Here is a 56885-nt window from a genome sequence, read left to right as displayed (position 1 = left end):
TGAAGTCGGCCCATGTCGTCGGAATTGGCGACATATAAATCATGACCGGGGGCGGTGGGAATCTTTTCTTTCAATTCGGCCTACGCAAATTACCCCGACCGTAACGGTCGGGGCACTCATGCTTATATCGTTTAGTATCGTCATGCGTGTTCGCGAAAGCACTAATCTTACCGATCGGCGTAGGCCGCGTCGATGACCGCTTGCACATTGTCGCCCGAGATCAGCGGCATAACATCCAGATTAGCCGAAACCGTTTCGCTGGACGCAAGGATGTCCACAACCGTCTGCCACGATGAGAGTGTCAACTCGCCCGGGCGCTGGCCTTCAGGCGGAGTGATCAGGTTCATCGCTTCGACATAAAGCGCTTGTGCCACGGTTTCGTTTTCGCAGGCCGCCTCGATTGTGTCACATACCAGTGCAAACGCTGCGTCGGGGTTTTCAATGGCGTAATACTGCCCGTGGACCCAAGCGTTTGACAGTGCGGTGGCCGCGCTCATGCCGTCTTCGCTGGCCAGCACTTCCTCTGTGGTTACCATGCAGGCCCCTGGAACGTTGGAATAAGTCTTAGGTGTGATGTCGATCCAGTCGATGCCTGATGCGGCCAGAACCGCAACATCCGGAAAGCTGGAGCTGTACGCCTGAACCGTATCATTTTGCAGGGCAATCAACGATTGTGGACCCGCAGGGCCGATGGGCAGAAGCGTGATGGTCCGGTTGACTTCAAGGCCAGCCCCTTCGATTGCTGCTGAGACCAGCTGGCTTTCGCCACCACCCGGTTCGGTATAGCCCAGAGATTTCCCTTCGAGGTCCGCCATGGATGTCACGCCTGAATCCGCACGTGCAACGATGCGATAGACGTTCTTAACCTGATTGCAGAACAGCACCCGGATGTCGTCGCGACGGTTGAACGCGACGACGGCGTCTGCTGCTCCCATGAGTGCGAACTGGCTGTTACCGGCAACGATTTGCTGTGAAAGGTATCCGGACCCATCAGCAACAACGGTCGAAACGTCGATACCTTCTTCAGCGAAATATCCCATCTCACGGGCAACGATGAGTGGCGTGAATGCAAAGCCCTCGGGGATTGGAAGTAGTACTTCGACCGGGGTAAGGTCTTGCGCGACCGCCGCGTTCACCGTTCCCATTTGTAGCGTCACAGCGCCGATTGCGGCCGCGCCGATGGTTTTAACGAGTCGTTTCATTGTCTTCTCCCTTGTGTGTTTTGGTTGCGGCAAAATCGGGGCCGCGCTGGTGTTCAGTCTTAGGGTATTCACCGAAGTTTCCCTTCCGATCCTTCGGTGAACAATACTCATGCGGGGGCCGATCAGTCGTGTTTCCAAGTGATCAGATAGCGTTCAAGCAGTTCGATCAGCCCGTAGAGAGTGAGGCCGATCACAGCTAAGAACAGGACAACGGCAAAGCCTTTGGCGACTTCGAGCTGGAAATTCAGTTCCTTGATCAAGACCCCAAGGCCGACAGATCCACCGACAAATTCGGCAACGATTGCACCCAGCAAAGCCAGCGTCAGCGCGGTCTTGATGCCCGCAAAGGCAATTTCGGACGCACCCGGCAAGGTTAGGCGGAAAAACGTCTGTGCCCTGCTCGCGCCCAATGATCGGAATAACATTTTTGCGTTGTCGCCGACGCTCGCCATACCGGCGACCGTGTTGATCACCACAGGAAAGAAGCAGATCACAGCAGCCATAACGACCTTGGACGTCATGCCGAACCCGAACCATGTCAGAAAGATTGGCGCCAATGCGACGCGGGGTGTATTTTGAAACGCAATCACGAAGGGGTAGATTGCGGTGCGAAACATCGGGAATGTGCCGGTGAGTGCGCCGATGATCAGCCCCAGCGTGACGCCAATTGCGAACCCGTATAGCGTTTCTTGCAGGGTAAACCAGGTGGCCTGCCAGAAATATCCGCGTGTAACCAATTCGCTAAAGGCGATGGCAATGTCCCACGGTGATGGAATCATGATCGGATTGATTGCCCCGACGATACTAAGAATTTGCCACAGCCCGATCAGTGTGATGCCCACTGAAGTCGGCAAGCCGGCGCGATAGAGAATTGTATTGGTCATTACTGTACCCCTTCCAGATCCGCGGCCAATGCCACGCGCACTTCATTGCTGATTTCTTGGAAACGGGCGCTACCTACCATGTTGGTGCGCCGTGGACGTTCCAGATCGACTTTGATTTCACCTACGACACGGCCGGGGTTTGCACCCAGTGCGATGATATGGTCGGACATCAAGACGGCCTCGCTAATGCTGTGTGTCACCAGTAGCGTGGTCTTGCCCAGTTTGTCGGCCATCTGGGCCACTTCGATGTTAAGGAATTCACGTTTAAATTCGTCGAGCGCGGAAAACGGTTCGTCCATGAGCATGATACCCGGATCAAGTGCCAGAGCCCGTGCCAAAGCAACGCGTTGCTGCATCCCGCCCGACAATTCCCAAGGGTTAAGTTTAGCAACAGGCGTAAGGCCCACCAGATCAAGAAGTTCGGCCACCCTTTTCGGAGTATTTCCGTTTCGCCGGCCCGAGATTGCGAATGGCAATTCCACGTTCTTGCTGACGTTCAGCCAAGGCATCAGAACCGATTGTTGCAGCATGAAGCCGATATCTTCGCGTCCTTCGCGCGGTGCTTCACCGCCAACTTCAACAGTGCCGGTATCATAGCTGACAAGCCCAGCAATAATTTTTAGCAAAGTGGATTTTCCACATCCCGATGGCCCGACGAATGAAACAAACTCACCCGCTTTGATGTCAAGATTGATATCCCGCAACACGGGCAAAGGCCCCTTTGCCGTCATGTAGGTCTTCGACACCCCCGCAAGACTGATGGTCTCGCCCGTCGCCGCAGTGTTAGAAATTAAAGACATTTTTCCTCCTCCGAAGATATCTCGCCGAACATACTGCCTGCGGGAATTCATTGTTGTCTTGGCGCCGGTTCCCCGACCGGCTTCAGTCAGGTCAAAAAATCACCGACGAGCGTGTTGAAACGGTCGGCCTTCTCGATTTGTGTCCAATGTCCGCATTCGCGAAACAGATGCAGTTCGGAACTCCCAAGCAGCGCGAACAGCCGCTTGGAAACATCGACCGGGATCACCCTGTCGTCTTGCCCGTGAACGATCAGGGTTGGCACTTTTAGTTGCTCCACATCTTCTTCGCGCGATGCTAGGGCGCGAAGAGCATCCTGGCGCGGCTCTGGAAACATTGACGAATAGGCCTCCATCACGCCCGGTCGCATCGCAGCGCGGTGGCGCAGTGCGGCCAGATCGTCGCTTACAAGCGACGGGTCGAAGGCGAAAATCTTCATCAGCTCAACCATGTTTTCCACTGTCGGAACATGTCCCCAAACCTGATCAAGTTCCTGCGTGATCGGGAAATCCAGCCCGACAGCGCCCATCAGCACCAATCGATCGACGCGCTCTGGAAACCGGATCGCATAGGCCAAGGCAATTGCGCCGCCAAAAGAATTACCGACAATGGAAATCTTGTCGTGTGTCTGGCTGTCCACGAATGCGGCAAAATGTTCGACCCAAGCGTCGCGGGAAAACCGCAAACCGTCGGGCGCATCGGTATAGCCGAAACCCGCCATATCGGGTGCGATACACCGGGCTCCATGGGCGGCAATCGGTGCGAGATTCAGCCGCCAGTTGGCCCATGATGACACACCCGGCCCCGACCCGTGAATGAAAAAGACCGGACGGCCTTCCCCGATATCATGATAATTCGTCTTGATACCGTCGATCGTAATCTGGCTGCCGATTTCTAGGCTCTCTGTCATGTTCTATGCCCTCCCGCATCTTTTGACGTCTGCTCAATTTAGCCCCACGTTCGGGACTACGATGTCCTCATGGCGGTAACGGCTAAGTCGGCGTTTTCTTTTCGGCCTGTGCCGCACGGCTTTCAGCGATGGAAACGCCGCCGATGGCCCAGTGTTCAGCAGGCAGTTCGCGGATCGCCACACGGATGGCTTGACGGGGGGCGGAGATTGCGTTTTCGACCGCATCTGTCACCTGCGTGATCAGCTCGGATTTCTGCGCGCTGGTGCGGCCTTCGATGATCGTGATTTCGACGAGTGGCATATCATTTCTTCCTTACGAAACGTCAAAGCGGACGCGACCGACGTCTTGAACTTCGACTTCAACCTGCATTCCGGGCGTTAACGGCACCGCAGCTGTTGCAGCACCGGCAAGCACGATATCGCCTTGCTCAAGCACATGGCCCGCACGCGCCGTCATCCGAGCTGCCGCGACAAGCGCGCGCAGCGGATGGCCAAGAATTGCGGCAGACGACCCGACCTCACGCGGCTTTCCATCGATGGAAAGAACCATGCCTAGATTGGCGATATCGAGATCAGGGCGCGCAAGGGGGCCGATAAAGAACGCCGCAGACGACGAATTGTCAGCCACAACATCACCCAGCGAAAATTTGAAATTCTCATATCGGGAGTCGATAATCTCGATCGCTGGTGCGACTCCTTCGATTGCAAGTGCGGCCTCTGCCATGCTGACCTCTCCGGTCAGGCGACGGCCCAAAATGAACGCAATCTCAGGTTCTGCCCGGGGGTGGATAAAGTCGGCCCGAACAAGCGTGCCGCCCTCTTCGCGGCGCATCGCGTCGGTCAGGCGTCCCCATGTGACCTCGTCGACACCTACCTGTTCCATCTTGGCGCGGCTGGTCAGACCCATTTTGACGCCGACGATGCGTTCGCCACGCTGCTGTCGCAGTTCGATTCCCATGGCCTGAATGGCGTAACCGGTGGCTGCATCAACCTGCTGGTCATCAGGCAACTGGTGGGTCGCCGTCGCGGACCGGGTGGCATCATCAAGCCGTTTTGCAATTGCGGAAAGAGTATTGGTCATGATGCGGCCTTTCGCGCAGTGATAAGGTCTAAGGCGACATCGACAATCATATCTTCCTGACCACCAATCATTTTTCGTTTGCCCAACTCGACCAGAATTTCCGACGTGGACACATTGTAGTCTCCGGCCGATTTTTCCGCATGGCGCAGGAACGACGAATAGACCCCCGCATACCCAAGCATCAGGCTTTCGCGGTCCACCCGCACGGGGCGGTCCATCAGCGGGCGCACGATGTCATCGGCCGTCGCCGAAAGCTGTGTAAAGTCGCATCCGGTCTGTATTCCAAGCCGGTCAAAAACCGCGATCATGGCTTCGATCGGCGCGTTTCCGGCCCCTGCTCCAAGTCCGGCAAGTGATCCATCGACCCGCACCGCGCCGGCCCGAATACCGGCCACCGCATTAGCAACGCCGTGATGCAGGTTTTCATGGGTATGAATGCCGACTTCGGTCTCGGGCTTCAGCTTTTCGCGCAACGCAGTCACGCGCGCGGTCACATCGGCTGGAAGCATTGCACCGGCACTGTCCACGACATAGACGCATTCCGCACCGTAGCTTTCCATTAACAGCGCTTGTTGGACTAAGTTTTCGGTCGATGTCATATGCGCCATCATCAAGAAGCAGGCCGTGTCATAGCCAAGATCTCGGGCCACGCGGATGTGCTGACGTGATACGTCGGCCTCTGTGCAATGGGTCGCCACACGAACCGATCGGGCACCAGCGCCATAGGCGTCCTTCAGATCATCAGCCAGACCGATACCAGGGACCAAAAGCACCGTGATGCGGGCCTTTTCCACGGCGTCCGCCGCCGCGCCAATCCAGTCAAGATCGGAATGGCTGCCGAACCCATAGTTGAACGACGACCCTGAAAGCCCGTCCCCATGGGTGACTTCCAACGCATCGACACCGGCGCGATCAAGCGCACCTGCGATTGTCGCAACATCGTCAAGGCTCATCTGGTGGCGCAAGGCGTGCATTCCGTCGCGCATTGTCACGTCTTGAACGTAGATCTTGTGTTTGTTGAGGATTGCCATTTTACGCTGCCTCCACGTTATGGGCCCGCGCCCAGTTTTCCGCAGCCGCTTTTGCCGCTGATGTCATGATGTCGAGATTGCCCGCGTAGGAAGGGAAGTAGTCGGCGTTGCCTTCGACCTCGATGAAGATTGATGTCTTCAGCCCCGAAACCCGCCCGATACCCGGCACGTTCAGCGGCGCATTGTCGCCAATGGTTTCGAACTGAACATCCTGTTTCAGGCGATATCCGGGCACATAGGTCCGCACCTCTTCCACCATACGTGCCACGCTTTCACGGATCGCGGCTTCGTCACCGCCCTGGCTCAGCGTAAAAACGGAATCCCGCATCAACATGGGTGGATCGGCGGGGTTCAGGATGATGATCGCCTTGCCCCGCTTTGCGCCGCCGACCTTTTCAATGGCGCGGCTGGTGGTCTGGGTGAACTCGTCGATATTTGCCCGCGTACCCGGTCCTGCCGAAAGCGACGAGACTGATGCAACGATCTCGGCGTAGATCAAACGGTCCGTCGCACGACGCACCGCGTGAACGATCGGGATCGTTGCCTGCCCGCCACAGGTCACCATGTTCAGCGCGCTTTCACCGCGGTTTTCATTAAGGTTCACGGACGGCACAACGAAAGGCCCAATCGCCGCAGGTGTCAGATCAATGATCTGCTTGCCATCGGCAACCAGCACCGGATGGTGCTTCATATGTGCACCAGCCGACGTGGCATCCATCACGATGGAAATGTCTTTGTAGTTCGGCAGTGCGCGCAAACCTTCCAGCCCTTCATGAGTGGTCGGCACACCAAGGTCTGCCGCACGTTTCAGCCCGTCGCTGTCAGCGTCGATCCCGACCATCGCACCCATCTCAAGCTCATCTGAGCCCTTGAGGATTTTCATCATCAGATCCGTGCCGATATTACCCGACCCGATTATCGCAACCTTGAATGTCATGCGTTTTCTCCCTTTGCGAAATGAGTGGTCACCTCTCCGAGGCCATTGATGGAAACGCGGAACGTGTCGCCCGGATGCGCCGCAACCATTGGTCCAAGCGCACCGGACAAGATCACATCACCCGCCATCAGCGGGCGACCAACCTTTGCCATGCGTCGTGCGAGCCAGAGAGATGCGATCAGCGGATTGTCCATGCAGGCAGCGCCGACCCCGAAGCTGACTGGTTGGCCCATCCGCTCCATCACCATCCCGCAGAGCCGTAGGTCAAAATCGGCAAGCTGCACGGGCCGCGACCCGAGCACGTAAAGCCCCGATGATGCATTATCGGCAATCGTGTCGAAAATGCCGATTTTCCAATCTCGGATACGACTGTCGACGATTTCAATGGCGGGCAGCGCATAATCAATCGCGCTGATCAGTTCAGTGATTGTTACATCCTTGGCCGGTAAGTCGCGCCGCAGAACAAAAGCAATTTCTGCTTCGACTTTCGGTTGTATGAGCAGGTCGGCAGGAATGGTGTCGCCGTCGGCATACTCCATGTCCGCAAATAGCATCCCGTAATCCGGTTGATCTACGCCCATTTGCGTTTGAACCGCCTTCGATGTCAGGCCGATCTTGCGCCCCACAACCCGACGCCCCTGACCTATCGCGGCCTTTGTCACGGCTTCCTGAACTGCATAAGCTGTATCTACATCGGCGTTGTCACCGAAACCCGCACCAACCGGGGCAACAGCTGCGCGGTCGCGTCCCGCTGCAATCAAGGCTTTTGCCGTAGTTTCAATACTGTCAGCCATCGCCAATTCTCCCCTTACAGTTTCACGCAGATGTTTGCGCGCTCCGAATAAAATTCGAGCGAATGTTCACCGCCCTCACGACCGATGCCTGATTTCTTTGAGCCGCCAAAAGCCGTTCGAAGATCACGCAGGAACCAGGAATTTACCCAGACAAGGCCCACTTCTATTTTTGGTGCGACACGATGCGCGCGGGAAATGTCCTGCGTCCAGATTGCACTTGCGAGGCCGTAGTCATTGTCATTGGCCATCGCGATTACCTCATCCTCTGTATCGAAAGGCGCGATATGGCAGCACGGGCCGAAAATCTCTTCGCGGATGAGGCGGCTGGTTTCTGGCAAGCCGGTCCAGATTGTTGGCTCTACGAAATGTCCGCCATCACGCGCATCATCAAACGTTGGCGCGCCGCCCCCTGTCACGACGTTTGCGTTTTCCTGTTCGGCCAGTTCGTAATAGGATAACACCTTTTCGCGATGCTCAGCAGAAATGAGCGGCCCCATATTCACATCCGGATGGGCTGGGCCACCCAGAACCATGGTTTCTGCGCCGTTCTTGAGCCGGGCCACGAATTCATCAAAGATCGGGCGTTGAACATAGACGCGCTCTGTCCCCAGACAAACCTGACCGCAATTGGCGAACACAGACTGCATCGTGCCTGCAACGGCTTTGTCCAGATCGGCATCCGCAAAGACTATCGCGGCGTTTTTGCCGCCAAGCTCCAAAGAGATATCGCGCAGTCCGACAGCGGCCTGCTTCATGATTGCCTCGCCGGTCGTAGTCTCACCTGTGAAGGTGATCCCGTTCACAAGCGGATGTTGCGTGAGCATTTCACCGGCCGATTCCGGACCAAATCCGTGGATGACGTTGTAGACCCCTTTCGGCACGCCTGCGTCATTCATGACCTCGCCCAAAAGCGTCGTTGTATGCGGTGTTTCCTCGGATGGTTTGACAACCACCGTATTGCCCAAGGCCAATGCTGGACCGACCTTCCATGTCATCAACAGCAGCGGCAGATTCCAAGGGCTGATGACTGCAATAACCCCTTTGGGGCGGTGCACACCGTAGTTGATCGCTTTGCCGCCGTCGGGCGTATCGGTCTCGAAAAACTCCGAGCCGAGATTCTTGATCATGTCAGCGAAGGTGGCAAAATTCGCCCCACCGCGCGGAATGTCGACCATTCGCGCTAGAGCGGAAGGCTTGCCAGTGTCTGCCACTTCAGCCGCTAAAAACTCCTCAAAGCGATCATTTATGCCCTGTGATACGCATTGCAGGATGCCGGCCCGTTCGGCCACCGTCATACGGCTCCAAGGGCCTTTCAGCGCGGCCTTTGCTGCACGCACCGCAAGATCCACATCCTCCCGGCCCGCCTCATGGACCCGGGCGATAACCTGACCCGTCGCCGGCGATACTTTATCAAACATACGCCCCGAAATGGCGGGCCGATACTCACCGTCAATAAACAGCCTGTGTTCCGTGAGGGTCCTGTTATCCAACATGCTATCTCCCGCATTTGATCAATGTTTGGCACACCGCCGAACCAACTTTCCGGGATGATGTTAAAATAAAATCGTTTCGTCAATTAAAAAACGTTTTTTAATTTGTAAAAACGTTTTAACGATTAAAAAAGTTGATTTTCTTATGTATTGTAAGGTATTCGCGCGGCGGTGAAGCAACCTGCCACGTCGGATTTCAGTTGGAAACGTGACGGTCAGCGGGACGGACCGCACCTGCTATTTCGCGACAGATTCGTTAAGATCCGCCCCTATTGGCCATGTGGGTTTGGATTGTGGGCCACGCATTGGCCCCGATTCCACGCAATTGCGCCCGTGTTTCTGCATCGAAGTCTGCGTTGATTGCTGTCTTCCAGCTGTCCCGGCCCTGCAATCGTTCAATCCAGTCGGCAACGCGCGGGTGTGTCGCCGCGTAAAGATCTGTCCAGCAATACTGTAAAAGCGTCTGGAAATATGGTGCAACCACAATGTCAGCGAGGCTAAGATGGTCGCTGATCAACCAATCGCGATCCTGCAACGCGCGATCCATCCGATCAATCGTCTGGCAATAAACGCCGACCGCATTCCTGACATCAGGCGCATCAAGCCCTTGGTCGAAAAGTCGCTTCTGACGCTCTCTGCGTGGGGCTTCGACCACCTGATCAATCAGCGCCAGCGCTTCATCCCGGTCCACCTCCAAAAGCCGCGGTCGCATCGCCAACGGCCATTGCAGCGCTCCGCATGACGGATGCAGGCTGTTATCGACATGTTTCATCCATAATCGCATTTCAGCCCGAAGATGTGGTGCGTCCGGCCGCAATGACATGGCACCGGAATAGGCTTCGTCAAGATATTCGCAGATCAGTGACGATTCCCGCAGAACATGATCCCCGTCCACAAGCGTCGGCACCACGCCCGCCGGATTGAGCTTTAGATACCAGGGTTCCAAGTTCTCCTTCCCCGGGAGATCGACATCCTGCGCTTCATAGGCAATTCCCTTTTCCGCAAGGACTATGCGCACCTTCTGGGCGCAGGGCGACATTTTATTGTTGTATAGGGTGATTTTCGGTGCATTGCGCGCACCCGCTTTGCTGTGATCTGCCATGATGTTTCCCCGAACTGAAATATGACCGGTCTTTGCTCCGCATGGTGCTTCGAGATAAACGTTTTGTCAATTTGGAAAACGTTTCTCGATATATGAAACGTTTTTAGTAAACTAAACCGTTGGCTGGTAGTATTATCTGCGTTAAGTGCAGTATAACTCTGAAGTGTAGGATCCAATGAATTCAGAAAACCCAAATCCGACAAAGACAACGGCCATTGAAACGGTGCGGGCCCAACTCAGGGATCAGATCCTCAACTTCGATCTGCCGCCCGGGACCCGCCTCCATGTTGACAACTTACGGCTCAAGTTCGATGTCTCGACTGCGACCATGCGCGAAGCGCTATCGCGGTTGCTTATCGACAACCTTGTTACGACAGAACGCCAGCGCGGATTCTGGGTACGTGAACTGAGCCTTGAAGATTTTCGCAGCATCAGCGAAGCCCGCAAGATCATCGAAATCGGCGCACTGCGCTCGTCTCTCGATAACCGCGACGACAATTGGGAAGGTGATATTTTTGCCGCCTATCGCAAGTTAAAGCTAATCGAAGACCGGTTGTTGTCCAAACAGGATCTTACTCTGACGAGCGAATGGCATCTTCGGAATAGAGAGTTTCATGATTGTCTGGTGCAGAATTGTCGAAACCCTTGGCTGATTGATTTCAGACGACTTCTTCATCAACACAGTGACCGGTATCATCGCCTTGTTCTCAAGGACAATCGCAAGCACCGAGATGTTAGTCAGGAACACGCAGATATCTTTGAGAGTGCGATCGATGGCAATGTCGAGCGCTGCGTTGTGCTAGTTGAAAACCATATCGATACCACTGTCGACCTTATCTCCAATCGCTTACTTCAATGGTCAGATCAGCAGCCTCAGTAACCGGGACTGTTACATCAACTGCGCGCAACAAGTAGCGCCACTTGCCACCGACGCGGATGCACCCTCGTCCACGTGCCAATCGACGCTTGCCCGACGCGAGTGCTTCTCCATTCGTTTGGTGATCTGCGGGCCAAACTTGGTCACCCAGCGAGACACGTTCGACCGATCAACCTTGATCTCTCGCACTGTGAGCAAATTCACCACGTCCTGATAAGACAGCGGGTAGCGCAGATACCACCGCACTGCACAAAAGATGATGTCACGCGGAAAGCGATGGTGTTGAATGGGGACCTGCGCAGCATGCTCGACCTCAAAGGCAGCTTATGCCGGGCCGGTGGCGCTTGCCGCTGATAGCTTGGCGGGCTGGGCTCCGCCCGTTCCCGCCTCAAACCGTCCCCCAGACGGTTTGCCGCTACGCGAACCGTCGGTCACTCCTTCAGACATGTCTCGACCGTGTTCCGGGACAAACCGGTTGCCCGCGCCAAAGATCGGATGCTGCGACCCTTAAGCAAGATCACCGGACCTTTAATTCATCTTAGACCAGGAGAGCACATTGGACAGGAAGCCATCCTTGGACGACCTCACAACGAAGGCTGACCGCGCAGGAAACACCGAAGCACAGTCCACCTTGCGAACGGATCGTATGGAGCTTTTATCGTGTCAAATCGACACCAGTTGTGCCGACGAAGCCACGCTCGAAGCTTTCCTTGACCGGTGTGAAAACGGCCGGAATATCAAAGCGCTCAATCAAATCCCGGTTCACAACGCGCATGAACTCGTTGCCGGTGGCAATACCGCGCGCATTGCACTTTATGGTCAGGAATATGAGCTGCGTATCACACGGTCTGGCAAGCTGATCCTTACGAAATAGCCGCTGGAGAGGGTCGAAGCCCGATTACTCGGCTGCATTCTCCCATGTGCGGGACAGGGCGGACACTTCGGAAAGGTTCTCGGTTTGGGATAGGTTCCCGTCTGGAACAGAAACAGTATCCATGTCCACCACCGACAGGAAGGGCCAGAAGTCCCATAGCCACATAAGAAAGCCTATGCCCCATGCCAGCGACGCCAGCGCATGCAGAGGCCCCGGCAGATCGAGACCCAGATCGGGCTGCACCCGCAGCGCGACCGCCGCCACCAGGATTATTGCGCCCAACCGTGCCACCCCCGGCACGCCCAAGCTGCGTCCGCTGTGCAAAAGACCTGCGATGCAGAAAACTGCCAAAACACCCAGTCCCAGCCCGCCCATCAACGCGACATGCAGCCCCGTCACCTCGGACCACGGCGCATCAAGTCGCGCCGCCCCCACCATCAAAAGCCCGACACCTGCCAGCAGGCTGGACCCCGCCAGCATCAGGATTTCCGCCCGCATCGCGGCGCGCCCGATGAAGGCTTCGGCCACACGGTCCATGAAGGCGGCGCCGGCGGCCAGAAAAAGATAGGCAGAGACGGCCGGGCTCAATCCCGCCACATCACCCGCCATCGCCACCAGAACCAGCCCCGGCGCAAGATTTCGCCGTCCGGCGTGGGGGCGGAAAGGCGATGTGCGCTCGCTCGGGTCAAGAATTTGGTTGGTCACAGGCACGGTGATCCGCGACAGCGCCAGCCCCAGAAGGCCAAGGAAAGCGACACCTACAAGATGGATGGCCTGTGTTGCCAGGCCGATTTCGCCCAGAATAAAGCCCGCTCGCGCCGTTGCGGTGCAGGCGATCAGCACACCGATCCAGAAGATAAAGGGCAAAAGCCGGTCGGTGCGTTTCTGCCATGACAGCCACAAAAGCCAGACTGGCAAGGCCACCATCCAGCCCAAATCGGCCAGCGCCCCCAACGCGCCCAGCCCGTCCCAGCCCAGCAGGCCAACGACCCGGCCAACCGCCCAAAGACCAGCCAGCGCCCAGAGCGGGCGGCCACGCGGTGGCTCGGTGTCGGTCCATTCTGGTGCCGCGGTGGTGATGAAGCCCAGAAGCGCCGCGCCAAAACCGCCGATCAGCATCTCATGCGCGTGCCAGAGCGCGGGCGGCACCGTGCGCACCAATGGCAGATCGAAATCCCACGCCAGCACCCAAAGAAGCGGAAAGAGCGCCAAATATAGCGTGGAGATCGGAAAAAACAGGCGGAACCCCTCGTGAGAGACGCCCACGATCCGCTTGCGGAGCTCGGAGCCTAGTGGCCCTTTGGCTGCGGTAGGATGTGTCATGCGATCTGCCTTTCATCAACGTCGTGGATATGGCGAAAGATCGGATCGTCTTGCACCACACCTTGCACCCAATCGAAAACCTGCGCATCCGTCCGCGTGCGCGGGGTGCCGGGTGGGGTGCGATCGCCAAGAATACCACTGCCACGCGTGTCCAGAATTGCGACTCGATGGGCAAGGCGCGCGGCCTCGTTCAGATCATGGGTGATAAACAGGCCCGAGAGATTTCCATCGGCGCAGGTTTTGATCACCAGATCCTGCATCCTGCGTCTAAGCGCGACATCAAGCGCCGTGAACGGTTCGTCGAAATAGATGAAATCAGGCTGGATGGAGAGGGCGCGGGCGATGGCCACGCGCTGATGCATCCCGCCAGACAGCTCGACAGGGTATTTTGTCAGATCCTCCGAAGTCAGCGCCACATGATCAGCGACCGCCGCCAGCCGCGCCTGTCGGTCGCGCCGCTTTTCTCCCGCTAGCCGAAGCGCATAATCAATATTGCTTGCCGACGTTGCCCAAGGCATCAGCGCGGGATCCTGAAAGATCATCGCATGGCGGGCATAATGACGCGTGATCCGGCCCGAACGCGGCTCGGTCAGACCTGCGGCGATGTGGGCCAACGTGGATTTTCCGCACCCCGAGGGGCCGACCAGTGCGACGATCTCGCCTTGGGCGACGCTCAGGTCGATGCCCTCGAGGATGGTGCGCCCAAGATAGGCATGACCCGCATCAGAAATATCCAGAACGTTCATCGTTTGACACCCCATGGTTGCGCGGCGTGGCGCCAGCGGTCGATTTCGGATTTCACCGGTTGAACCAGTGTGTATTCGACCACGATCAGCAGGATCACCGCGATGCTCACCCAAGCCAGCGCCTGCGCGATATCGAGGTTGATCCGTGCCAGTGCCAGCGCGCCGCCGATACCGCCCGCGTTGGACAGAAGCTCGGCCATCACCGCGACCTTGAACGAGGTTCCGAGTGCCAGCGCGAAAGCCGGGAAAAGCGTCGTGGTTGTTTGTCTAAGCCCGATGCCGAAGAGCCGCCGCACCGGCCCCGCCCCGAAGGCTTCTGACATCTTGTCCAGCATCGGATCACGCGTGGTAATCCCGCGCGCCGCGCCTATGAAGACCGTAGGGAGCGCCGAGATCACGATCACCACCCTCACCGTGGCATCCGAGCCACCGAACCAGATCATAGCTAGTACAATCCAGGCGATAGGCGGCACCCCCATCAGCACGGTGATGAGCGGCGTGACCAACCGCATCGTGGCCGGCGAATAACCCCCCGCGACACCAAGCGCCGTGCCTGCAAGCGCTACCAGGGCAAAACCGCTGACTGCACGTTGCAAGGTCAGCGCTGCGATTTCCCAGGCCTTGCCGCTGGTGGCCAGCACGCCGATGGCCTGTATCGTTTCCAAGGGCGAGGTCAGGATGAACGGCCCGTAGGCCTCGTGCCCCGCTTGCCAGACCGCTGCCAACAGGCACAGCGCCGCCAGTCCGGACCAACCTGACCAGAGGAATTCGAGTATGCGGCTTGCGCGTGTCATGGTGCCATGTTCCTTGAGTTAGATGGTCAGTACCGTGGCCGGTTTTGTGCGACAAGTGCGGCAAAGCCGCCCGCAATGCAGGCGGCCAAAGGGGTATCGAGCTCAGAGATAGAAGCCATCGTCAGGCAAGCTCCCGCCCAGATTGGCGAAATCGGGTGCGCCCATGGCCGTCAGCATACGCTCCACATCGCCACGGGCCTCGGCTGCCGGGCGGGCAACAAGGTTGGAATGCGGGATCGAGCCGGCCAAAAGCGGCGCGGGCATACCCAATTGTTCTGTTGCGATGGAGAGGTTGGCCGCTGTCGGATCGGCGAGCACTTCGGTGGTCGCGGCGGCGATCACATCAAGGATGGCCGGTAGCACCGCGCCGTGGTTATCAAGAAAGCCCTGCATCACCGCCAGTCCGGCCTGCGGCACGGCGGGGGAGCCTGCGGTCATCTCGCCAAAAGCGTCTTGCAGGTTGATCGCGCGGCGCAGCGCCTTACCGGCTTGTTTCGCCATGGTGATCCCGGCGGTGCTGGCCGGTTCGGCCGTCAGCGCCGCGTCGACCCGGCCCGCCAACAATAGCTGCATCGCCTCGATCGGCGTGCCGGCATAGGTCAACTTGATGTCTGCTTCGGCGTCGATACCGTGATGGGTCAGAAGCTGGCCGAAGATGATCTCGGGCACGTCACCTCGGAACGGCACGACCACATGCTTGCCCTTCAGGTCGGCGATGGCGTTGATGCCCTCATCGCCGGTCAGGATGTAAAGCAAACCGTTGGTCATCACGTTGGCCAGACGGATCGGAAAGCCCTTGTTGTAAAGACGTGCCGCCGCTTGGATCGGAACCACCGACAGCAGCATCTGCCCCGAGGTAAGCCCGGCGCGCAGCTCATCCGGGGTGCGCCAGGCGTTCATCGTCGCGTCGGTCGCGATGTCTTTGAACATGTCTTGGCCGACCGCGTGCGACAACGTGATCGACGGTCCGGCGGGTGGGCCCCAAAGGCCCAATTTTTCGATTTTGGCCGTATCGGCACGTACGATACCTGGAAGGGCAAGGCTGGCTGCGGCTCCGGCAAGGATGCCGCGACGCGTCAGGTTAAAGGGTTTGGTTGTCATGGTCTTCATCCTTGTGAAGCAGGCTCGGCCTGCGTTTGAGTTCGTATATATGTTGTTTTCTTGCGGACGAGCCGAACCAACATGCCAAGTGCTGAGCCGATCACCAGTGACAGCGTCACGGGAAAAAGATAGAGCAGCGCCGCATCCGGCCATGTCAGCGTGTCCAGTGGTGCAAAGCCGCGCGCCGGTCCGAAGGCCCGATGCAGCAAAACGAACCCCAGCACGCCGAGCGGGGCGAGCGCGATACGCCCGCTAAGCGGCCGCATCAGCGCAGATAACACCACCGGAACAAGCCATAAAAGCCCCCAACCCAGCACCAAAAGCACCAGTCCCGCCCCCGTCACCATCACCGAATATCGTAGATCAAAGGGCAGAAGTGCGCCCTGCCACGTCGCCATAGCAACCGCGGCGGCAAGCAACGTGATCAGAACGCCAAGGTGGACCAGCAGTGCTTTCAGCTTTGCCATGGGTCAAACACCCTTGCCCGCATGTCCGGCTAGTTCCAAAACCTTGGCATATTGTTCCGGTGACAACATGCTTCGGACTCTGTTGATACAGGCGATATGCACCTCGGCTGCCTCGCGTTTCACCGCCGCCAGCTCGTCGAGCTGCGGCCCTAAACCCTCAAGCAGCGCTCCGGCCATCACATCGTTTGAAATGACGGTTTCCAGTTCCTTGGCTTTGGTGAAAAGGGGCTTAATACGTGCCGGAACCTCGGCAAAAATTGCATCAACCTCGGCGCTCTGCGCCTCTGTCAGGTCTAGTTCACCACGGTGTGCGCCGATCGTCGCCATCAAATGAGGCATGTTGGCCGGAAAGATCAGCGCATATTCATTGATCAAAGGCGCAGCGCCGGGGGCAGCATCTTCTGCAAGGGCAGTTATCGGGGCCGCCAATAGCGCGGCAAGGCAAATGCCCTTCATTAGAGTTTTTTTCATGTCGTTCTCCTTATGAGTTCCCGGCTAGGACTGGCTAAGGAACGGGGTAATCCGCAAAGTCAAAACCGCATCGTCGCCGCAACCCAGACCGACCGGCCCGGAGCAACAGGTGTGGCGTAGAAGGGATCGCTGATGTCTTGCCGCTCGATTAGCGGGGTGTAGGCCTTGTCAAACACGTTATCGACGCCGAAACCGACAGACAGATTGGGCCGAGGCTTCCACGTCGCCTCAAGATCAAGCGGGGCATAACCGTTAGCCGCGCCATCAACGCCCGACCCGGTGGCGATGGAATTGTCAAGGCGGCTTGACTTGGCGACCATGTGAACCGTGCCCTGAACCGCCCATTTGTCTTTGCTCCACCCCAGTTTCAGCGCGCCTTCTGCAGGTGGAATTTGCCCGATGGGACGGTCGTCGGTGGTGTTCTGGCCACGGGTCAGCCACAGATCGGCCCCCGCCCAGTAGCCATTGCCGAACTCATACCTGGCCGAGGCCTCGACACCCGCAATCACGGCATCGACATTGCGGAAGATATTGGCGCCATCGGTTCGGGACACTCCAGCTTGTCCGCGTGCCCTGTCCCACAGAATGTAGTCCTGAACATAGTCGGCATAGGCCCGTCCTGCCAGCGTCCAGGGACCGCTGCGCATGCCCGCACCCGTCTCGATCATCAGGTGGCGTTCGGGATCGAGGTCCGGGTTGCCGATCCAAGTTTTCAGAACCGCAGGAGCCACAGGGGGTGTAAACGACGTAAAGTAACGTTCGAACGGCGTGGCGGTACGTGTCTCGTAGGAAAGCGCAGCGAAATATTGCCCCTTGCCATCGCCCTGCAGTTTCAGGTCTTTCTCATACCGCAGATAGGCGCTTGGGTTGACCTCGCTGGCACTTCCGTCGCCGGTATAGCCATATGTCGCGAAAAACATCTGCCGTGGCGTAGGGGTCGCGCCTCCGCCGGTCACAAGACCAATTCGGTCGATCCCACCCAGCTTGGCTTCGACGAAATCAAGCTGCAGACCACCGTTGATCCGCCGATCCTGACCCAAGGCCCAGATGCCATCGGCCGTAATCGAATAGCTGGACACTTCTGCATCGGCGAAATTCGGCGACTGTGCGGCAAGCGTGGCACCCTGATAGCGGGTCCCATCACGCCGATCGAGGCTGTATTCAAGCCCCAGCGTCCATGAGAGGGCGTTATCTCCGCCATCAAGCGCAACGCGGGCATCGGCAGTTTCACGATGCAGGCGTACCTCGGTCGGCGGCGTGGCGACGGTGCGATAGGTGAAGTTATCGTCGGTTCGGTCGAACTCGGACCAGGCACCCGAGAAGCTGAGCGATGTGAGGCCGGAGCTTTGCAACATCAGCTTGCCGGCGACCTCGTAACGGTTGACATCGAACTGACGGGTGTCGGCTGCCGCGCCAGGGAAGCGGATTTCGTCACGACGCATCCTTTTTACGTCGAAACTGAAGAACGAGCCATCCTGTGTCACATAACCAGCCCCAAGCGCATAGGAAGCCGATCACTTCCACTGTCGACCGCAATGCCGCCAGGCGCGTCATAACTGCCCAAAGATTCGGAATATACTGTGCCGCGAACAAAGAAATTATCGACCCTGGTCGACATGTTTGCAAGGGCCTCGGCGCGCTCGCAGCCGGCGTTATAGGACAGGCCGACAACGCCATGGGTGCCGGGCATCGGCACTGGCGGCGGTGTCATGCCAATCGGCAGCAGGGTGCCTTGCGGGCCGCCGCGCCATTGCAGGCAGGTCGCGGTATCGCCACGCTTGAGGTTGCGGCCTCTGAAACCGCCCACAGGGTCATAGATGGCCGTAGTGCGCGGAATGGCGTTGCGCTTTTTCGCCGCCATCTCGGCCTGCATCTTGCGCATCTGCATCTGTTTCTTCTGCTGGGCTGTTATCGTGGCTTTGTTGCGCGCGGTATCGCTTGTCTGCCCGGCAGTTTGCGCCAGTGTGATCGTGCCACACAGGGTGAGTGCCGAGGTCAGAAACAGTCTCGTGCCAAGGCGCGTCATGGCCCCTGCCGTTCGGGTGGTGTCTTGCCTGGTCAATGTCATTGCCCCTCTTCAGCGCTTTTCGGTCCGTGTTATCGGTCTGTGCTGGCTGGCTGGGGCGGTGGACCGCACTGCTGGCTTGGGCTGCTCTGCTGTCCCTTCACCCGGATTTCCACCAAGTGAGACGAGGCGCAAAGCAACCGGATTTGCTTATGAACGTTAGGCCGAGCAATGCCTTTCTATCGATTCTTGAGACGTTTACTACAGGGCACTAGGGCATGACAACTTGATCTTGATCAAATTACTCAGGTATATCTGCAGCCGGCATATTTCACGGGTTGTGACAAAAAGGCCCTTATCTTTATCTCAGTGACGGGTGGGCGGATAAACGCCCGCTTGATTAATCGCTATTCTGGACAACTGCAGGCGCGCCGGATGCAGTCTTCGCGGCCTTACCACTTGATAGATATGAATTGATCGGGGTGTCGGGCGTCTCCTTTCTAGGCCCAACGGGCTTGATGCTGTGAGATCGGACAAATTCTGGAACATTTGTGAGCGGCAGTTGTGTTTCCTTGACTGAGGTGCCCCTAGATTTGTAGACGCTTTGCCCCCTGATTTTGAGGTGAGGAGGCCGACATGGGGACAAGCAAATACAGCGATGAGTTCAAGCAGGATGCGGTGCATCAGATTACGGTGCGGGGGTACGTTCAGAGGCCCAGAGGGGGTATGCGGAGATTGCCGACTTTATCCTCCGCATATTTCGCGGTGATTATTATTGTCTTGCGGAGATTGTGCGGTATAATCTCCGCAAGGAATGCGTAAAATATGACCTACATTCACGAAATCCCTGATTGGCCGCAGTTTACTTGGGACAAGGCCAAACTGTCTTCACAACTTGCCGCGGTCCGCCACCGTCAAGGAAAGCTCTTGGGACGCATGGAAGGACTTGGCTTTGGTCTTCGCAACGAGGCGATGCTGCGCACACTCACCAGCGATGTCGTCAAGAGCAGCGAGATCGAAGGCGAAACACTCGATAAGGATCAGGTTCGCTCGTCAATCGCAAAACGGTTGGGCTTTGAGATTGCCGGGCTGATCCCATCTGATCGCCATGTTGATGGCGTTGTCGAGATGATGTTGGACGCGACCCAAGCGTATGACCAGCCACTGGATGCGGAGCGTCTGTTTGGCTGGCATGCGGCCCTCTTTCCGACCGGGCGAAGCGGGATGACCCGGATCAGGGTGGGGCAGTGGCGTGACGGACCCATGGAGGTTGTGTCAGGGCCTATGGGTCGTGAACGCGTACATTTTGAGGCGCCGGAAGCCGCACGGCTTGATACAGAGATGGCGCGCTTTTTGTCTTGGTTCAATCAGCCCCCCGATACGGATCCTGTCATTCATGCCGCTATCGCTCACCTGTGGTTTGTCACGATCCACCCCTTCGATGATGGCAATGGGCGCATTGCGCGCGCGATCGCCGATATGGCGTTGGCGCAATCCGAAGGCAGCGCGCAGCGGTTCTACAGCATGTCGACGCAAATCCGGCAGGAGCGGAGCGCTTATTACGACATGCTCGAGACGACGCAGAAAGGGGGGCTGGATGTCACGGCGTGGCTCGTTTGGTTCCTGGAGTGCCTGGATTGTGCATTCGATGGGGCAGAGATCATTTTGGAGGCAGTGTTCCGCAAGGCGCGATTCTGGGAGAAACACGGAACAGCCAACATGAACGACCGCCAGCGAGACATGCTCAACCGTCTGCTTGATGGGTTCGAAGGAAAGCTTACGACGTCGAAATATGCGAAGATCGAAAAGTGTTCGCAAGACACGGCCTATCGCGACATCCTTGATCTGATCGACTTGGGAGCTCTTGAGAAAGACGACGCTGGTGGACGTAGCACCAGCTATTCCCTGACAGCGACGTAAAGAGGCTTGTCACAGGCGAAGCCTAAACGCCGAGTCCAAGCAAGTATCAGACAAGCATCGGTGAGGCTTGCCGGTCTTTAAATGAACCGCGGTTCTGACGCCCTCGGAATTCCTCGGCCTGGGCCTCCGGGCTGGCAGAAAGGGAAAGTGTCCTTTGGGTTTTGTGACTGACGGATGAGGGGCCTTGGGGGTCCCTCGGACGGGTCCGGGCCGGGTTCCGGTCTGTCTTTCCGGATGAAGGGCATTCCCATGCAAACAGGTCTCTTGCGCGTGTTGCGCGCGACTGTCGCCTCGTGGTGGCGACACAAGGAACTGCGCCGAACCGGCCAGACGGAGCTGGCGAGGTGGCTTGAACGCGAGACTGTCCTGCGTGATCTCGGGTATCTCAGGCAGGCGGCGATATTGTCGGACGCGCATGTGATCTGCGGAGAGGGTGGGACGTTCATCCATCTCGGTTGGACCAACGTGTCGACCTTCGCACCAATCGAGCGCTTTCCCTTGGCCGCTCTTGCGGTCGCACTTGGCACGCCGTTCATCGATATCCGACGCGTCACCGATGTCATCGCTTTCGCGAACCTGCCGCGGGTGACGCGGGACGGATCGGTCGACGCTGCCAATTCGGGTGCCGGCAGGTCCGTTTCACTGAACACCTACATCGACATGGTCGAACAGCTCGGCGCGAGGATCGTCAACGATCCGCGGGCCCGTCAGTCAACCTGATCACCACTCCCTCTCATCAACACTCGAAAGGAGGCCAGCCATGGCCCGATCCCGCACGCCCAAATTCGATGTCTCCGAGGTCATCACGAACGAAATCATCCGCATCATCGAGCGCGGCGTCCTGCCGTGGCGCAAGCCATGGACCGCTGGCGGCAGCTCACGCCCCCTGCGCGTGGGCGGTGAGCCCTATCAGGGGGTTAACAACTTCCTGCTGACCATGCGTACGGTGATGGCGGGCCACAGTTCGCCCTTCTGGATGACCATTCCTCAAGCCAATGCTTTGGATGCAAAGGTCCGCAAAGGCGAGAAGTCCTCTGTCGTTGTCTACTACGGTCAAAGCCGGAAAGACGCGGGCGGCGAGCACGACCGCAGCGACGGGGATGACCTTTCCGAGAAAGCCCGTATATTCCGCTTCCAGAAATCCTACCGCGTGTTCAATGCCTGCCAGATCGATGGCCTGCCCGACAGTTTCTTCCCCGACCCGGAGCCCGCGCCCGAGCATCTTCCGTCCGAGCCCATCCCGCACATGCAGGCGTTTTTCGATGCCATCGACATCACGACCGTCTTCACGGGCACGGAAGCGTATTATTTGCCACCCGTAGACAAGGTTTACATGCCATCCATCACGCGGTTCCAGGACCCGCGCAATTTCTACGGGGTCTGGGCCCATGAGCTGGCCCATGCCACAAAAGCCCCGCATCGGCTGAACCGTGACTTCGGGTTCTCGAAGTTTGGCAACACGTCCTATGCGCGCGAGGAGATCGTCGCGGAATTGACCTCGGTGTTCCTGGGTCAGACGCTCGGTTTCACGGCCCATACGCTCGAGATGAATGCCGCCTACCTCCACAACTGGTTGCGCGTTCTTCGGTCGGACAAGGGAGCGATCTTCCGGCACGCCGCGGACGCGCAGCGGGCCTGCGACTATCTGATCGCCAGATCGGAGACGGGCAGGGCAGGGCGCAGTGCCGAGGCCGCCTGACCACACGGAGAACGGAGACTCGCATGTCACGCAAGGAACCCAAGACGCTGCGGGTGGCCTGCTTCGAGGACGGCCGCCGCAAGATCATCACCTTCAAACGCGGCGCCTATTGGTGGAGCTCGTCCGAGGGCGCGTATCCGCTTTCGGCAGCACTCGAGACCATCAAGGAACAGGGTGGCTGGGTCGAAACCATCCCCAACCCGAATTACAAACCCAAAGGGCTGTTCGGGTAGGGCGCCTTCGGCCTCGATTCATCCGCCAAGCGGAAAAGAGAAAGCGGGCTTTGGGAAGGGTGTTTTAACTTCTCAAAGGAGAACCCCATGACCAGTACCGCTCATTTCCAGACAGACCACCCGGACCCGACCGTGATCGCCGCGCAAAACGACGCGTTTCGCAAGCTCTCTTGTCTCGGGATCCCACCCGCGCAGCCCATTCAGGGCCGCATGCATGTCACCCGCTCGCTCATGGAGGCCGATGACGGCTTCATGGCCGAGGCGGTGAAGGCGACGGGCGCGTTCGATACCTTTGAGCCCGAGAATGACCCGGAAGGCTGGCACGATTTTGGGGCGGTCGAGATCCGGGGCGAGACCGTGTTCTGGAAGATCGATCTTTATGAGGCCGGTTCGGATTTCCGGTACGGTGCCGAGACCCCGGACAATCCCGCCACCACCATGCGTGTGCTGACCATCATGATGGCGCGCGACTGGTAGAAGGGCAGGGGGGGCACCCCCAAACCTGACACCTCAAGCGATGAAGGCCCACTGACCCCTCAAAGGGAAAGATGCCGTAATGGGGCTTTCGGCGAATCGAGCACGTTTCGCTTGTTTGTCAGCATGATCTGAAGTGCCGTTGCCCTTGATGCGCCTGCAGCGCGTCTACGAGGTCGTGTGTTTCCATGCGCCTCAATTCCTGAGAATAGAAGGGCAACGACATGAATGTATTTATCGGATTGGATGTATCTCTGGCAAGCACTGCGATTTGTGTGCTGGGGCCGCAGGGAAAGGTTGTTGAGGAGTTGGAGGCAGCCAGCGAGCCGGAGGCGCTGGTGCGTGCGATGGCGTCATTATCGTACGCGGTCGACGCGATCGGTCTCGAAGCCGGACCACTGTCCCAATGGCTGAGCAAGGGCATCGAAGAGGCCGGATTTGACGTGGTCATGATGGAAACACGATTGGTGAAGGCAGCCTTGAAAGCCATGCCGATCAAGACCGACAGGCGCGATGCCCAAGGCATTGCGCGCTTGCTTCAAATGGGATGGTACAGGCCCGTGCACCGCAAATCTGTGTCCTCCCAGGAAATCCGCGCGTTGCTGACGGCGCGCAAGTCAGTTCAGCAGGCCATCATCAACCTTGAGCTTTCGATGCGGGGTGTTCTGCGAAACTTTGGCATGAAGCTGGGGCATGTCACCCGGATTAGGTACGAGGTCCGGGTGAGGGAACTGGTTGAGCAGAATGAGATCCTGTCCGCGTCGACTGAGGCTCTTCTGCGCGCGCGTTCCCAGTTGCGCGCCGAGTTGGCTGACTTGGATGCCAAAATCGGGGGTCTGGCAAAACACGACGATGTTTGCCGTTTGATGATGACGATGCCAGGTGTCGGTCCGATCGTCGCCCTGACGGTCAAATCTGCGATTGATGATCCGACCCGCTTTGCGCGGTCGAAGGATGTCGGACCGTGGGCGGGGCTTACGCCAAGGCGCACGCAATCCGGAGAGATGGACATCGTTGGACAAATCACGCGAGCCGGTGATCGCGGGCTTCGAACCGCGTTGTATCAGGCAGCGATGATCCTGATGCACCGTGGTGCCCCGAACTGGCTGCAATCTTGGGCACTTAAAGTAGCGCACAGGCGTGGAGCGAAGAGGGCCATGATTGCACTTGCTCGACGCATTGGCGTCGTCTTGCACCGCATGTGGATAGACGGCACGCCGTTCCGCTACACGCAGAACTCCGGCGCGACTGCATGAGCGGGAAGCCTCAAGGACAATTCAGAGTGGAGGGTTGAGCTGCGCCTCATGACAGGTACGTCGAGGTCCCTTGCCGGGACGAGGTTCCTGGAGATGCCGAAGGCCCGCAAGTTATCAGCAAATGCTGAATACGCGGGAAAGATGGGCACCCAGGACCAGATTTGGACCAGGCATAGAGTGGCAGCTATGAGGCTGACTACGGACGGAAGAGCGAAGCCCGTGCAGGGGGTGTCCCTCAGTCCTGATGTGCGGTTGCAGTGAAAAAGGAAAAGTAAGCTTTTGAATTTGTGTCTTAAACTTGGTGAGGAATGAGATCTTCGCCGGGATTTTTGACTTGCCCGAAACCCTTGACAGAGGCCCGCCCCATTACGGAAGTGGGCCTTTTGTCTTGGTGATCCCTGAAGCCGGGGATTGGTCACGCGCAAGCGCGCGGGCCGCATCTCACCCACCTGGAAGGATATCCCATGACCGTAAGCTTTGCCCCTCTCACCGTCGCCATCGGCGATCTGGTCCCGCATCCAGCCAACGTGCGCAGCAACGCGCCGGAAACCTATGACCCCGAGAACATCGCGCATCTGAAAGCCAGTATCGCTGTGCTGGGCCTGCTCCAGCCACTCCTCGTCCAGAAGATCGACGGCAAATACGCCGTGCTGGCCGGTGGCCGGCGGCATGCCGCGCTAAAGGAGCTGGTCGCTGACAAGGCCATCAAGGGCTTCACGGCGAAGACCAAGGTGGACTGCCGCCTTGTGCCAGAAGACTGCGACGTCACCACGGCGCTGTCGCTCGCCGAGAACGTCACCCAGGCGCCGATGAACGCCATTGACGAGTTCGAGGCTTTCGCTCGGATGATGGAGGTCGATGGCCAAACGCCCGAGACGATCGCAAAGACCTTCGGCACCACGGTGGCGGCCGTGAAAGGCCGGTTGCGTTATGGCCTGATCCACCCCGACATCCGCGCCGCGGCTCGGGGCAAGGTGATCACGCTCGACACGATGAAGGCCTTTGCTGAGCATCCAAGCCAGGAGGCGCAGCGCGAGGTCTTCGAGGCGCTCACGAAGGACGGCGGTTATCTGCAGGCCTATACCGTTCGACAGGCCCTCAAATCCCGCGGCGTGCAGGTCAGCGACGATATCGGGGCTTTCGTGCGCGCGGACTACGAGGCGCGTGGCGGTGCCGTCGCAGCCGATCTGCTGGATGAGCATTCCGTGCTTGAGGATGCGGCTCTGGTCGAGACCATCCTGCTTGAGAAGCTCGGTGCCGCTGCCGAAGAGGCCCGTATGAGGCTGGGCTTTGCCTGGGCCGATGCGATGGTGCGCTATGATTACGCGACCATGGCCGACTACGGCCGCGTCTATCCCGGCCCGATCGAGCCGGATGAGGCTGCCCAGAAGCGCATCGATGAGATCACCGCCGAGCTAGAGAAACTGCAGCTCGAGATGGAGGATGAGGGGCTCGAGGACGGTGCCTACAATGCCCTTTACGAGCGCGTGGATGCCTTGGAAGAGGAAGCCCGCGATCTGCAGGAGGCCTACAGCGCCGAGGACTTTGCGCGGTCCGGGGTGATCGCGTCTTGGTCGGGCGGGCAGGTGACCCTCCATGTGGGCCTCGTCCGCCCGGAAGACACCGTCAAAGAGGAGGGCGCGCGCGGCTCCTCGGCTAGCCCGACCGGGGAGGAGGCCCCAGACGCCGGCGAATTCACCTACCCGGCCTCGCTGGCCGAGGACCTCAAGACCGAGCGGGCCATGGCCCTCGGCGCCGCGATGGCGCTGCATCCGGAGGCCACGCTCGATCTGACGCTCTTCAAGCTGGTCAGTGATGTTCTGGCCAGCGGCATGAGTGTCACGCAGGCGATCAAGATCGATGCCCGCAAGGAATACCGCAGCCATGCCAAGATGGACGAGATCGACGAGACCTCGCTCGAGCAGGTGGCGGCGGCGCATGATGCGCTTGATCTCTCGTGGCTCGATGACGCCCGCGCGCCCGCCGATCAGTTCGCGGCGTTTCGCGCGCTGGAGGCAGGGGAGAAGGCCAAGCTCGTCGCCTATGCGACCGCCAGCACGACGCAGTCCTGCTTCGCACGGGACCGCCAGCGCGACAGCCTGATGCATGACTTCGAGATCGAGATCATGCCCGACATCCGGGCGCATTGGACGCCGAATGCGGCGCTCTTCAACCGCTTCAAGAAGGCCTGGCTCCTGAAGATCCTCGGCGAGGATTTGGGCCTGGCCCAGGAGGCGGTGACGCTGGCCTCGTCGAGCAAGAAGGAGATCGTCGCCTTTTGCGACAAGCTCTTCGCCGAGCCTTTCGCCACGCTCACGGACGCGCAGCGCGCTGCCGTGGCCGCCTGGTGCCCGCCGATGATGCAGACCGCCGGTATCGCCTTTGATGAGGCGGAGCCCGCTGCGGAAACCCCGGAGCCTGACAGCGAGGTCGCGCAAGCGGCCTGAGCCATCATGCGACCCGCGCGAGGCATTCCCCGCGCGGGTCGACCCTCCCACACCCAACCGAAAGACATCCTCATGGCTATTCTCAAGTTCTCTGCGTCCGCTGTTGCGGCACAGATCGCCCATGCGCGCGCCTGCAAAACCTTCCTGCCCAACTGGAACGGGCCCATGGACAGGCCCGCCCTGATCCTCATCGTCGGCAATGGTGTGCATCTGCGCTCGAACGGCATCGATGGCACGACCACCCGTATCGTCACCACCGAGCAGGCCGATCCCTCCTTTGCCTTCGCCGACGGCATGAACCCGTTTCGGGATACCGACTGGATGCCGCAGCGCCGCATGGCGTTTCGCGATCTGACCGGCCAGTTCTACACCGACATCCTGGATGACGTGCAGGTGCTCATCGACCGGGGGCGAGGGGCCATCCGGCTCGCCACCGATGGCCACAGCATCCGCGTCTTCGTGCGCCGGGCCTCGGACTATCTCATCGGCGGGACCTACGAGGTGCCCTCGGGCCTCGGCGGCACCTTCCGGGTCATCCTCAAGGATGCCTGCGACACCTTCGCGATCGTGCAGAACTGCGGCAATTGCGAGGATTTCGACGCCATGCAGCCCTACCGCGTGCCGCTCGATGCGCTGATGGAACTCGATGACCGGAGGGTGGCGTAATGGGATGGCTCTTCTACACCGACGGCCGCGTCCAGACCTACGCGGATGAGAAAGCGGAGATTGCTCGGCTGTGCACCTTCGAGGGCGACAGGCGCAAGACGGAACTGGTCAAAGCCTGCAAGGTGGGTTCGACTTGGTACGCGGCGGCAAAGGTCACAAGTATCGATGGCTCGCCGGTCGAGGACACGACCTATTTGACCGATGCGGATGGCTCGATCACGTTCGGGGCTGTCTTCCTCACCCGATACGATGACGGCTGCTGGGGCTACAAGGATATGGAGGAAAGCGCTGGCCCGAACGAGTCGCGTGCCCCCCTTGGGTTGATCGAGCGCCTCTCCGACCTGAAAGACGAAGGCAGCTACGCCCAGGACTGGCGTCAGCGCTGCCGGGATTGGGCGTCGATCCCGGACTACGAGGAAGGCGACAAGATCAGGCTCGCGGCCCCTGTGACGCTCACCGATGGCAGCACCTGCCAGATTGTCACCGCGACGTACTACAAGCGGGGGCGGCAAAAACGCCGCTGCTACCGCATCGAGGAAACCGGTGGGCTCGTACGCCTGTCGAAGGCCTCGCTTGCGGGCTCAGAGCTGCTCAGCTCCGCAAAGGGCGCGGCCAGTCCTGTGCTGGCGGAGTATCTCGCGGGGCGGGACGCTTAGGGGCGCACTGCGAGTAGTGCGCGCACCGTCTCGATTTCCAGCACCCAGTTGCTGGTCGTTTCGTTGCGCCATCTTATGCAGCGGATGATCCGATCAAAATCATCCTGAAGGGCGCGCGGAAAAACAGGCTCATGGTGTGCGATTCTGTTGCGGAGCCTCCTCACGGCTTCAATGTCAGACCTTAATTCAGATCGGCGCTGGCTGGCAGCGACACCACGAGGCGCGTCCGGAAACACTGCGTAGAAATGATCGTCCCACAGTCTGCCTTGGTGCCTGTTTGTCAGCATCTTCTCCCAAAACACGAACTTCAGTTCGGCGACGACCTTTCCGGCAGTGGGTTGCTGTGCTGCGCAACCTTCGAGGTCTCGTTTGGGGCTGTATGCCGGACCGCGCGGGTTCGGTAACGAACGGATGAAGCCTTGTGTCCAAGGCCATGTTCCTCCATGGACAGCTTCGATTGCTTCCACGATCGCGTTTCGCAGCGCAACTTCCAAAACATGGAGTGGAACCATGAACGCGGCTGATACTTGAAGATTCCAGTGGTATAGGTGGAGAGCTCGCGTCCTATCATTGCCGGTTTCGCGCAGATAGGTCGCAAACCTAGTCACCTGAATCTAAAGTTCGCCACATAGGTTTTGCTGGGTTCTCTGGCAGAACCGTTTGACGGATGCCAGGATTTCGTCGGCAGATTTGACCCATCGGTAGGGTTTTGGGTTCTCGTTGTGTGTCTTTATGAATGCGGCGATGTCGGCCTCCAGTTCGGCGGTGGAGCGGTGGACGCCTCGTTGCAGTTGCTTGCGCGTCAGTTCGGCGAACCAGCGTTCCACCTGGTTGATCCATGACGCTGATGTCGGCGTGAAATGCACGTGCCAATGCGGCCGCCGCGCCAGCCAGGCCTTGATTTTCGGTGTCTTGTGGGTGGCATAGTTGTCCATCACCAGATGCACGTCCGGTCCTTTCGGCATGGCCGCATCGATCCGCTTGAGAAAGTCCAGGAACTCGGTCGCCCGGTGGCGCTTGTAGCATTTGCCGATCACCGCCCCGGTGGCGACGTCGAGCGCGGCAAACAGCGATGTCGTGCCATGGCGGATGTAGGTGTGGGTTCTGCGCTCGGCCACGCCGGGCGCCATTGGCAACACCGGTTGTTCGCGGTCCAACGCCTGGATCTGCGATTTTTCATCCACACATAACACGATCGCCCGGCTCGGCGGCGACATGTAAAGGCCGACGATATCCTGCACCTTGTCGACGAACAGCGGATCGGTCGACAGCTTGAACGTCTCGCTCCGGTGCGGCTGCAGCCCGAAGGCACGCCAGATCCGCCGGATCGTGGTGTGCGACAAGCCTGTCGCCGCCGCCATCGAGCGGATCGACCAATGGGTGGCATCCTTCGGGGTGGTGTTCAGCGTCCGCTCGATCACCTCAGCCACCTGTGTGTCAGACACAGTGCGCGGGCGCCCGGGGCGGTACTCGTCGGTGAGCCCCTCGATCCGGTCCCTCACGAACCGCCTGCGCCATTTGCCGACGGTATGTTCATGCACCCCGAGCCGCGCGCCGACTTCCTTGCTTTGCAAGCCTTCCGCACAGAGCAGGATCATACGGCACCGGTCCGACAGCGACCGCGCCGCCTTGTGCCGTCGAACCTGCGCTTCGAGAAAGGCGCGCTCCTCACCACTCAAAACCACTTCGTCTGCCACTCGACCTGCCACCGCATCACCTCCCAAAACTGCGCGACCCAATGATACGAATTACAGTTCCAGGTGACTAGGGTCAGGATTCATAACCAATAGATGACGAGAGCCGCGAGGGCGATGGCTGAGAGGAACACCTTGGGGCATCGGTCATAGCGGGTCGCGACGCGCCTCCAGTCCTTGAGCCTGCCGAACATGATCTCGATGCGGTTACGCCGCTTGTATCTCCGCTTATCGTATTTGATCGGCGTCTTGCGTTTCTTCCGGCCTGGGATGCAGGCACGTATCCCCTTGTCCTGCAACGCTTCTCTGAACCAGTCAGCGTCATAGCCACGATCCCCGAGTAGCCATTTGACGTTTGGCAGGCCACTCAGCAAGGCCCGAGCGCCGATATAATCGCTGACCTGTCCAGCGGTGACGAACAGGTCGATCGGTCGCCCCTGACTGTCGCAGATGGCGTGCAGCTTGGTGTTCATACCGCCTTTGGTTCGACCGATCAGGCGACCACGCCCCCCTTTTTGGCGGCCATGCTGGTCGCCGTTCGATGGGCTTTGAGGTATGTTGCGTCGATCATCACGGTCGTTTTCTCGCCGTGTTCCGCCGCCAGCCCGGCCATCATCCGCGCGAAGATGCCCTTTTCGCTCCAACGCTTCCACCGGCTGTAGAGCGTTCTCTGATTGCGGCCTTGTCAAGCGTGGGAAGTTGATGTCCGTCCGGGGTCATGGTTCTCTCCGAGGTCGCATTGAGCGCCTCATGATGGTTTTCGGCGGCGGATCGTCTCCAATGTCTTGTGCGGGGTGTGGCTCTGGCCATCCCATGCTCTACAGCGAGATCGATCAACCTCCGTCCCGTCGGGACTGCGCTCCCCGCGTCAGACGCGAGAACTCAGATCAGGCGGTGGCCTCCTTTGTCCATTGATAGTCAGTTCCATTTTTCCAGAGCGTCAGCATAAGCACTGCGATTTTGCGAGCCGTCGCGACGGCCGCCTTGCGGAAGCCACGCCGTCCCGCCAGTCGTACAGCCCAGCTTTTCAGCCGCGAGAAACGTTTCACCTGATGGATCACGGATGACGCCGCCTCGAACAGTAGCCCGCGCATCGCACCGTCACCGCATTTCGAAACGCGCCCCGACCAATCCATTTCGCCGGACTGATGTCGCTTTGGCGTTAACCCAAGAAAAGCGCCCACATCCGACGTCCGGTTGAACCGACCCGGATCATCAACCAGTGCTATGAAGCTGAGCGCGTTGACCGGACCAACACCGGGGATTGTCATCAGGCGGCGCGCGACTGGATGGACCTTGGCCGTTTTCCTCACCACCTTGTCCAAGTCGTCCGCCACTTGGCACAACTTGGCATGGGTAGCGATGAAGGCATCAGCTATGACCCGCAAAACCTGGTCGGTCTCGCCCGCTGCTGCCAGCTGATCGCGGAACGCTTGCCTCTGCCGTCCCTGGCCAATGCCGATCATACGGATGCCGAAGGTTTTGAGGACGCCACGAATGTGACCTTCGAGGTCCTTGCGCAACCGGATCAACCGTTCCCGCGCGCCTACCAAGCTGCGAAGCCGGTCCGCCTCCTCGCTGCGGATGTGAACCGGTGTGAACCAACCGGTGCGCGCAAGCTGTGCCAGACCTTCAGCGTCGGCGGCATCCGACTTGTTGAGCCGCGCCGACAAGCTCTTGTGTGCCTTCCGGGCATCAATGCAGGTCGCAGGCAGGCCGAGACCTGCGAGGCCGCGCTGCAACCAGATCGATAGCATTCCGCTTTCATGCACGATCCGTCGGGGCGTAAGTTCGCGGTTGCGAAACCAACCCGCGACGCCCCCGGGATCAGCGGGACAGACGCCACGCGCTACAGTCTTGCCATCCCTGTCTACAACGCAGATCGAAATCTCTTTCAGCGACACATCCAAACCGACATAGTATTCCATAGGACGTTCTCCTCACGGCTTATATCCATGAGGCCAACATACCGGACCTCGTTCGCCCCCGGAGAGCGACCGCCGCAATCACACCATGTCTTATGTGGGCCATACGCGGCGGGCGCATCGCGCCAACGCAAGCCATTGCGATTGATGAAAATAATCCCGCTCAGCACCCGTCTGTCATCAACCCGGGGCTTCCCGTGCGACCTGGGAAAGAAGGGAGCCAGGCGCGCCATCTGCGCGTCGGTCAGCCAGAAGAGATCGCTCATGTCACCACTCCGTTTTCGGAGGCGTGAATCACGCAGCGCAACAGAAATCAATGCATCCTGACCCTAGACTTGCGGCATACAAGTTTTGACCTTGCAGGCTTCGGCGCGACCGACTGAATGACGGGTCGCATCTCAAAGCGTACATGACCTGTGCAGCCACGGCATGAGACACGTTTAGAAGTGACGGAGGAGACCAGACATTCGCTGCGTTCCACACCGACGGCAGCAATGCGCAGATAATAGCAAGCTTCGCAAATCCCCAAGAACGGCCATAAGCTAACCTAGGCCGACCCAAGTATATACCGCATCGCAACATCCCAAATCTGCCGATGGATATCGAAACCGAATGCTGCGGTACGGCCCGTCAAGCTGGGCCTTCGCTGCATGGCAAAAACGGTTGGTAGACAAAAACACGGTCCGTGAAATTTGCAGACTGCGCCTCTCACCTAGTTCGCAATCCGATAACTGAAGTAGCCTGGCATGCAATGAATTTAGAATTCCTGAGATCCTCAAGCTGAGAAGAATTGGCGATCAAAAAAAGGTTGTGCCCGATTGAAATAATAACGGCAGGAACGATTGCCAAATTTATAGCCGCAAGCATTGGCCATAGTTGGCGCATACTGGCAAACCTCATCATGCTCAAATTCGTCTCAGTCTGAATGACCCTATCTCGTAATCTGATGGCCGCACGATGTCCGGACTTGTCACAAAAGTGTTACGATAATTGGCACGATTTTTCGCACCACGTAGGTGGCGAAAATAGCTTTCTTCAAAACACCTCTCACGGATAAACCCTGATATATATAAAATAAATCACTCTTGAGCTTTAACTACTTGTTACAAACCCCTGATAAGGGAGACGTTAATGTCCCGATAAGTGGGACGATTTTGTCGGAATTTTCTGATGCTGAACGTTGCGGGTTGCACTGCCTCATCTCATAAAAAAGGTGCAATGAAGTACCCCGTTTTCTGTCTTTTCGATCCATCAAAAGGAACGCACCATGATCCGCACGCTCGCGACATCCCTCATCGCCATGATGGCCGCAACAGCCGTCACAGCAGACGACCTGACCGTATATAGCGCAGGCCCGAAGCCGCTTTCGGCCGCCCTCGCAGAAGCCTTCACCGCCAAAACCGGCATCACGGTGAACCTCTTTCAATCGACCTCCGGCAAGGTGATGGCCCGCTATGAGGCGGAAAAAGCCAATCCGCAGGCGGACGTTCTCATCTCGGCCTCATGGGGTCACGCGATCACGATGAGTGAAGCGGGCGAATTGCTTCCCTACACTTCCGTGAATGCCAGCAACGTTCCCGACTCCCTGAAAACCGAAGACTATGTGGCTCAGGGAGCCGCCGCCATCGCGATGGTTTACAACACAACCCTCGATATGCCCGCACCCTCTGAGTGGTCCGACCTGACCGATGCGGCCTATAAGGACATGGTCACCATGCCCGACCCCGCAGCCTCTGGCGCGGCTCTGTCTTTGGTGCAGGGCTTGGCTAGCCAAGATAGCGATGCAGCATGGGAGTTGATCTCTGATCTGAAAGACAATGGCATGATCGTGCCTGGCGCGAATGCGGCCGCATTGAACCCGGTCCTCTCCGGTGCGCGTGGCGTTGTCTTTGGTGCGGTTGACTACATCGCGATTGGCCAAAAAGCGGCGGGCGAAGCCATCGAAGTCGTCTACCCCGAAAGCGGCACGGTTCTGGCCCCGCGCCCGATCATGATCCCTGCCTCGACCGACCAAGCCGACGAAGCCAAGCAATTCATGGATTTCGTTCTCTCCGAAGAAGGTCAGGCACTTGTCGCCGAGCGTATGATCCTGCCTGCACGCACCGATATCGAAGCCAAACGCCCCGGTTGGGACGCGTTGACGCTGATTGACTTCGACTATGTGCAGGCCGCAGCAGACGCCGAGGCAACCAAGGCCGCTTTCGCAGCCGCTGTCGAATAAGCACATGATGCCCGCACAGGCACCTCATAAACAACGGGGAGGCGTGCTTCGCGCCTCTCTTTTTCTCGCAACGATGGGATTTGCCTCTGTCGTCGTTGCCATGCCGGTTCTGGCGGTCATCCTCTTTGCGATTTTCCCCGAACTCAATGCGCTCTCCCTTGTCGGAGCCTTTGGCAATTTCGCCCCCCATTTCGATGATCCACGCCTGTTGCAGGCCGTGTTCAATTCTGTGGCGCTTGCTGTTTCGGTCTGTGCGATTTCCACAGTCATCGCCGTGGTGGCGGCGCTTTTGCGCGTTCGTTTGGGACGGCGCGGGGCGCTATGGGATGTGCTGTTTCTTGTCCCTTTTCTGATCCCGCCCTTCACGGGGGCATTTGCATGGATTCAGTTGGGACAGAATAACGGCTTCATCGAACAGATTTTCGGATTCAACCTGAGTGCCGTGCTCTACAGCTTTTTCGGGATCGTGGTGGTGATGGCGCTCAACCTCTTTCCGATCGTCTATTTCACCACCTCCAGCGCCTTGCAAATCGTCGGGCAGCGTTATGACGACGTGGCGCGGGTGTTCGGAGCAACGCCCCTGCGGCGGTTGTTTCGCATCGTCTTGCCGCTTGTGGGGGCCGCGATTGTGTCGAGCAATTTGCTTGTTTTCATCATGACGGTCGAAGAATTCGGCACGGCGGAAATTCTTGGCCGGCGGGTCGGGATCGACTTTGTTGTGACTTACATCCACGAAAAACTGAGCGACTGGCCGATCGACCTGCCGGGTGCGTCGGTTCTGTCGCTGATCCTGATCGTTATCGCACTTTGCGCCTATTCCTTGCATTTGAAGCTGACGAAGCAGGTCGCAACGAGCGTCGACGAAGTGCAATCCCAAGCGCGTGAATCGCAGTTGGGTATGGCGGGCACGGCGGTCAGCCATATCGCTCTTGGCCTGCTGGCCTTCGTCGCTGTTGGGCTGCCTCTTTTGTCCATTCTGTGCAGCGCGATGATGCAGCGCATGTCGGGGGGGCTGGTGTGGTCCAATCTCAATTTCGATGCTTTCATCGCCCTGTTCACGACCCACGAAGGTGCGCTGGACGCCATTTTGACGAGCCTGCATCTGGCCACTGTAACTGCACTGGTCACTGTGACCATTGGTATTCTGGCGGCCTTTTTCATCGTGCGTTGGCGGTCGGTTCTCTCCGATCCGCTGGACTTCCTTTTGACGCTGCCCAATGCGCTTCCTGCCATGACGCTGGCAGTGGGATTGATCCTTGTGTGGAATCAGGCCTTCTGGCCGTGGACGCCCTACAACACGTGGTGGGTGATGCTTCTGGCTTATACCTGCATCATGCTGCCCTATCCCGTGCGTATGATCACCAGCACCCTGCGCCAGTTGCCCATGTCGATGCAGGACGCGGCCGTGGTTTACGGGGCCAGCGACCTGGGCGTGATCTTGCGCGTCAACGGTCCGGCCTTGCTCGGTGTTTCCGTGGCGTCGGGGTTCATCGTGTTCTCTATCGCCTCGCGAGAGCTGGTGACCTCACTTTTGCTTACACCACCAGGCTTTGAAACCGTCTCGACCTTTGTGTTCCACCAGTTCGACCAAGGGTCGGTTAACACGGCCATGGCAATGAGCCTCGTGTCTGTTCTGATTTCGGGCGGTTTCATCGCATTGGCCAATTACCTCAATTCCTTGGGCCCCTCGAAAGGTCGCTGAACCATGATGAACCTGCACAGGCTACACAAAACCTTCGGAACCACGGAGATTTTGAAAGGCATCGACCTCGACATAGAGGAGGGTGAATTTGTTACGCTTTTGGGGCAGTCGGGTTGTGGTAAATCCACCCTGTTGCGGATCATCGCGGGGCTGGAACGCGCCGGATGCGGACAGCTTTCCTATAACGGCACGGTTCTGGATGAACCGCAGCGGGGCCATTTCGTGCCCACGCAGGCACGGCAGTTCGGCTTTGTTTTTCAGGATCACGCGCTTTGGCCCCATCTGACCATCGACGAAAACATCGCCTTTCCTCTGCGCAGCTATGGCTGGGCCAAAAACGATATTGCGCCGCGCGTGGCCGAAGTTCTGGCTCAAGTGCAAATGTCGGCCCATGCGGGCAAATACCCCCGCCAGCTTTCGGGTGGCCAGCGCCAACGGGTGGGCATCGCTCGTGCGCTGGCGCTCTCGCCCAAGGTCATCTTGCTTGATGAGCCGCTTGCCAGTCTCGATTCAAACCTGCGCGACGATCTCGGGCATGAAATCCGTAATCTGGCCAAACAGTTCGGCCTGACCTGTATCAACGTCACCCACGACCGGCGCGAGGCACAAATCCTGTCTGACCGCATTGCTGTGATGGCTGACGGTCAGATCCAGCAGGTGGGCACGCCTTTGGACATATTCACACGCCCCACCACAGTCGAAACCGCACGGTTTGTAAACGCGGGCAATATCGTGCCGCGGGCCTTTTTCGAAACGCACGACAGCCTTGCCACGGGAATTGATGCGCAGGCGGACTGGCTTTTGGTTCCGCGCAATGCGGTTCAATTCACACGGGAGCGGGCCGATCATCCCGCACGGTTGCAAGACATGGTGTTCATCGACGGGCGTTTTGAAATCAAAGTGGAGGTCAAAGGGCAAAGTCTTACCTTCTTTTCCGAGACCAAGCCCCCCGTAACGGAGGATATGGGCGTGACCATTCTTCCTGACCACGTTGTTCCCTTGCGGGCATAGCGGCGGCGATCTCCATGCAAAACTTCAACGATCTTAAAATCCTCGACGTCATCGTCCAGTTCCGTTCCATTCGTAAGGCGGCGGAACATATGTCACTGACGCCATCGGCACTTAGCCGCAAAATTCTGGCGCTTGAGGCCCATTTCGGGGTGGACCTGTTCGAACGCACCTCCAAGGGGCTGCGGCTCAATCCGTCAGGCCAATACCTCGCCGTTCATGCGCGCGCGCAACTGGCGGAAATGGAGAAGGTCCGTGGCGAGCTTTTGGCGATCAAGAAAGCCACCAGCGGCCATGTGCGCATCTGTGCGAGCCAGTCGGTTCTTGAGAGTTTCCTGCCTGTGCATCTGGCGAAGTTCCAGCAAAAGAACCCTAAGGTTACAGTCGCGCTGAACCACTCGTCTTCGGCGCGCGCCTTGACGGATTTACAGGAGTTTCACTCGGATATCGGCCTTTGCCTGAACCTCTCTGACCATTCGGAGCTATCGGTTCTCGGAGAGGCAGAACAAGAAATAATTGCCGTGGTCTCCACACAACATCCGCTTTCCGCTGCAGATGAAGTGTCCATTTCAGAGATTGCAAAGCATCAGATCGTGTTGCCGCCGCAGGGGTCAGGGCTGCGCCTCATGCTCGATCAGCAAGCCAACCGCGAAAATACCGTTTTGTCCCCAACAGTCGAGAGCAACACATATGCCTCCATCGCCAGCGCATGCCGGAGTGGTGGACTCATCACCTTTGGACTTTCGCTATACGAACAGAGCGAAAATGAAGCAGCACATTCAATCTTGCTCAAGATTACAAAAATGAAACCAGCAAATGTTCGGTTAGTGAAACTTCATGGGCGCACGTTGTCCCCTGCGGCAGCGAAATTTTCCAAGTATTTAGCCAAGAAAATGCGCGGTGGCTCGAAACCTGCCGGGGAAGAGTAGAGGTGTATGAGGGTGCTGGTTTGGTAAATGCTGCGTCGCCTTGCGAGAACATGTCTCTAAGTCGTTCAGCCCCCTCTCGCCCATGCATCAGAGCGGCTCCATTTGCGAATAAGGAACCTAGAATGATAACATGGATTACCTCCGACACGCATTTCGGAGACAGCAGTTTAATCGGCGCAGGTCTTGCGCCAGGAAAAACGGCACGCGACTTTGAAACCGTCAGCAAGATGAATGAATGTTTGGCGGACAACTGGAATGATCTTATCCGGCCCGATGACACAGTCTTTCATTTGGGCGATGTCTACGGAGGTGACGGCTGGAAAATACTTTCGCGGCTGAATGGACAGAAACACTTGATCCTCGGCAATCACGATACCCCCCAAGACCACCAATTGACGCAAGTCTTTCAATCGATGTCGTTGTGGAAGGTCTTGGACGCCGCAAAGATAGTGTTGACACACCTGCCAATCGACCTCTCTGCCCGCAGTGGTCTCGGCGAACGGTTTGCTTGTAACATCCACGGCCACCTACACCACAAACCCGCCCCAACAGAGCGGCATATGTGCGTGAGCGTCGAGCAAACTGAATATAGGCCTCTGAATCTGGACGAAGTGATCGCGACTCGAAGCCCGAGCATGTCAAGCGCGCTGGATGGATGAGGCGCGTTTCGCATGAATGATGGAAAGCCTGACGCCTAAGGCGCTTGCGCCGAATTTGGAAGTCCCAGTTCTGCATTCGCAAACGTCAGTTTTTCAACAGAAGCGGCGGATTGCGGACTTTCGTTGCGCTTACGAATTGCTGATCAGAAGCGTTTTTCTCCGCCAGCCTATAGGGTTCATACTGAATACCTATCAGCCGCCCAGCGTGATACTCACCGGACCTACCGAGAGCGCATTTCCAGACTCAAGACCCACATCCCTCAACCCTTTGATCAGTGCGATTGCGGATGCGGATGTGCCGGGGAGAAAATGATTGCCGCCCCCGTTGCCGAGTGCCGTCATATCGATCGTCGACACGCCAAGCGCTTCGAGCGGAACTGTCACGTTAACACGGGTCCGTTGGCAGCGTTGGATATTTTTCGTAGTTGCTACGCATGAGTACGACTGTCAGCTACAAGCGCCACCGTTTTCCGCCAGAGATCATCACGCACGCGGTTTGGCTTTATGTGCGTTTCAACCTCTCCCTACGCGAGGTCGAGGAAATGCTCCTGAACCGGGTCGTGTCGGGGAGTTGGTGGAAATTTGAGGGCGGCGTAATCTCCGGGTGAACTGACACCCACCCAACCGGCGGCGGCAACCGCCAGGGAGATCACGCCATGAACCAGATTACCGACACCGCGAGCTTTGCGCTACTGGCCGGAGAGGCCGGTTTCGATCCGATCGAGGAGCGGCTGCGGAGCCACGTCCGCGCGACCATCGAAGCCGTTTTCGAAGAAGAACTCGCGAGCTTTCTCGGCCGCCTTCGTTACGACCGGAGCGGCGGCTCGGCGAAAGGGTATCGCCACGGGCACCGGGAGCGGCAACTCACTGGCACCTTCGGTACCGAGACAGTGCGGGTGCCGCGCGCCCGGATTGAGGATGATGCTGGCAAGGTGACGGAGTGGCGCTCGAAGGCGCTGCCCCGTTACCAGCGGCTGACGAAGAAGGCCGAGGCCCTGATCGCGGCAGTCTACCTCTCCGGAACCAACACGCGCCGGGTCAAGCGGGCGCTGTTCGGGCTTTTCGAGGGCGCGGTCAGCAAGGACGTGGTCAGCCGCGCCTGGCGCAAGGTCAAGGTGGACTGGGACGCCTGGTGTGCGCGCAGTCTGGCCGATGAAGACATTGTCCGCCTGATCCTCGACGGCACCGTGATCAAGACCCGACTGGACCGGAAAGCCACGAACATTTCTGTTCTGGCCGCCATCGGTGTGCGCCGCGACGGACAGAAGGTGCTGTTATCCATCAGGAACATGGGTGGCGAGAGCACGGCCGCCTGGCGCCAGTTCCTGGATGACCTTGATGCCCGCGGTTTGAAGTGGCCTGAATTCGTGATCGTTGACGGTGCCCCGGGGTTGGAGGCCGCGCTCGTGGCGCTGTGGGGCGAGGACCTGCCGATCCAGCGCTGCACGGTTCACAAGCACCGCAACCTCCTGGCCCACGCGCCGAAGCACCTCCAAGACGAGTTGACCGAGGACTACCGCGACATGATTTACGCCGACACCGCCGCCGGGATTGAGACGCGCCGCAAGGCCTTCCTCCGCAAATGGCGCCTGAAGTGCCGAGCGGTGGCCGACAGCCTGGAGGAAGCAGGCGACCGGCTCTTCACCTTCACACGGCTCGACCCCTCGCAATGGAAATCGGCCCGGACCACCAACGCCATCGAGCGCCTGAACGGGGAGTTCCGCCGCCGCATCAAGACCCAGACCGTGCTGCCCTCTGCAGAGACCGTGCCCATGCTGCTCTGGGCGCTGCTCGCCTCCGGCCAGATCCAGATGCGCAAGGTCGATGGCTGGGAAACCCTCTCTCAGCCCCTCGAGCCCATGCCCCTTGACCTCGCCGCCTAACAGGCCGAAGCTTCACATGCTCGGAGCACGCTGCCAGGGAGTTTCCACAGCATTCGCGACACGACCCTGAACCGTGGCGTCGACGTTTCCTATGAGACGATCCGTAACCGGTGTTCCGATCACACCTTGGCGGCGTAATTCCAGGGCATGAGGTCTGCGATATTGCTCTGCATGTGACCTCCAGCGATGGCCATTAGGGTCGTTGCCAGCCAAGCGTGCGGATCGACGGCGTTCATTTTGCAGGTCTCGATCAGCGATGCGATGACGGCCCAGTTTCCTGCCCCTGCGTCGTGACCGGCAAAGAGGGCGTTCTTCCGGTTTAGCGCGATGGGTCGGATGGTGCGCTCGACGGTGTTGTTGTCGAGCTCGATCCGGCCGTCGGTCAGGAATAGGCAGAGGCCGTCCCAGTATTTTGTAATGTAGGTAAGAGCTTCGCCGAGAGGAGACTTTCTCGCAACACGGGTGCGGTGCTGGGTGAGCCACGCCTCAAAGTCGCCGATGATGGGCGCCGAACGCTCCTGCCTTGCCGCAAGGCGCGCAGCGGGCTCGAAGCCGCGGATGTCGGCTTCGATACGATAGAGCTCACCGATGCGGGTCACGGCATCTTCCGCGATCGGCGCAAGGCCCGTCCGAGTGATCTCCACCAGTTTGCGCCTTGCGTGCGCCCAGCAGTAGGCCAGCCTGATGTCATGTTCCGGCTTGAGGAGGCGGTTGTATCCAGCATAGCCATCGACCTGCAGGATGCCCTTGAAGCCACGCAGGATCTGCTCGGCGTGCTGACCGCCGCGCCCGGGCGCGTAGTTGAAGGCTACTCCGGGTGGCGCCGCGCCACCCCAGGGGCGGTCGTCCCGCGCCAAGGCCCAGAAGTATCCGGTCTTCGTCTTCCGCCGCCCGGGGTCGAGCACCGGGGCTCGGGTCTCATCCATGAACAGCTTGGTCGAGCGTTTCAGATCCGCGATCAGCGCATTGAAGACCGGCCGCAACTCGAAGGCGGCTCTGCCAACCCAGTCTGCCAAAGTGGAGCGATCGAGATCGACACCCTGACGGCTGTAGATCTGTGCTTGGCGATACAGGGGAAGATGGTCGGCGTACTTGCTGACCAGAACATGCGCGATCGTGGCCTCGGTCGGCAGGCCGCCCGGGATCAGCCGCGCGGGCGCCGGTGCTTGGACAACCCCGTCAGTGCAGGCTCGGCAGGCGTACTTCGGGCGGCGGGTGACGATGACGCGGAACTGTGCGGGAATGACGTCCAGCCGATCCGAGGTGTCTTCGCCGATGCAGTGCAGGCAGCCCCCGCAGGCACAGACCAAGCTCTCGGGCTCGATCACCTCTTCGATACGCGGCAGATGCTTGGGCAGTGATCCGCGATTGGTAGCACGCGGACGGGCCGTTCGCTTGCTTGCCGGTGCATCCGCATCTTCCTCGGCATGGACCGATGCGATTGCCGTCTCGAGGTCCTCGAGCGCCAGTTCGAACTGCTCCGGATCGCGCTTCTCGGACTTGTGGCCGAAGGCCGCCTGCCGGAACGCGGCCACCAGCTTTTCCAGGTGCTCGATGCGGTCGTCCTTGCGCTGGTCGCGCGCCTCTGCGGCGACCAGCATCGCCTTCAGAGCGGCAATATCGTCAGGAAGATCGGCGGCGTTCAGCATGGTCGTGACCTATCAGATCGGACCTGTGGATGCCCGCGCAAACCCACGCCCGAGTCATCCTGCCGCAGTCACTCCACCATCTCGGGGGCGCGCGCTTCGATGGCCCGGACACGACGCCAGTCGAGCCCCGAGAACAGCGCTTCGAACTGGGCGTGGTTCAGCGTCATCAGACCATCCCGGATCGCGGGCCAGGTAAATCTGTGCTCCTCCAGCCGTTTGTAGGCCATCACCAGTCCGGTCCCGTCCCAGTACAGCAGCTTGAGGCGATCAGCCCGCCTGGCGCGGAACACGAAGACCGTTCCGGTGAAAGGCTCCTTGCGCAGTTCGTTCTTCACCAGCGCCGCCAAGCCGTCGTGTCCCTTGCGGAAGTCCACGGGCTTCGTCGCGATCATGATCCGGACGCGGTTCGACGGAAAGATCATGCCGTCTGTGCCAACGCATGGGCGATCGCCGCGATGCGCGTTGCCGAGGTCGTCGCCGCCAGCCGGATCGTGACCGTCCCCACGGTGATCTCGACGGGCTCGTCCACGCTTGGCTCGGCATCCGGCAAGGGTGCCGCGATCACCATCGCCGCGAACTCCACCTCGTCTTCAGGAGCTGGTAGCACCAGCTTGCCCTGCCGGGCCAAGGTCCGCCACGCCGACAGATGGTTTGCCTTGACCCCGTGCCGCCGCGCAACCGCAGCAACCGTCGCACCCGGGCGTAACGTCTCGGCCACGATCCGCGCCTTCACCGCGTCAGGCCATTTGCGGTTGCGCCGACGGCCTCCATCCTCCGTGAGAACCTCCAATGTAGCATCCATGGAGAAACTCCTTCCTGATCCACTCCGAAAGAGCCGATCTCAGATCAGGAAGCCGCGCGGTAGGTGGGGCCAGAACACCGGTTACGGCGATCCGGCGTTGGGCGGCGAAATTTGCCCCTCAAATTGCCCGGAATTTGCGTCGACGCCAGGCCCGTCCCGGCGATATCTGGCATCTCGATGAGGTTGTGGTAACGATATCGGGGCGGAAGTTCTGGCTCTGGCGCGCGGTCGATCAGAACGGGCTTGTTCTGGAGGAAATCCTGCAATCCAGACGCGACAAGCGTGCCGCAAAGCGTCTTTTGAAGGCGCTGATCAAGCGGTTTGGCTTGCCCAAACGGATCGTCACAGACAAGCTGCGATCCTACGGAGCGGCCAAACGTGAAGTCGCATCCGGTCTCGAACATCGTTCCCACAAGGGCTTGAACAACAGGGCGGAAAACAGCCATCTACCGTTTCGAAAACGAGAGCGTTGCATGCAAGGATTTCGCTCTCCGGGCGGGTTGCAACGGTTTGTAGCCTGCCACACTGCCGTCCGAAACCGTTTCTCAGTTCCCGCCAGCCGCCGTTCCGCAAACGCAACACGCTATCATCGAATCGAAGCCTTCGACGCTTGGAAGGGCGCCGCGAGCATCTGACGCTCTAAAACAGGCCATTTCCTCGGCGCCAGCGAGTTAAGTTGACAACGCCGTCCGGTCCCAACGACGCGGGGCGCGCTTTCGCTCGCGACCGGAAGGAAAACGGACCACGTGATGTCGAGTTCATCTTGTCCGTCGGGATCGACGAGAAGCGCCACGGCACCATGCGGCAACGCCTTCTGCGGAACCATGGCATCGTCCTGCCGGTCGAGGATATCCGGCCAACCTTCCGAGGCGGTCAGATCGGTGGCAAAATCCGTCGGCGCCATCATTTCTTTGCCAACGCTGCGGATTCCGGCGCACAGCGGACCACCGAAATCCGTCTGCCCCGGCGTTGCAGGATCAAAGCGCAAGCGCGGGGATGCGGCCCGATCAATGATACTGGACGTGCCATCGGTCACGATAACTTCGAGTTTCCGGACGTTACGCAACAGCGAAACGATGCCAGACAGCCAGAACGGGTTGTTGGCATCATCCAGCAAGCTTGTGTCGTAGGACTTGGGTAGGAAGCCGCTGGTGGTCGTCTTAGGTTTGAGGGTTGGGCTCCGGAGGGGATACCATTGGACCATCTGACGGGCGGAGCCTGCGAGGCCACTGGACAGAAGCAGATCACGGTCCCGCGCGGTCGGTGCGTCTTCCCATTCGAGGCAGGCATCCCCGGGCTTCCCGATGACGATGTAGGGATTGACCACCAAGGGCGGAACCTCGGTTTCGTGCCCTTCTGAGACGACGAGAAAGGCATCGCAGACGTGGAACGCTGTCTTCTGTCCCATTCCGAACCGCCCGATGGCAGCGGTGTCGGTGGCCTTGACGCTGCCGCCGAAGCGCGCAATCCCTTGCGCTGATGCCGCGTCATAACGGCCGTCGTTCGCGACCATCAGCCCCGGAACCCTCAGGAGCGGGTGATCTGCGTCGGGCCAGCCGGACAGGACGGCAATCCTGACTTGCTCCGAACCGGAATCATCCGCGTTTTGCAACAGCTCTCGCAGGAGCGTCCGTCCGCCCTCGAAATGGTATCGTTCCTTCAGGTTGGTCCGAAGGTCCTCGATGATCGACTTTTCGTCGCGGTGCATCGTCATGGGCGGTAAACTCTTCTCAACAGGCGAATCGGCGGAAATTACTTTTGGCAAGCCGCACGTTACGGAGTTGAATGGATAAGAGGGCAAAGCGCAAGATCGTCTCGGCTTCGAAGTTCTCTCGCAGCGAGTATCCCGATGGGCGGCGATGCCGCCCATCGATGAAACTGGTAACTGGGCGCGTAAGAAGAGTACTTCTTGGGAGATAAGTCCGTTTTTCTGCCCGTCGCGTAGCCCTCTAAGCGGGATGCGAAGGTCCGCTGTTCGCTGATTGCCGCAGGCGCGATGCCGTAGCCTCACGGGCGGCTCTCCGCCCATCACGTCGGATGCTTGGACAAGTAATCCGTGTAGTCTGCAGCGGCGTCACCTACACATCAACCTTGGGCTAAGCCTGTCGGCCTCCCCTGCTCGGCTTCGCGTGTCGCAGGTGAGAACGGCCCTTCGGTCCGTCGCGCATTCGGCCATGCGGCCTCACCGCGGCGTCGCGCTTGGCATCCCGGTTTGCCCGCCTCGCGAGCACGTCCCTCCCCGGCCGCTCCGCCGGATTGCGCTCTGGTCTGTTTTGCGGGGCAAAACGATCCCGCCGCTTCATCCGTCTCCCGCGTCCGGTCGGGCCGTTTGCCTGCTCGGGTCGGGCAAACCTACCGTCAAAACACACACACATGAGTGCGGAAGCATATCCTCCGGATGGCCCCCAAATCAGCCCGCGTCAAGGATCGCAAAACTTTTCGGCGAGGGCGGAGCCCGTGGCGCGGGGCGGTCCCGTGCGCAAGCGCGCGCATGTGTCGGGTGCCGCGCGCGGAAAACTTTTGCGCCCGTCAAGCCGGCGGCTGCGCCGTCCCTGACCCGGGCAGATTCGGAAACCAGGCATTCGGCCATGCCCCCACACTCACGTGGTGGCTCTATAACCGTACACTGGAGACCAGACATGGCTTACGACACCGCAAACACCTACGAGACCATCGAACTTTTCGGACTGACCGAGAAGGACGCGCAGCTGCCGATCCCGGAAGATCACATCCTGACCGACCGCATCATCCGCGAAAGCTTCGAGGCTTTGCTCGGGCAGCTGCGCGGGACCGGGCTTGAAGCCGAAATCGAACCGCTGGCCCATGGGCTCGCGACGATCCTGCAGCGCCGCAAGGTGGCACTCGGCAAGGAGGTCGACCGCACTGCGGACAAGATCGGCGCGCTGGCAAAGTCCCACGACGGGTCGGAGATCGCCGAGACCGCACTCGAAGAGGCGCAGGCGCGCTTTCTGCACCTGCGCGAGATTGTCAGCGCCATCGAGGTGATGAGCGAGGCAGCGGCGGAATGCTACGAGATCGAGACGGGCCACGCCTACATCCCGGCAGCCGGGTCGCGCGCAAGCGTCCGGGCGAAAGAGACCGGGGCGGTCTTCGAGGCGCGGCAGCTCCTGGAGCAGCACGACCGCGAAACCGCCGAGAAGTCGAAAGTCGAGGGGGTGCCCCTGATCGTCTCAGGCGCCACCGACTGGACCGATGTCGATGTGATCTTCAACACGCTCGACAAGGTTCGCGAACGGATCAAGCAGAACCGCAACCAGGAGATCTTCCTCTGCCACAAGGGTGGCAAGCACGGGGCGGAGATGATTGCGGCTCGGTGGGCCCGGGCACGCGGGATAGCACAAGCGCGCTTCGATCCGCGCTGGTCCGCGCATGGGCGGGCGGCACCGTTCAAGTGCAACGATGAGATGCTGGACGACAAGTTCGCGGCGACGGGGGTTGTACTCTTCGGCGGCAATGGGGTCGCGCTGAACCTCGGCCAGAAGGCGGAAGCAAAAGGCCTGACGGTCATGCGGGTTGCGGACCCGGCGAAGAAGACCGCCGAGATTTGAATTGAGAGGGTCGCCTTCGGGCGGCCCTTTCGTCGTTTCTCATGGGCGTGACAGTACCCAGAGAGTTATGCCTAGCAATTTTATGTTTTGATAGGTATATGCGTGCCAAGCAAAACTTTGAAATGATTGGCATGACCCCACTCAGCAGCATCGCGATGAGCGCCTATACCGACCTGGTGCGTCTCCTGAAGGACGACGCTTTGTCCGGTGTGGAAGGCAAACCAACGCTCAAGGAGCGCGGCGACAAGGCCTATTGGTACGCAGCCCGCCGTGTCGGAACCGAGATGCGCTTCATCTATATCGGCGAAGACAGCGACGAGACGCGTGCACGTATCGACCGGATTGAGGAGCTGCGCGCGACCGCCAAGGATCGGCAGGCAGAACGGTCTCGGCTTGTTCGGCTCCTGCGCGCCGAAGGCATGACCCCCACCGACCGGGCAACCGGGTCCATCCTGTCGGCGATGGCGGCAGCCGGGACTTTCCGTTTGGGTGGCACCATCGTTGGAACCAATGCGTTTCGCCTCTATGAAGGCGAGCTTGGTATCCGTCTGCCCATTGGCGGTATGGCCAACACCGGCGACATCGACATCGCCCAGTTCGAAAAGCTGAGCGTGGCGCTGCAAGATCAGGTTGACCCGGGTCTGGCGGAGACCTTCTCGGCGCTCAAATTTGATCCCCTACCGGCCCTTGACCAAGGCCGGACCTGGCGATGGGCCCAGGGTGGCAGTGGCCAGCTGGTCGAGTTTCTCACACCGGCCTTCGGAGATGAGACCATCCGTGATTTGCCCGCCTTGGGCGTGAACGCCCAAGGGTTGAACTATCTCAATTTCCTGATCGCCGAGCCGATCCATGCGGCGGCGATCTATCGATCCGGCATACTCGTACAGGTCCCGCGTCCAGAGCGCTATGCGATCCACAAACTGATCGTTGCTGATCGGCGGCGTGACGGGGCAGGCAGCCTCAAGTCTGCCAAGGACCGCGAGCAGGCGGCCTTTCTGATCGAAGCGATGGCCGAGGACCGCCCCGATGATCTGGCCCGCGCCTATGCCGCTGCTCTGGAAGTTGGCCCGCGCTGGCGGGAGCATATCGGGAACTCCCTGACCCGGATGCCTGAGACGAAAACAATCCTCGACGGGTTGGGCACGTAATCGCGGCAACGGGGTCGCGCTGAACCTCGGACAGAAGGCGGAAGCGAAAGGCCTGACGGTCATGCGGGTTGCGGATCCGGCGAAGAAGGCGTCGCAGGATTGAAGAGAGGGGGTCGCGCTTGGCGCGGCCCTTTCGTCATGTCTCATGGTGCGTGCGATCGGTCACGCGTGATCGGCAGTCTGCGGCGGCCAGCACCGTTATCCCTCTACCAAGTCCGTCAGAGTTCGGCCCATCCGCATCGGTGCGGGCTGGGGATGGTGCGCACCTCACGCGCATCGCCAGCAGTGGAAGACGCGAGGGGTCGAGACGTCGCGCTTGAGGCCGAAGACTTGCGCGTCCCTCAGGTGGTGTTGCGGACCATCGCATCCACGCGGGCGGGCTCCGTCAGCACCCCGGCCAGGCTCGGCGGGACGCGGACGCGGATGGTGGCGGCTGCGTGATGGCAAGGGTCATCCGGATCACTCCTTTTTGCTCATAGATGTGGATCGCACGGGGTCGGCCCGTTCGTGCCCTCAGCTCACGCTTCGGCAAGCACAAATACGGCTTCCACGGCTGGCCGCGGACCCTCCGTATTTGCGCTTGCGACCGGGCCTCTTGCCCCGTGCCGGGTGATCCCCATCGCAACAAGGAGTAACCCAAATGACCAACCACTACGTCGCCACCGTCCCCGTCAAGTTCACCGACACCGATGGCCAGGAGCGCACCCGTTTTCAGCGCGTGGGTGCGATGTTCCGCAACACCCGCAACGGGGACGGTTCGGAGTTCTTCAGCCTCAAGCTCGACTTCCCGGTCGCGGTCTCGGAGCTGGTGATGTTCCCACCGAGCGCGAAAGATCCCCAGGACTAAATCCTCTCACGAGGATGGGCCGCCCCAGGACGATCTTGGGGCGGCCCGATCCCTGTTCCAGGGATGCCGTCACCGGCGCGGGTGATCGCCGGCAGCGACCTCGCCTTGGTGCCGGTCGCTGCGCGATCAAGGGACGCACTACCCCCGGAATGATCAGGCCGCGACAGACCGGCCAGTCAGCCTCAAGGGGGCCATCCACAAAAACCTATCGGCCAGAGCCTCCCGGTTTTTGCGGCAGAGATTTGGCAAGCCAAATCTGGCCCTCCTTGACCCTGCCTGTCCGCCCTGTCGGTGGGGTTTGCGCCCGCCCGCGGTTCCGTCCGAACACGCATGTGTTCGGCCAGACCCTCGGGCGGGGCTGGCGGACGGGACCCCTAGGACAGGTGTCGCCCGGTGGTGAGGGCGGCAGAGCCGCGTCCCTGCGGGCCGCGGGGGAAGCGGACACCAAGGCTGCCTGAGCCTGAATGCGACGTAAGTATATAATTGACAGCTTGATATATTATCGTAAGGTAGGGCCAGCCTTGGTGGAAGGTGGCAGGAAATAGGGGGTCTTTCTTCCGCATGTCCCGAACAAAACGCCTGACAGAGATCGAGAAGATGCAGATCGTCCGCGAGGCCGCGGAGGGTGTGTCGACGTCCGAGCTGGCCGAGCGTTTCGAGGTCACATCGCGGGCCGTGCGCTACGTCCTGAAAGCCGATGCCGAGCGCCAGGCCGATGCCGCGATCCCGGTCTCAGCAGTCAGTGTGAAGGTCACGGCTGCGGAGCTGGCGGCGCTCGACGAGGTGTTGGCGAAGGCGGGGATCGAGAGCCGGGCCGAGGGGTTGCGGCGGCTCATTCAGGCGGCGGGTGGCGTGTTTGTCCCGGACGCGCAGATGGCGGCTGAGATGGCGCGCTATCGCGCCTCGCTGCACGAGGTCGGCAATGGGGTCGCGCAGATCGCCAAGCAGATGACGCAGGCCAACCGGCGGGGGCAGGGGGCAGGGGGCGGCACGAGTGCCGAGTTCACCGAATTGCGCCTTGCACAGATGCGCGGGCTGGCGCGTTTCATCCTGGATTCTGCTGACGAGATCGATCTGCTTCTGCGCCGCCGTCGGGACGCAATGCAGTTGCAGGCCACGGCCGCGCTGAGGGAGTTTGCCCATGCGGCTGAATGATGCTGTCCATGCCGTCACGGGCGAGGTCTTTCGGGATGGCTGGAGCCGCGTCCGGGGCTCGATGCAAGGGCTGCATGTGGCCAAGCAGAGCCAGCTTGTGCGCGCGGCTGCGGGGCATCGGCCAGCGGTCTTCAAGGCGATCCGGGGCGGGGGTACGCATACCAAATCGCAGCTCGCAAACCAGCTCGACTACCTCACAACCAAGTCCACCCATATCGTGGACAGTAGCGGGTTTCTGGATGGGAAGGCGAAGCTCGAAGCGGGTGACATCAAGGATCTGACCGAGCGCTTTGCCAAGCGGTGGGATGCGGGCTTCAAGCCCAAGCTCGGACAGACCACCCACATGCTCATGTCCTTCCCCATCGGCACGCGCGGCGAGGATGTGCGCGACATCGCGACTGATGTGGCGGAGCGGTTTTTCCAGACCGACGAGGGGCATTTCGACTACATCATCGCAGTGCATGAAGACCGCGATCACCCGCATGCGCATCTGGTGCTGAACCGTCGCTCGCAGGAAGGCGAGTTCTTCTTTCTGGGGCGCAACCATCGCTTCAACTATGACGACTTCCGGCTCGCCATGGTCGAGGAGGCCGAGAAGTACGGCGTGCGGCTGGAAGCCACGCGGCGGGTGGAGCGTGGCGTCGTGCTTTACCCGGCCCGGACCAGCGAGATCTACGCCGCGAAAGAAGAGGGTCGCGCGCCCCGCGAGCGGGAACGTGTGGGGGCCGACCTGACCCGGACGCTGGCGGAGATCGCCAACACCAGAACCGTCTACCATTCACTCGCTGCGGAAGCCTCCAGAGAGGCCCGCGAGGATATTGCCGCGGCGCTGTTCCGAGCGGGCGAGGTGCTGGCGCGCGGCGGGCAGGTGGACCGAACAGGAGATGTATATATGGCAGAGGATCAGAGTTTCGAGGATCTGAGGAGCCTCTATGCGGAGAAGCTCGCGCGGGTGCAGGGCATGATCGCCGAGAAGTCTGACGCGGAACGTCCGGTGCTGGAAAAACGCCTCATCGAGATCCAGACGCAGGTCCAGCACATGCAGCCTCTCGGTTTGCGATCATCCGCGCTGTCAGAGACCCCCTCGGAGGGCGGGATCTATTCCGAGGCGAACATCGACACCAGCCGGCTGGACCGTCTGGCCGAGCCGGACTTGCGGTCGCGCATAGACACCGCACTACGGGGCACCGGGATCAGCACATCGGAAGTGGTGGCCCGGATCGAGACCGGGGCCTCGAGCGCCGCGCTCGAGCATCAATGGATCGCCAATGATCTCTCCAAGGTGGCCGAGGCGCGCGATCTGAACCTCGAACGCCGCGCCGATCTGGAACAGGCGCGCGACATACTCAATGATGTGCATGTGGAACTTGGCACGCTCTTGGAGCGCGAGAACGTGCTGCGCCGGGATGGCGTCATGGAAGCGGAACCGGTCAGCGAGCGGTTCCATTATCATGAGGGCGCGGTCCGGGCGATGGAAGGGACAATCCGTCAGGAGATGCGCGCAGAAGGCCTGACGGCGCAGCAGATCGAGGACCGGGACTGGGAGGTGGTCTCGCGGGCGGAGCGTCGGATCGAGACGGAGCAGCGCGCGTATCTCGAGGAACACCCGGACCTGCTCGCACGGCCTGGCGATGTGATCGACCGATCCGAGCCCTACAGGGAGACCATCACCGATCCGACCCGCGCCAGCGAGATCGCCCGCGAGGTCGACCGGATCGTGGAGGGACGCGACCTCCGCACGCCCGTTGCAGATGCTGTCGCGGATGACTTGCGCGCGCGCTATCCGGACATGCCGTCCCACCTCGCCCGCGGGCTTGGCGCGACCTATGCCGCCGTCGTGGAGATACGGGACACGGAGGCCATCAACCAGGTCCGCCGCGAAACGGAGATTCGCGAGGGGCTTGGGGTTGGCACGCGTGACGGCATCCTCGCAGCCCGCGGTGAAACTGCATCGCAGTCTGATCGTGCCGACCGCCTCGCAGACGAGATTGCGCGTGTCCTGGACCATGAGCGGGCCGGGGAACTGTCCGCGCCCTTCGAGACCGAGGCGGAGCGGGACGCCTTCCGCGACGAGATCGCGCGGGTGCTGGATGACCGTCAACTCGAGCGGCTCACATCCGGCGATGCCGATGCGCTGGACAAGGTTCTCGAGGACCGCCTCGACCGGCTTTATGTCGCCAAGGTCTACCTGCAATCGGATGCAGCGACGGCCAACACGGAGGCCTTGCGCCAGGTGGTCGATGATCTCGCCGACACCGAATACGAAAAACACCGCATTGGCGATGTGGATGGCGAGACCGAGCGGGGACAGGTCCATTGAGCGCGCCCATGGGAAAGGCGCGGATCGCGACCGGTGTCTTGTTGGTAACGCTGGTGACCGCCGCCATGGGTTATACCATCGCCTCGGCGGTGCTGACCTACCAGGATCTTGGGTTTGGGGCCGAGATCGACTTTGCTTATATCGCGCAGAACTACATGGCGATCCTCGATCGCCGCCCGGAGGCCGCGCAACTTATTCACCTGATCATCGGCAGCTTCGCCGCCGCCGGCCTGATGCTGAGCCTCGCCCTCTCGGGGTCCGCCCTGACACGGTTTGGCCAGACCCATTGGCAGACCGCGCGCGAGATGAAGGCCAATGGCTTCTTCGGGGCGCCGGGCACCGGGTTCATCCTCGGCAAGCTGGGGCCGCCGGGCTCCCGCGCCAATTACATTTGCTCCAAGGTCTTCCCCCATGCGCTGATCGTGGCCCCCACGGGCCGTGGCAAAACCACGGGCTTTGTCATTCCGAACCTGCTGACCTGGCAGGGCTCTGCCGTGACGCTCGATGTGAAGGGCGAATGCTTCGAGGCGACGGCCCGGCACCGCGCAGCCCAAGGCGACAAGGTCTATCGCTTTGCCCCCACCGATTGGGAGGGCAGGCGCACGCATCGCTACAACCCGCTCCTGCGCATCTATCAACTGAAAGATCCCGCGCGCCAGCAGATGGAATTGCAGCTTCTTGCGACGCTCTTCCTGCAGAGCGACAATGACCGGGTGCAGGGGCTCCTCAAAGGCGGGATCGATCTCTTCGTGGCGGCAGGGCTCTTGGCCTTCCAGCGCAAGCGTCCCACCTTGGGCGAGATCTACCGCATCGCGGCCTCGGGCGGGAATAAGCAGAAGGAGTATTTCGCGCGGGGCCATGAGGTCGACAACAGGGCGGCCAAGCTGATCTTCACGCGGCTCGCTTCGACCAATAACGACACGCTGACCTCCTATGTCTCGCTCCTGATGACCTCGGGGCTCGACCAATGGCAGAACCCGGCCATCGATGAAGCGACGGCGGTGTCGGACTTTGACTTCCGGACTATCCGCAAGAAGCCTTTTTCGGTCTATCTCGTGGTCCAGCCGCTGATGGTGAAGCCGCTCGCGCCGCTGATCCGGCTGTTTTTCTCCGACCTGCTCTCGGCCATGCAGGAAAAGGACCCCGGGCCGGATGAGCCCTGGCCGGTGATGATCATGCTCGACGAGTTCAATCGTCTCGGCAAAATGCCCATCGTGGTCGAAAGCATCGAGACGCTGCGCACCTATCGTGGTCACCTCGCCGTTGTCACCCAAACCATCCCCGCCCTCGATGAAATCTACGGCGAAAACACCCGCCGCGCCTTGCAGGGGAATGCGGGCGTGAAGCTCTACCTGACGCCCTCCGATGAAAAAACCGTCGAGGAGCTGAGCAAGGCGGTCGGCAAGACCACGAAGACCGTCATCACGCGCTCCCAGTCTATCGGCAAGAACCCCTTTGAAGGGCGCAGCCAGTCGACCCGGACCGAAGAAAGCTCTCTCCTGCCCGAGGATGAGGCGCGCCGCCTACCGCTCGACGAGATCGTCATGGTCATCGATGCGCAGATGCCGGTCCGTGCAAAGCGGATTCAGTATTTTGACGACCGGCTGTTCAAGGCGATCCACGCGGCGCAGACGGGTGAATTGCCGTTTCCAGAGCCGGGGGGAGGGGGGGCGCAAGGCACGCTGCCGCTGAGTGTGCGCGCCATGCCTATGACGCCGCCGTCGGATGGGCCAGGGGGAACAGAAGCCGATGTGGAGAGGGCGAGCCAGGCTGGCGATGGTCAACCGTCAGGCCAAGCCGACGCCGCTCCAAAGAAGACCGCGCCTGTCGTTCAAGCCGTCATCGCCGAGGAACAGCGCCAGATGGAGATGGATTTTGGCAGCGGCGTCGTGGATTCTGAAGCTGCGAGCGTAGCTGATGAGGCGCAGATGCGCTCTGCAGTCGATGGCTTGGACGAAATGGAAGCGATGCTGCGAGAGGAGGATGGTGAAAGGCTGGTTGCGCGATAGGGTGGCGGACATCGCCTGTTTGTCGGGGAGGGCGGATTGCCGACTTTCGCTGCGGATGCAGCGATCACTCTGTCCTGGTCCGGAAGCGGACATACAACAGGCGCACTGGTAAAGTACTTTCATGATGATGTATGCGTCGACTGCAACAATCCATAAAAACCAGATCGATGACGTCACGTCGCATTCGCAATTTTTATTGAACAGGCTAAGGTAGATCTCAACAGGGAGACGAGATTGGTGGCAACCGCAAAGCAACTCATTGGACTCTTGAAGAGTCACGTTGAGGGGAACGAAGAACGATTCTTCGATCTCGCGCTTCAGCTTGCGTCGGCGGAGGAGCAAAAGGGCCATACTCGTCTGGCCGAACAGCTTCGTCAGTGGGTTGAAGCGGGGCAGACGCCAAAGTCGCAATCTCCAACCCCAACATTGATCGCCAAGCCACGGGGCGAATTGGCATCGATCATTGGGGCTGCCTATCCAGAAACCAGGCTGAATGATCTCATCCTACCAGAAGCTGTGTCGTCGGAGCTTGAGCAACTCGTTGTCGAGTTCCGCAAACGCGACATCTTGGAGAAACATGGGCTGACACCACGGCAACGTGTTCTTCTTGCGGGACCCCCAGGCACAGGAAAGACGATGAGCGCCTCGGCATTGGCGGGTGAGCTAAGGCTCCCACTTTATTCCGCGTTGTTGCACGGGCTGATATCAAAGTTCATGGGGGAGACGGCCTCCAAACTGAATGCAATATTCGAAGCAGTAAGGACCCAACGAGGGGTCTACCTATTCGATGAGATCGATGCCCTTGCCGCCACCAGAGACGGTGACAATGACGTTGGTGAAGCGCGGCGAACGCTAAAACCAAAAACGTTAGATCTGCGTCATTTTGGCTTCACAGCAGGCGCCAAAACAAACGCATCTTCAAAAATAGGCCAGCCAATTTCTATTCGCCACCTACCCTTCAAAAGAAAGAAAGAAAAAGACTGTCTTCCGGCGCTTTGCGTCGGCCGGCCGGATGGCCGAAATGCTCTCGCCATGCTTGTAACCCATTGACTGGCTGTCGCCTAAGGTGTTGATGCTGTAACTGTCATTGCCCCCAATTCATTTCACCCAGAGAGCAGAAGAAACACCCATGAACGAAAAGGCGCTCAATCGGTCCATTGACCTTGTCATGAAGGAAACGGGTCTGTTGCACCCTGAAGAGATCACCAGGCTGACCAATGTAGAGATCTTGAGATGTCCTGGTGTTGGACGGAAGTCATATACTGCAATACGTGAGATCTATCCATTCGACGAAGAAGCAGTGGAACAGATGAAGGCGGCTGCTCTTAATGAGAAGCTGGACCCTATACGACAGAAGCTGTCAGCACACCCTGCTCGCGTCCATTTAGATCTTGGAAGCATTCATGACGTAGTGGCTGCCCGCATTCAAAGAGGCAATCTCCTTATCAGAATGCAGGGCCATAAAGAGCTCTTACCGATCTGGCTGACCTGGTCGCCGGAGGTTGGTGAGGCTGAAATTCCAGAAGGAGACGGATTTGGCACCGTCCCTGAAGAAGGCCTCATCAGGCTGGGTGTCAGCTTCCCACATTTGCTCGGGGTTCACCGCGTTAAATTCATGAATTTCCGGAACGATGATGATTACTGGTCCGCAGAGCTTCAAATCACCACCGACGATGCAACGTTTCGCATCGTCCTTTTTGGCGACGAGGAGGCGCCGGATGGCCGCGCCGAGGAGCCTGAGTATTCCGAGACCATGTCCTTCAGAGATGAAATCAATGAGGATCCGGAGCTCGCAGACCTTCATAAAGAAATAGGGAAGGCCTGGATTGCTGTAGACGATGCACTGCGGGCCGGATCCGCAAATGCAGCCCTGAATGCTTTTTCCCCCGCAATCAGCCAGATTGAGATTCTGATGAGGAATGTGGTCTCCCGTGCTGAGGCAAGAGAGGCCACATTGATTGATGAGCCTTTCGGCCTCACCTATGCTGATCTCCCTCCGTTAGACTATGACATCAATGATGATTTGATCTTTGAGTGGTCGTCATTTTTCCCAAGCTGGACAGGCCCACTTGCTCTCATAGGCCGTATCCTCCGAGTGCTTCTTGAGGAGAGAGATCTCACAGGCGTGGGACAGGCGTGTGCTCACTTCCTCAAGCTGGATAAAAACCTCATACCAAGGCTCCATGATGGACTGGCGACATGTGAGGCAATCGCCCACGAGATAGAGAGCATCCACACAGACCTTAAAGCTGCCGGTGAGAGCGGCAGCCTTCGCAAGGAGATTGTGGCCCGTGTCGATGACAGCTTCCCAGATGATGAGGGCATGGCGCGTCGGGCTATCAAGCGCTGGATTGATGTCAGAGTATCCGAGGGAGAAATGCTTGCGGTTAGAAGTCGCCAAGGCCAGGTTATTCGTCTGAAAGAGCCGGCCTCAGTGTGACGCCAAGAGAGGTTTCTTTCTGTCTTTCTTTCCAAAGGGGCTGCCAGAAGAAAGATAGAAAGAGGGGATCAGATCTCCATGGGGAGTTCCTCTGCCGCTGCCGCTTGAAGCGCTTCGAGCTTTTCATTTCTGCGCGCCATGGTTTCGTGCCATTCTTGGGCTTCACGGTCTCTGAAGAAGTTCGCGTCTGGTGCCAGACGGATATCCTCGCGGCTGTCGTCCGGCTTTCCGGTTTGACGCACAGCGCAGCGAATGACCGCAAATCGGGCTGCTACCGCAGCGTCTTATGGGGAGGTCGAAGGTCCGGAATGGGCCGGGAGCGACGGCCAAAGTCCAACCCGAACGAGCGTTCCCGCCGCGCTGCCGCAGGTCCGCTTCGAGCCCAAAAGAACTGATGCTGCGCGACCCCCGAATGGCAGCTTTCGATCTTAGCCGCTTACCATACCGGTAATCATTGCGCCTAGCGCGACAAGATGGACGAGCATGAGCGCCTTGTCATTCCATAGTGCACCGACGGCGAACCACCCCACGACACCGACGAGAAACAGGTAGAGGTTCCAAGGTGTCCAACCAAACCCGGTGGCAGTGTATCCCATGATCTGAATGGCGGATGCGCCCCACTTGACCGCGAAGATAAGGCGCTCGCGCGGTTGTACTAGGGCCAAGGTATCAGACGGCACGGGTCAA

At 59.5% G+C, this 56885-nt stretch carries 54 protein-coding genes and 6 pseudogenes (1 of these 60 only partly in view); 28 read left to right on the top strand and 32 right to left on the bottom strand.

The features are described from left to right. Positions 1-167: 167 nt before the first annotated feature. From MN186_RS16180 to MN186_RS16130, 11 genes are all read right to left on the bottom strand, one after another. On the bottom strand, positions 168-1202 hold the full coding sequence (locus MN186_RS16180; protein WP_242115755.1) for an ABC transporter substrate-binding protein: 1035 nt from the start codon (positions 1200-1202) through the stop codon (positions 168-170). Between the two features lie 122 nt (positions 1203-1324). Further along, positions 1325-2086 (bottom strand): ABC transporter permease, encoded by a 762-nt coding sequence (locus MN186_RS16175; RefSeq protein WP_242115753.1) that lies wholly within the window; start codon positions 2084-2086, stop codon positions 1325-1327. Next, positions 2086-2937 carry an ABC transporter ATP-binding protein gene (locus MN186_RS16170; RefSeq protein WP_242115752.1) on the bottom strand — a complete coding sequence of 284 codons (852 nt, stop codon included), beginning with the start codon at positions 2935-2937 and terminating at the stop codon, positions 2086-2088. The genes MN186_RS16175 and MN186_RS16170 overlap by 1 nt, the downstream gene beginning before the upstream one ends. Positions 2938-2972: 35 nt before the next feature. Then, positions 2973-3794 carry an alpha/beta fold hydrolase gene (locus MN186_RS16165; protein WP_242115751.1) on the bottom strand — a complete coding sequence of 274 codons (822 nt, stop codon included), beginning with the start codon at positions 3792-3794 and terminating at the stop codon, positions 2973-2975. Positions 3795-3876: 82 nt separating this feature from the next. Then, positions 3877-4095 (bottom strand): 2-hydroxymuconate tautomerase, encoded by a 219-nt coding sequence (locus MN186_RS16160; RefSeq protein ID WP_242115750.1) that lies wholly within the window; start codon positions 4093-4095, stop codon positions 3877-3879. Positions 4096-4107: 12 nt separating this feature from the next. After that, positions 4108-4875, bottom strand: coding sequence for a 2-keto-4-pentenoate hydratase (locus tag MN186_RS16155; protein ID WP_242115749.1), 768 nt, complete (start codon positions 4873-4875; stop codon positions 4108-4110). Continuing rightward, positions 4872-5906: a 4-hydroxy-2-oxovalerate aldolase gene (gene dmpG / locus MN186_RS16150; RefSeq protein WP_242115748.1), complete on the bottom strand. Its 1035-nt coding sequence runs from the start codon at positions 5904-5906 to the stop codon at positions 4872-4874. The genes MN186_RS16155 and dmpG overlap by 4 nt, the downstream gene beginning before the upstream one ends. A gap of 1 nt (position 5907) precedes the next feature. Continuing rightward, a complete protein-coding gene (locus tag MN186_RS16145; protein ID WP_242115747.1) occupies positions 5908-6843 on the bottom strand; it encodes an acetaldehyde dehydrogenase (acetylating) in 936 nt (311 codons plus the stop codon). Continuing rightward, entirely contained in the window at positions 6840-7637 is a 798-nt protein-coding gene (locus MN186_RS16140) for a 2-keto-4-pentenoate hydratase (protein ID WP_275066130.1), read from the bottom strand. The genes MN186_RS16145 and MN186_RS16140 overlap by 4 nt, the downstream gene beginning before the upstream one ends. 14 nt (positions 7638-7651) lie before the next feature. After that, positions 7652-9130 carry a 2-hydroxymuconic semialdehyde dehydrogenase gene (locus tag MN186_RS16135; RefSeq protein WP_255744429.1) on the bottom strand — a complete coding sequence of 493 codons (1479 nt, stop codon included), beginning with the start codon at positions 9128-9130 and terminating at the stop codon, positions 7652-7654. A 253-nt stretch (positions 9131-9383) separates the two neighbouring features. Further along, positions 9384-10229 carry a glutathione S-transferase family protein gene (locus MN186_RS16130; RefSeq protein ID WP_242115745.1) on the bottom strand — a complete coding sequence of 282 codons (846 nt, stop codon included), beginning with the start codon at positions 10227-10229 and terminating at the stop codon, positions 9384-9386. A 175-nt stretch (positions 10230-10404) separates the two neighbouring features. Between MN186_RS16130 and MN186_RS16125 the strand changes: the two genes are divergently transcribed. Next, positions 10405-11109 carry a GntR family transcriptional regulator gene (locus tag MN186_RS16125; RefSeq protein ID WP_242115743.1) on the top strand — a complete coding sequence of 235 codons (705 nt, stop codon included), beginning with the start codon at positions 10405-10407 and terminating at the stop codon, positions 11107-11109. A gap of 13 nt (positions 11110-11122) precedes the next feature. Here the strand turns inward: MN186_RS16125 and MN186_RS16670 are convergent. After that, positions 11123-11394 (bottom strand): annotated as a pseudogene (locus tag MN186_RS16670) (IS6 family transposase); the annotation flags it as partial. 448 nt (positions 11395-11842) lie between these two features. On the opposite strand from MN186_RS16670, the gene hemP reads away from it, so the two are divergent. Next, on the top strand, positions 11843-11980 hold the full coding sequence (gene hemP, locus MN186_RS16120; RefSeq protein WP_242115808.1) for a hemin uptake protein HemP: 138 nt from the start codon (positions 11843-11845) through the stop codon (positions 11978-11980). 24 nt (positions 11981-12004) lie between these two features. On the opposite strand, the gene MN186_RS16115 is transcribed toward hemP, so the two are convergent. From MN186_RS16115 to MN186_RS16080, 8 genes are all read right to left on the bottom strand, one after another. Next, complete coding sequence (locus MN186_RS16115) at positions 12005-13303, bottom strand: NnrS family protein (RefSeq protein WP_242115742.1); 1299 nt, start codon at positions 13301-13303, stop codon at positions 12005-12007. Further along, entirely contained in the window at positions 13300-14049 is a 750-nt protein-coding gene (locus MN186_RS16110) for an ABC transporter ATP-binding protein (RefSeq protein ID WP_242115741.1), read from the bottom strand. Before MN186_RS16110 ends, MN186_RS16115 begins: the two co-directional genes overlap by 4 nt. After that, positions 14046-14843, bottom strand: coding sequence for an ABC transporter permease (locus MN186_RS16105; protein ID WP_242115740.1), 798 nt, complete (start codon positions 14841-14843; stop codon positions 14046-14048). The genes MN186_RS16110 and MN186_RS16105 overlap by 4 nt, the downstream gene beginning before the upstream one ends. A 102-nt stretch (positions 14844-14945) precedes the next feature. Continuing rightward, on the bottom strand, positions 14946-15944 hold the full coding sequence (locus MN186_RS16100) for an ABC transporter substrate-binding protein (RefSeq protein ID WP_242115739.1): 999 nt from the start codon (positions 15942-15944) through the stop codon (positions 14946-14948). 5 nt (positions 15945-15949) lie between these two features. After that, a complete protein-coding gene (locus MN186_RS16095) occupies positions 15950-16411 on the bottom strand; it encodes a hypothetical protein (RefSeq protein ID WP_242115738.1) in 462 nt (153 codons plus the stop codon). A 3-nt stretch (positions 16412-16414) separates the two neighbouring features. After that, complete coding sequence (locus MN186_RS16090) at positions 16415-16882, bottom strand: hypothetical protein (RefSeq protein WP_242115737.1); 468 nt, start codon at positions 16880-16882, stop codon at positions 16415-16417. Between the two features lie 59 nt (positions 16883-16941). Further along, positions 16942-18366, bottom strand: a complete 1425-nt coding sequence (locus tag MN186_RS16085; RefSeq protein ID WP_242115736.1) for a TonB-dependent receptor plug domain-containing protein — start codon at positions 18364-18366, stop codon at positions 16942-16944. Next, positions 18363-18908: a hypothetical protein gene (locus tag MN186_RS16080; RefSeq protein WP_242115735.1), complete on the bottom strand. Its 546-nt coding sequence runs from the start codon at positions 18906-18908 to the stop codon at positions 18363-18365. Before MN186_RS16080 ends, MN186_RS16085 begins: the two co-directional genes overlap by 4 nt. Before the next feature lie 804 nt (positions 18909-19712). Here MN186_RS16080 and MN186_RS16075 point away from each other — a divergent pair. From MN186_RS16075 to MN186_RS16035, 9 genes are all read left to right on the top strand, one after another. Then, on the top strand, positions 19713-20807 hold the full coding sequence (locus MN186_RS16075; RefSeq protein WP_242115734.1) for a Fic family protein: 1095 nt from the start codon (positions 19713-19715) through the stop codon (positions 20805-20807). Between the two features lie 234 nt (positions 20808-21041). Further along, positions 21042-21527 carry a hypothetical protein gene (locus MN186_RS16070; RefSeq protein ID WP_242115733.1) on the top strand — a complete coding sequence of 162 codons (486 nt, stop codon included), beginning with the start codon at positions 21042-21044 and terminating at the stop codon, positions 21525-21527. A 40-nt stretch (positions 21528-21567) separates the two neighbouring features. After that, positions 21568-22506 carry an ArdC family protein gene (locus tag MN186_RS16065; RefSeq protein ID WP_242115731.1) on the top strand — a complete coding sequence of 313 codons (939 nt, stop codon included), beginning with the start codon at positions 21568-21570 and terminating at the stop codon, positions 22504-22506. 23 nt (positions 22507-22529) lie between these two features. Continuing rightward, the gene (locus MN186_RS16060; protein ID WP_242115730.1) at positions 22530-22739 is read left to right on the top strand and encodes a DUF6330 family protein; all 210 of its coding nucleotides are present in this window, start codon (positions 22530-22532) and stop codon (positions 22737-22739) included. Positions 22740-22826: 87 nt separating this feature from the next. Next, positions 22827-23216 carry a DUF3768 domain-containing protein gene (locus tag MN186_RS16055; protein ID WP_242115728.1) on the top strand — a complete coding sequence of 130 codons (390 nt, stop codon included), beginning with the start codon at positions 22827-22829 and terminating at the stop codon, positions 23214-23216. A 221-nt stretch (positions 23217-23437) separates the two neighbouring features. Continuing rightward, entirely contained in the window at positions 23438-24469 is a 1032-nt protein-coding gene (locus MN186_RS16050; RefSeq protein WP_242115714.1) for an IS110 family RNA-guided transposase, read from the top strand. A 464-nt stretch (positions 24470-24933) separates the two neighbouring features. Then, positions 24934-26916 carry a ParB/RepB/Spo0J family partition protein gene (locus MN186_RS16045; RefSeq protein WP_242115357.1) on the top strand — a complete coding sequence of 661 codons (1983 nt, stop codon included), beginning with the start codon at positions 24934-24936 and terminating at the stop codon, positions 26914-26916. 72 nt (positions 26917-26988) lie between these two features. Then, the gene (locus MN186_RS16040; protein ID WP_242115356.1) at positions 26989-27582 is read left to right on the top strand and encodes a regulator; all 594 of its coding nucleotides are present in this window, start codon (positions 26989-26991) and stop codon (positions 27580-27582) included. Further along, entirely contained in the window at positions 27582-28238 is a 657-nt protein-coding gene (locus MN186_RS16035) for a DUF6927 domain-containing protein (protein WP_242115355.1), read from the top strand. Before MN186_RS16040 ends, MN186_RS16035 begins: the two co-directional genes overlap by 1 nt. Here the strand turns inward: MN186_RS16035 and MN186_RS16030 are convergent. The 5 genes and pseudogenes from MN186_RS16030 to MN186_RS16010 all read right to left on the bottom strand — a co-directional run. Further along, positions 28235-28705, bottom strand: a complete 471-nt coding sequence (locus tag MN186_RS16030) for a hypothetical protein (protein ID WP_239032047.1) — start codon at positions 28703-28705, stop codon at positions 28235-28237. The genes MN186_RS16035 and MN186_RS16030 overlap by 4 nt on opposite strands. A gap of 147 nt (positions 28706-28852) precedes the next feature. Then, positions 28853-29962, bottom strand: coding sequence for an IS630 family transposase (locus MN186_RS16025; protein ID WP_255744446.1), 1110 nt, complete (start codon positions 29960-29962; stop codon positions 28853-28855). Between the two features lie 53 nt (positions 29963-30015). Then, a pseudogene (locus MN186_RS16020) lies at positions 30016-30602 on the bottom strand (IS5-like element ISPso2 family transposase); the annotation flags it as partial. A gap of 217 nt (positions 30603-30819) precedes the next feature. Continuing rightward, entirely contained in the window at positions 30820-31860 is a 1041-nt protein-coding gene (locus MN186_RS16015; protein ID WP_164193393.1) for an IS110 family RNA-guided transposase, read from the bottom strand. Between the two features lie 86 nt (positions 31861-31946). Continuing rightward, positions 31947-32123: pseudogene (locus MN186_RS16010) on the bottom strand (transposase); the annotation flags it as partial. Positions 32124-33124: 1001 nt separating this feature from the next. Between MN186_RS16010 and MN186_RS16005 the strand changes: the two are divergent. The 5 genes from MN186_RS16005 (at position 33125) to MN186_RS15985 (ending at position 38376) form a co-directional block, all read left to right on the top strand. Continuing rightward, positions 33125-34078, top strand: coding sequence for an ABC transporter substrate-binding protein (locus tag MN186_RS16005; RefSeq protein WP_242115354.1), 954 nt, complete (start codon positions 33125-33127; stop codon positions 34076-34078). A gap of 73 nt (positions 34079-34151) precedes the next feature. Next, complete coding sequence (locus MN186_RS16000) at positions 34152-35780, top strand: ABC transporter permease (RefSeq protein ID WP_242115353.1); 1629 nt, start codon at positions 34152-34154, stop codon at positions 35778-35780. A 3-nt stretch (positions 35781-35783) separates the two neighbouring features. Further along, a complete protein-coding gene (locus MN186_RS15995) occupies positions 35784-36791 on the top strand; it encodes an ABC transporter ATP-binding protein (RefSeq protein ID WP_242115352.1) in 1008 nt (335 codons plus the stop codon). Between the two features lie 14 nt (positions 36792-36805). Next, complete coding sequence (locus MN186_RS15990) at positions 36806-37717, top strand: LysR family transcriptional regulator (protein ID WP_242115351.1); 912 nt, start codon at positions 36806-36808, stop codon at positions 37715-37717. Positions 37718-37839: 122 nt separating this feature from the next. Next, on the top strand, positions 37840-38376 hold the full coding sequence (locus MN186_RS15985) for a metallophosphoesterase (RefSeq protein ID WP_242115350.1): 537 nt from the start codon (positions 37840-37842) through the stop codon (positions 38374-38376). Between the two features lie 192 nt (positions 38377-38568). Here MN186_RS15985 and MN186_RS15980 read toward each other — a convergent pair whose 3' ends face one another. After that, positions 38569-38760, bottom strand: coding sequence for a hypothetical protein (locus tag MN186_RS15980; RefSeq protein ID WP_242115349.1), 192 nt, complete (start codon positions 38758-38760; stop codon positions 38569-38571). A 50-nt stretch (positions 38761-38810) separates the two neighbouring features. Here MN186_RS15980 and MN186_RS15975 point away from each other — a divergent pair. Both MN186_RS15975 and MN186_RS15970 read left to right on the top strand, forming a co-directional pair. Next, positions 38811-38933, top strand: a pseudogene (locus tag MN186_RS15975) (IS6 family transposase); the annotation flags it as partial. 99 nt (positions 38934-39032) lie between these two features. Beyond that, positions 39033-40259, top strand: a complete 1227-nt coding sequence (locus MN186_RS15970; protein WP_076611693.1) for an IS256-like element ISPaes3 family transposase — start codon at positions 39033-39035, stop codon at positions 40257-40259. Positions 40260-40378: 119 nt separating this feature from the next. On the opposite strand, the gene tnpC is transcribed toward MN186_RS15970, so the two are convergent. The 3 genes from tnpC to tnpA all read right to left on the bottom strand — a co-directional run bounded on the left by tnpC (position 40379) and on the right by tnpA (position 42710). Next, a complete protein-coding gene (gene tnpC / locus MN186_RS15965; RefSeq protein WP_242115348.1) occupies positions 40379-41908 on the bottom strand; it encodes an IS66 family transposase in 1530 nt (509 codons plus the stop codon). Positions 41909-41976: 68 nt separating this feature from the next. Then, complete coding sequence (gene tnpB / locus MN186_RS15960) at positions 41977-42330, bottom strand: IS66 family insertion sequence element accessory protein TnpB (protein ID WP_146592167.1); 354 nt, start codon at positions 42328-42330, stop codon at positions 41977-41979. Next, positions 42327-42710 carry an IS66-like element accessory protein TnpA gene (gene tnpA, locus MN186_RS16500; RefSeq protein ID WP_255744420.1) on the bottom strand — a complete coding sequence of 128 codons (384 nt, stop codon included), beginning with the start codon at positions 42708-42710 and terminating at the stop codon, positions 42327-42329. The genes tnpB and tnpA overlap by 4 nt, the downstream gene beginning before the upstream one ends. Positions 42711-42799: 89 nt before the next feature. Here tnpA and MN186_RS15950 point away from each other — a divergent pair. Next, positions 42800-43345, top strand: a pseudogene (locus tag MN186_RS15950) (IS6 family transposase); the annotation flags it as partial. Here the strand turns inward: MN186_RS15950 and MN186_RS15945 are convergent. Continuing rightward, positions 43297-44424, bottom strand: coding sequence for a sacsin N-terminal ATP-binding-like domain-containing protein (locus MN186_RS15945; protein WP_242115347.1), 1128 nt, complete (start codon positions 44422-44424; stop codon positions 43297-43299). The pseudogene MN186_RS15950 and the gene MN186_RS15945 overlap by 49 nt on opposite strands. Before the next feature lie 925 nt (positions 44425-45349). On the opposite strand from MN186_RS15945, the gene MN186_RS15940 reads away from it, so the two are divergent. The 9 genes and pseudogenes from MN186_RS15940 (at position 45350) to MN186_RS15900 (ending at position 56198) form a co-directional block, all read left to right on the top strand. Further along, positions 45350-46279, top strand: a complete 930-nt coding sequence (locus tag MN186_RS15940) for a DUF2493 domain-containing protein (RefSeq protein WP_242115346.1) — start codon at positions 45350-45352, stop codon at positions 46277-46279. 131 nt (positions 46280-46410) lie between these two features. After that, a complete protein-coding gene (locus MN186_RS15935; RefSeq protein ID WP_241188321.1) occupies positions 46411-47427 on the top strand; it encodes a nucleotidyltransferase family protein in 1017 nt (338 codons plus the stop codon). A 1-nt stretch (position 47428) separates the two neighbouring features. Next, a pseudogene (locus tag MN186_RS15930) lies at positions 47429-47530 on the top strand (DUF2493 domain-containing protein); the annotation flags it as partial. A gap of 537 nt (positions 47531-48067) precedes the next feature. After that, positions 48068-48274, top strand: coding sequence for a hypothetical protein (locus MN186_RS15925; RefSeq protein WP_007120662.1), 207 nt, complete (start codon positions 48068-48070; stop codon positions 48272-48274). Positions 48275-48835: 561 nt separating this feature from the next. Then, a complete protein-coding gene (locus MN186_RS15920) occupies positions 48836-49429 on the top strand; it encodes a transposase (RefSeq protein WP_089423412.1) in 594 nt (197 codons plus the stop codon). Then, on the top strand, positions 49416-51749 hold the full coding sequence (locus MN186_RS15915; RefSeq protein ID WP_242115345.1) for a relaxase/mobilization nuclease domain-containing protein: 2334 nt from the start codon (positions 49416-49418) through the stop codon (positions 51747-51749). Before MN186_RS15920 ends, MN186_RS15915 begins: the two co-directional genes overlap by 14 nt. An 8-nt stretch (positions 51750-51757) precedes the next feature. After that, positions 51758-53758 carry a type IV secretory system conjugative DNA transfer family protein gene (locus MN186_RS15910; RefSeq protein ID WP_242115806.1) on the top strand — a complete coding sequence of 667 codons (2001 nt, stop codon included), beginning with the start codon at positions 51758-51760 and terminating at the stop codon, positions 53756-53758. Positions 53759-53995: 237 nt separating this feature from the next. Further along, positions 53996-54808, top strand: coding sequence for an ATP-binding protein (locus tag MN186_RS16580; protein WP_242115344.1), 813 nt, complete (start codon positions 53996-53998; stop codon positions 54806-54808). 79 nt (positions 54809-54887) lie between these two features. Next, positions 54888-56198: a hypothetical protein gene (locus tag MN186_RS15900; RefSeq protein ID WP_242115343.1), complete on the top strand. Its 1311-nt coding sequence runs from the start codon at positions 54888-54890 to the stop codon at positions 56196-56198. A gap of 428 nt (positions 56199-56626) precedes the next feature. Here MN186_RS15900 and MN186_RS15895 read toward each other — a convergent pair whose 3' ends face one another. After that, positions 56627-56878, bottom strand: coding sequence for a DUF6552 family protein (locus tag MN186_RS15895; protein WP_242115342.1), 252 nt, complete (start codon positions 56876-56878; stop codon positions 56627-56629). Further along, positions 56868-56885, bottom strand: the 3' portion of a protein-coding gene (locus tag MN186_RS15890; protein ID WP_242115341.1) for an SDR family oxidoreductase. 687 nt of this gene lie beyond the right edge of the window; 18 of the gene's 705 nt are visible here — the last part of the coding sequence; the start codon falls outside the window, past its right edge; it ends in the stop codon at positions 56868-56870. The genes MN186_RS15895 and MN186_RS15890 overlap by 11 nt, the downstream gene beginning before the upstream one ends.

It is taken from the genome of Aliiroseovarius sediminis, from assembly GCF_022678485.1.
Classification (GTDB): Bacteria; Pseudomonadota; Alphaproteobacteria; order Rhodobacterales; family Rhodobacteraceae; genus Aliiroseovarius; species Aliiroseovarius sediminis.
This window is presented reverse-complemented; position numbering and strand designations above follow the sequence as displayed.

Coding starts and splice junctions, on each gene's coding strand:
- MN186_RS16075 (WP_242115734.1), top strand. CDS start 19,713: ATGACCTACATTCACGAAATCCCTGATTGGCCGCAGTTTACTTGGGAC.
- MN186_RS16110 (WP_242115741.1), bottom strand. CDS start 14,049: ATGAACGTTCTGGATATTTCTGATGCGGGTCATGCCTATCTTGGGCGC.
- MN186_RS15970 (WP_076611693.1), top strand. CDS start 39,033: ATGAACCAGATTACCGACACCGCGAGCTTTGCGCTACTGGCCGGAGAG.
- MN186_RS16035 (WP_242115355.1), top strand. CDS start 27,582: ATGGGATGGCTCTTCTACACCGACGGCCGCGTCCAGACCTACGCGGAT.
- MN186_RS16170 (WP_242115752.1), bottom strand. CDS start 2,937: ATGAATTCCCGCAGGCAGTATGTTCGGCGAGATATCTTCGGAGGAGGA.
- MN186_RS15995 (WP_242115352.1), top strand. CDS start 35,784: ATGATGAACCTGCACAGGCTACACAAAACCTTCGGAACCACGGAGATT.
- MN186_RS16095 (WP_242115738.1), bottom strand. CDS start 16,411: ATGGCAAAGCTGAAAGCACTGCTGGTCCACCTTGGCGTTCTGATCACG.
- MN186_RS16055 (WP_242115728.1), top strand. CDS start 22,827: ATGACCAGTACCGCTCATTTCCAGACAGACCACCCGGACCCGACCGTG.
- MN186_RS16065 (WP_242115731.1), top strand. CDS start 21,568: ATGGCCCGATCCCGCACGCCCAAATTCGATGTCTCCGAGGTCATCACG.
- tnpC (WP_242115348.1), bottom strand. CDS start 41,908: ATGCTGAACGCCGCCGATCTTCCTGACGATATTGCCGCTCTGAAGGCG.
- MN186_RS16100 (WP_242115739.1), bottom strand. CDS start 15,944: ATGACAACCAAACCCTTTAACCTGACGCGTCGCGGCATCCTTGCCGGA.
- MN186_RS16115 (WP_242115742.1), bottom strand. CDS start 13,303: ATGACACATCCTACCGCAGCCAAAGGGCCACTAGGCTCCGAGCTCCGC.
- MN186_RS15945 (WP_242115347.1), bottom strand. CDS start 44,424: ATGACGATGCACCGCGACGAAAAGTCGATCATCGAGGACCTTCGGACC.
- MN186_RS16165 (WP_242115751.1), bottom strand. CDS start 3,794: ATGACAGAGAGCCTAGAAATCGGCAGCCAGATTACGATCGACGGTATC.
- MN186_RS16180 (WP_242115755.1), bottom strand. CDS start 1,202: ATGAAACGACTCGTTAAAACCATCGGCGCGGCCGCAATCGGCGCTGTG.
- MN186_RS15925 (WP_007120662.1), top strand. CDS start 48,068: ATGACCAACCACTACGTCGCCACCGTCCCCGTCAAGTTCACCGACACC.
- dmpG (WP_242115748.1), bottom strand. CDS start 5,906: ATGGCAATCCTCAACAAACACAAGATCTACGTTCAAGACGTGACAATG.
- MN186_RS16105 (WP_242115740.1), bottom strand. CDS start 14,843: ATGACACGCGCAAGCCGCATACTCGAATTCCTCTGGTCAGGTTGGTCC.
- MN186_RS16050 (WP_242115714.1), top strand. CDS start 23,438: ATGAATGTATTTATCGGATTGGATGTATCTCTGGCAAGCACTGCGATT.
- MN186_RS15935 (WP_241188321.1), top strand. CDS start 46,411: ATGACCCCACTCAGCAGCATCGCGATGAGCGCCTATACCGACCTGGTG.
- MN186_RS16005 (WP_242115354.1), top strand. CDS start 33,125: ATGATCCGCACGCTCGCGACATCCCTCATCGCCATGATGGCCGCAACA.
- MN186_RS15990 (WP_242115351.1), top strand. CDS start 36,806: ATGCAAAACTTCAACGATCTTAAAATCCTCGACGTCATCGTCCAGTTC.
- MN186_RS16000 (WP_242115353.1), top strand. CDS start 34,152: ATGGGATTTGCCTCTGTCGTCGTTGCCATGCCGGTTCTGGCGGTCATC.
- MN186_RS16045 (WP_242115357.1), top strand. CDS start 24,934: ATGACCGTAAGCTTTGCCCCTCTCACCGTCGCCATCGGCGATCTGGTC.
- MN186_RS16015 (WP_164193393.1), bottom strand. CDS start 31,860: ATGGAATACTATGTCGGTTTGGATGTGTCGCTGAAAGAGATTTCGATC.
- MN186_RS15920 (WP_089423412.1), top strand. CDS start 48,836: ATGTCCCGAACAAAACGCCTGACAGAGATCGAGAAGATGCAGATCGTC.
- MN186_RS15900 (WP_242115343.1), top strand. CDS start 54,888: ATGAACGAAAAGGCGCTCAATCGGTCCATTGACCTTGTCATGAAGGAA.
- MN186_RS16060 (WP_242115730.1), top strand. CDS start 22,530: ATGTCACGCAAGGAACCCAAGACGCTGCGGGTGGCCTGCTTCGAGGAC.
- MN186_RS15985 (WP_242115350.1), top strand. CDS start 37,840: ATGATAACATGGATTACCTCCGACACGCATTTCGGAGACAGCAGTTTA.
- MN186_RS15940 (WP_242115346.1), top strand. CDS start 45,350: ATGGCTTACGACACCGCAAACACCTACGAGACCATCGAACTTTTCGGA.
- MN186_RS16040 (WP_242115356.1), top strand. CDS start 26,989: ATGGCTATTCTCAAGTTCTCTGCGTCCGCTGTTGCGGCACAGATCGCC.
- MN186_RS15910 (WP_242115806.1), top strand. CDS start 51,758: ATGGGAAAGGCGCGGATCGCGACCGGTGTCTTGTTGGTAACGCTGGTG.
- MN186_RS16125 (WP_242115743.1), top strand. CDS start 10,405: ATGAATTCAGAAAACCCAAATCCGACAAAGACAACGGCCATTGAAACG.
- tnpB (WP_146592167.1), bottom strand. CDS start 42,330: ATGATCTTTCCGTCGAACCGCGTCCGGATCATGATCGCGACGAAGCCC.
- MN186_RS16130 (WP_242115745.1), bottom strand. CDS start 10,229: ATGGCAGATCACAGCAAAGCGGGTGCGCGCAATGCACCGAAAATCACC.
- MN186_RS15915 (WP_242115345.1), top strand. CDS start 49,416: ATGCGGCTGAATGATGCTGTCCATGCCGTCACGGGCGAGGTCTTTCGG.
- MN186_RS16145 (WP_242115747.1), bottom strand. CDS start 6,843: ATGACATTCAAGGTTGCGATAATCGGGTCGGGTAATATCGGCACGGAT.
- MN186_RS16080 (WP_242115735.1), bottom strand. CDS start 18,908: ATGACGCGCCTTGGCACGAGACTGTTTCTGACCTCGGCACTCACCCTG.
- MN186_RS16135 (WP_255744429.1), bottom strand. CDS start 9,130: ATGTTGGATAACAGGACCCTCACGGAACACAGGCTGTTTATTGACGGT.
- MN186_RS16070 (WP_242115733.1), top strand. CDS start 21,042: ATGAAGGGCATTCCCATGCAAACAGGTCTCTTGCGCGTGTTGCGCGCG.
- MN186_RS16160 (WP_242115750.1), bottom strand. CDS start 4,095: ATGCCACTCGTCGAAATCACGATCATCGAAGGCCGCACCAGCGCGCAG.
- MN186_RS16155 (WP_242115749.1), bottom strand. CDS start 4,875: ATGACCAATACTCTTTCCGCAATTGCAAAACGGCTTGATGATGCCACC.
- MN186_RS16140 (WP_275066130.1), bottom strand. CDS start 7,637: ATGGCTGACAGTATTGAAACTACGGCAAAAGCCTTGATTGCAGCGGGA.
- MN186_RS16175 (WP_242115753.1), bottom strand. CDS start 2,086: ATGACCAATACAATTCTCTATCGCGCCGGCTTGCCGACTTCAGTGGGC.
- MN186_RS16090 (WP_242115737.1), bottom strand. CDS start 16,882: ATGAAAAAAACTCTAATGAAGGGCATTTGCCTTGCCGCGCTATTGGCG.
- tnpA (WP_255744420.1), bottom strand. CDS start 42,710: ATGGATGCTACATTGGAGGTTCTCACGGAGGATGGAGGCCGTCGGCGC.